The sequence below is a fragment of the Vibrio sp. 1401 genome (genome assembly GCF_033340295.1).
Window position 1 is genome coordinate 1 of sequence record NZ_JAWOWF010000026.1, and the last position, 57,671, is coordinate 57,671.

Sequence of the window (57,671 nt, forward strand, 5' to 3'; positions counted from 1 at the left end):
TATCTCCTTATTAGTGAAGATAAGATCATAAGTCTGGTGCCTGGCTAATTGAATGTGTGCTTTGTGGGGCGCTTACGTAATAACAAAACAATTCACCATTCACGGATAGGGTTTCGTCACTAATTAACTGTTCTAGTTGCTGAACATGCTTCTCAATTACCGAACCTAATTCCTGCAAGCTAGCCACACCCTTGATCCCAATGTAATGAATTTGAGGCAACGTTCGGTTACCTATTTCGACTAAGTCTGAATGCACTCTTCCGGTTTCAAGCTTACTTTTGAGCATGCGTAACCCACGTTGATAATCCATCTCTATCATCGACTTAAACATACTTTTCAGAAAGAACAGATACCAAGGGACGCGAGATTGCATTTGCCATTCGACTAAACAGCCATTTTGTGACGGCGTCACGATTAGAGTCACCTTTCCATGGCTCTTGATTGGGCGAAAGAAATGTAGCTCCATATCTAATCGATGCTCTTGAGTACTTTCCAGTACAATCGCGCCAGTCCCAATACGCTGACCATTCCATTGATAACCAGCTCCAACGTGGCCCTGATTATCACTGAATGTCAGCTCGCAGCTTGGTTCAAGAATGATCCATGGTGACCAGCTGGGCCAGTTATTGAAGTTCTTGAGATAGCCAATAATTTCACTTTGATTCTTATTAATTTCAATACTTCGGCTGACCTGATAAGAGAGCATAACGGTTCCTCGAGTTTCCGCTTCACTAACTTCAGTCTAATTCAAATTCCAGTTTTTTCTTGTTTGACTACGGGTTAGATGCGTACGACAAGAAAAATCCAGAGCGTTAATTCTCACTTGAATCAATACGCGCAAAGCTAAGAGCAGAACTCCACTTTTGCACTAAATCGAACACCATCATCGTCCAGTACTAACGCCCACCCCATCCGTTCACATATTCGTTGTACGATAACAAGCCCACAACCATAACCAGCGTTGTACGTCTCGTTGCCATCGTGACGGTTTAGGATCTTAAGCGCATGACCTTTCAACTCAATTTCAATATCTCCCACACTATAGCTAAAGGCGTTTTTAATCAGATTGTTGATAACAATGGTCACAAAACTCTCTGGTGCCTTCACTACACCACTATGTTGTTCGTGCAAAGCGTAGTTCGAATCTTGCTTGGCAAATAAAGGAGCCAGCTCTTCCAGTTGTTTTTGTAAACAAGTAAGAAGCTGATGCTCTCCGTAATGTTGAGGCTCTATTTTCTCTTTACCAAGTAAGAGAAACGCTTCTGTCAGTACACGCATCTCGTCACAAGCTGACTGCATCCTCGTGATGGCTTTTTGCGCAACTCGAGGTTGATCAGGAAGACGCGTCAGAATGTCTGTTGAGCCTTTAATCACCATGATTGGCGTTCTCAACTCATGCGATGCAAAACGGCTAAATTCTTGCTCTCGTTTGAAATAGCCCGCGATATCGTTCTTATTATCCAGCAAAGTCTGCTCTATCTGGCGTGTTTCGCTGAACTTAGTTTCAACTTGGAAAGCGGGTTGATCCGGTGACATTTGGCTAATTTTGTCTTCAATTTGCGCTAATGGCCGAGACAATATTCGCACCATGTAAATGCCATACCCAACCATGACAAATGAAAACAAACCACCGAGCAGCAGCGTAAACTGATGCAGCGAGCTTTCGTATTCGTCCAAGTAATCATCTGAGTCATCTTGAAATACAATGTACATAAGCCCCTTCCCTGAGGGGTGGTTCAATACAACAAAGTGTTTGTCTTCTTCACCAAGCAGGTATTCGTAAAAACCAGGTGAAGTAAAAGAGAGCAACCAATCGGGTGTCGGTGCTTCACTCCAATATGAGTTGAATTCCAATACGTTTGGCAATGGCGCATCCCAGCCCTGTTTCTCGAAATTCTCACTATAAAGCGCAGCTTCAGTATCTAGCCAGTGATGTAAACTCAGCACTTCCAGTTTGTTTTCTGCCACATAAATCAGCGACCAAAAAAGAGTAAACATCACAAACGTCATGACCCCAAAACCCCAACGGATCTTGCGATAAATGCTTGGATATTCGTTATGCTTTAAGTCGGTAACCTTGTCCATGAATAGTCTCTAATCGTGATTCTTCAAAACCTTTGTCTAGCGCGGTTCTTAAACCGTAAATATGGCTACGAAGTGCATCACTTCCGGGTGGTTCGTCTCCCCACACACTATCGATCACTTCTGTGCGCGTGACCGCTGCTGGAGCACGTTGGAGGAGCAATTTTAAAATTTTAGTTTGAATTCGACTCAGCTTAATTTCTTTGTCTTTTCTCGTTACTTTTCCTGTCCGCGCATCTAAACAAATATCTGCAAATTTGAGCGTTCCGATATCTTGTCTTGGACCACGATTAGCCAAAGCATGAACACGCAAACTGAGCTCTTCCATCGCAAATGGCTTCATTAAATAATCATCTCCCCCCGCTTTAAAAGCCGCGATTTTGTCCTCTAGCGTATCTTTTGCCGTTAGGAAGAGAATTGGCGTTCCACATAACTTATCTTGTCGAAGCTTCTGTACCGTACTGATGCCATCGAGCTTCGGCATCATGATATCCATGATGATTACATCGTAATGATTTTCCTCGATTAACTTAATCGCAGCCTCTCCATGAAACGCACAATCGATAATCATGCCTTCTAGCTCAAGATAGTCTGCAATCGTCTCCGAGACGTTATGGTTGTCATCTACAATTAAAATTTTCATAAAATCACATTTCTTCACGATCTCTTCACGATATGCCCAATAAGATACAGGCAATTTCCTAAACTCGCTCGTAAATTGAGGTTAATACAATGAAAAAACTCGCTCTTATTTCTGTAGTAGGTTTGGCATTGTCTGGTTGTGGTGGTTCAGGTGGTGGCAGCAATAGCGATAGCACATCAACTCAACCAGCAGTGAAACCAAGTGTAGCGATTGGCTCTGTTGAAGCGGTCAACGCTGAAGAAAGCACGTTAACCGTCAATGGACATACGTATCGTGTGTCTGAGGTGGTTTATGACGACACACAAGTGCAACTGGCCGATGTAAAACCAAAAATGGTGGTTCGCGTGGGGTCAGATATTCGGCAAGCTTCGAATAATGGCGTCCGAGTCACACTTGAACCAACCATTACAGGACGTGTCACAGCGATTGATCATGTGAAGAAAACATTTACGGTAAACGGCGTAGATCTGCAGTTTGACGGTTTAAGTGATGATATAGAGGTCAACGACTGGGTGATGGTGTCATCATTGCCAACTGCTGATGCGGGTTATCGAGTGCTGTCTGTGGTCGAAATCGACGTAGATAACGATTACCCAGCCCTTGGAAGCTACTACGAACTGGAAGGTCGCATTACTAGTACCGATGAAAATGCTGGCACGTTTGAGCTTGGTACAAATATAACCGTATCTTACGACAACATTAGCCAACTTAGCATCGGCCAATGGGTGGAAGTAGAAGGTGAAATGCAAAACGGTATCTTCATGGCACATGAGGTACAAGTTGAAGACTACGACGATCTAAAAAATGACAGCGATGTGGAAGGTATCGTGACTTGGGTTGCCAAGGATTATAGTGAGTTCTCTCTAAACTACCGAGGAGCATTCTTCATCGATAACGCAACACGATTTGAAGACGGCAGCAAAGCGAACCTAAAACAAGGCCAAGAAGTGGAAGTAACGTCTATCATGAAAAATGGCAAACGCATCGCTACCGTTATTGAGTTTGAGCAACCAGACTTTGACGATAACAACCAATGGCAAGGTAAAGAATTTGAATGTGAAGGATACGTATCAAACTACGATGCTGAAGCAAGAACATTTGAAATCGAGCGTTGCGAAAACGACGCAGATCAATTGCTAAACAACACGACCGTTGTGATTGATGCACAAACACGCTTCCAAGGCATCGAAGAACTTAACCTAAATGGTGCTCGTGTCGAAGTCGAAGGTGTGATCATTAACGACCAAAATATTGCCCGTGAAGTGGAGTTAGACGTTTACGACAACTAATCCCTTCTACGCTTAAGAAAAAGTGTCACTTCGATGGCACTTTTTCTTTTTACCTTACTTTGCTTCCCAAGCTCAAACCAACAAATTCTCAGCCAAAACCTTTTCTCTCCGTTACACTTTACCTATGTTTCACAACATTGGTGACAACTATGAAAAAACGCAACCTCATTTTGTTAATCTTGTTTTTTGGTTCAGCCACGAGCTTAGCTAGCGTGATGGATCCTGACTGCGATGCAGAAAAGGCAGCTAAAGCCGCTGCGACAAAAGCCGTGGTTGGTGTTGGGGGGCGCTGTACGCCTAAAGAGGCACTGAAAGATACCGCAGTTGATGCAGGAAAAGACAAATTGCCAGATGAAGGGATGGCGGGTAAAGCTGTTGATGCAATGACACCGGAAAAAGAGAAGAAAACGGTGAAAGACGTAACCAAAAAGCTCAATAAAGATTGATACGCTTTCTTGTAGTTAACTTTAATAGCGAAACTCCCCCCTCCCCAAAAAAAAGAGCGCCGATTGACGCTCTTTCCGAACTTTAATAGATAACCAATTATGCGGTCTCTGCTTCACCTATCCAATGATAATGGTGGTTGGCTTTTTTCCCCACTAAACCGAGCTCTGCCAATTCTTCAAATACCTTGTCTACCTCTTCCGCAGACAGCCTAAACTGTTTAGCAACGGCTTTTTTGGTGCACGTAATTTGATGCGTTTTAAGTGCATCGCTAACTTGCTCTAACAAGGTTTTCGGTTCCTTTGGTTCTTCTGGCTCCGGCGCAGCTGGTATTTCTTGCTCTTCTTCCTCTTTTATATGAGGAAGATAACCCGCAGGCGCTGGGTCTATATCGCGAACTGTTTTCAATATCATGCCCTCATTTCTGCGATAGAAATATCGGAACCGTTGCTCTTCACCAATCAAGCCAACAAAAAATGCAGCAAAGAAGTCCAAAAGAATCGAAAGAAATACAACCAAGCCAAGCTGAGCTTGCTGAGAGGTAGTACCAAATGCGTTGGCTAGGCTATCAATCAAACCAATCACTGAGCCTTGCGTAACCGGCGGTAAACTATCACGCTCCATAGCCAAGCGTTGCTGCTCTTCACGTAAGGTTTTGTTTTGATCCTGAATGCGAGTTACACCAGTCGCGATACGCTCCATCTCGATGTATTTCTGCGCTGCCATATTGTTGAGCTCAATCTGCTTATCGATTGCCGCAATCTGACGATTAAACGCTTCCACTTTCGCCTGCTCTACCGAAATATGACTTTGTGCACTATTGGTTGCACTATTAATGCCACCAATACTACCGCCAATGGAAATCGCAGCTAAGACTAAATAAAACACGAGAGCGGTTGCTGCTCCTGTGTAGTTGCGATGGGCTCGGCGCTCACCGTATTCATACCAAGCGTAAAATTTACCCGCTTCAAAAATGATCGCTAAACCACCAAATAAGGTTTGCATCATCGGATTTTCGTCGATAGACAAAAACAGCAATAGAGAAAAAATAGTCGATGCTAAAATCGCAGCACCGGTGAATGCATATACACTCACCATGGCAAATCGACCTTTAGGGTATCGATATCCAATCTGTTGTTCGTATTTCATTTGAGAAATTTCTTAAGATTAATCGCCCCTCCGACTAAGTAGGACGGACGTTTCTGGCATGTACAAAGGAGCGCAGAATACCGTATCCTTTATTAAATTACTGTCATAATTCCGTTAATGGAAAACAAGTGAAGATTCGGTGTGCATTTTGAATCGATATCAGCCAAATCTAGCACGTAAAAACACCACCACGACACCCACTAACCGAAGCTTCAGTGGCATATAAGAGAGATTAATTCGGTATCTTCAAAAGCGACTAGGCAAGACTGACAAGTTGAATTGGAGGTTGTGAATGTCAGCCGAATCAAGACATTAAAGCGTTAAAAATAGACAATAAAACAAATAATGCACACTTGCATCACCTTTTAGTAAACTGATAATTACATTGTTTGGTTAATTTGTTAGTATCCCGCGCCGAAGAAGATAAGCACTTAATTGTATGGAAAACACTCTAATACAGCACAAACACCATCGCTTGCACGCTATTGCGGTTATTATCGCGGTGTTGTTTCAGTTGTATTTAGCGTCCACAGCCGCTCTTAACCCTACACAAGTTCACAGCACAACTTGGCTCAACAAAGTCCAAAGTGAAAAGGTTTTACTGTGTACCGCAGATGGTTTCAAATGGGTGGATATCAATACGTTGATTGAGGCTAACGCTCAATCTTCTTCTAAGCTCATCCAAGATCTTAACTTACACGACGGCTTCCAATTTGAATGCCCGCTTCTTCAAGCTGTTCAATTCTTTCTTTTAGTTGCGATTGGGCTTTACCTGACAACCATCCATTGGCTGCGCCGAGTAAAGTATGCACTGACGACTTATCACTTTTCAAAATGCGATAAGCTCGTTTACAAACACATCGCGCCTAAGCACTCTCCGCCGAGTGTTTTTCCTGCCTAACAGGCATCTAATCATTGACAACTTTATTCAAAAATAACGATGACTCTGTTTGTTGTCCATTCAGAGAAGCTATTAATTCAAAAGGAAAAACACATGCTTAAATCATTAAAAACCGCCGCTATCGCGCTTATTGCTGTCATCGCTAGCCCACTGAGTTTAGCGCACGATTATGAAGCAGGAAAAATTCATATCGACCATCCATGGAGCCGCGAAGCGCCACCAAACGCACCTGTTATCGGTGGTTTTTTTCAATTAACCAACCACGGTGACAGTGAAGATGCATTGATCGCAGCAGAAAGCCCAATCGCAGGGCATGTCGAAATTCACACGCATAAGAAAGAAGATGGTGTGATGAAAATGATTAAGATTGACGAAGTGCGCGTTCCAGCCAATGACTCAGTGTTGTTTAAGCCAGGCAGCTTCCATTTAATGATTTTTAACCCAACACAAACTCTTAAAGAAGGCGACCGCTTCCCTATGACGTTAACATTCAAAAACGCGGGTAAAGTGGAAGTAGAAATGGCGGTTGAAAAACAAGGTCACATGGAAAAACACATGCACCATTAATGACGTAAACAAAAGTGCCCGCTGATTTAGCGGGCATTTTTATCTCAGCTTAGTCAAAATCATTATTCCGGTAGATCCTAACTCGACTCTTCAGAATAATGGTGATGAATAACGCTCGGCGAAACGGGGTCACATATCATAACAGCGTGCTCGGGCAAGAGATTCTAAATCACGCTCGTCCCTCACTATTCAGAATGACCTTGAAAGACTTAAGATCCTAAAAAGGTTCCCTACCCGCTTAAAACTCAACCTCTCGACAAAGTTCTCCAACCATCACTTGGCAAGCCTAAATGAAATCATAAGTTTGGCAACAAAGACCCACTGTTAATCGGCTTTCTTTCTACTTGAAACAAACCTCAGCCCAACGAGCTAAGCCGGCAGTTACTGAGCCAAAATAGTTTCCACTGACAACCGGAATACTTGGCAGTACGGTTTGCACCGCATCGCGCAAGATTGGCGAGCGTGCCGAACCTCCAGTCATAAAGATAGCATCGGGTTTAACTCCAGCTTGCTCTACCGCTTCTGTCACCAACGCCGTCATTTTATTCTTTGGCGACTGGATCGCTTCGATCATTTCGTCACGTTGTACATCAACTTCAATCGTTTCTGATAGTAAGTTGATGCCAGTTCGGTAAGAAGCTTGTTCTGAAAGTGCCACTTTTGCCTCTTCGGCACGGCGAACAATGTTGTAGCCTAAAGACTCATGATACACCTCTAGCAAACGAGCAAGTTTTTCTGGCTCTTGAGCCTGCTTTTGAAGCAACTTTAACGCTGATAGGTTCTCTCGCGAATAGAAGTCACTCTGCGCTTCTACATTATTGATTGCTATCGGGTTCCAGAATTGGGTAGTCGGCATCACAATGCCTGACTCCATTTTACTTCCCATGCCAAAAGGGAACATGAGCTGCTTAAATGCTAGCGCGATATCAAGATCATTCCCGCCGACACGCTGGCCACTGTGAGCTAACAAGCTTGCGGTCCTATCTGCTTTGCCGCGCCAAGACGGTCCCATTTGGATCAACGAACAGTCCGTTGTACCACCGCCAATATCGACTACTAGAATGATTTTATCTTCGCTGAGTGTCGCTTCATACTCTAGGCCCGCCGCGACAGGCTCAAACTGAAACTCCACATTTTGGAAGCCCGCACGTTTCGCTGCCCGCAACAAAATGCGTTCAGCCTGAATGTTAGCCGTTTCACCGCCACGCCCATGAAAGTTAATTGGTCTGCCGATCACAGCATCGGTAATACTTTGCTGCGCATCGCTTTCGGCTTGCGACTTAATATTGTCCATCATCGCGCAGACAAGGTCTTCGAAAAAAGCCAATTGCACATCACGCAAGCCAGATGCACCAAGAAAAGACTTCGGCGATTTCACATAATAGATATCGCGAGGATCTTCCAAATAGAGATTAAGTGCATCCTGACCAAACGCAATGTCGTCGGATTCTAAGTCAATACTTTCTTCTCGGTTTAAATTGATTGCCCGGCGTAAAACCTGCTCACCAACTTGATCTAATGGTTTAATATCTCGATGGCGAAATAAATGCTCGGATACCGATTCACGACTCGGTGCAGCAAGGGTGGAAGGAATAAAAGGGCTGTTTCCTTCTAGATTAAGCAGTACTGGCTCACCCGGTTCCATTTTAGCCACTGAACAGTTTGCAGTACCATAGTCAAAGCCGATAAACATTGTTTCTCCCACTGTCCCACTGATTAGTGGCCTTTTGACCGTTAAAAAGCTGGCAATGCTAACTTAATGGCATAAGAATTACTATCCTAAAATCGAATGTAATTTAACGTGGAAAACCTATCTAAGGTACACTATTTTCTCTTTTTGCAGATGGCACAACAACCGCTACCAATAAAGCTAACAATAGGAACACAGGGCTAAGCATTAATCCATGCCAGATTGAATACCCATCATGGAACAGCCAGAATATACCAAGCGTCAGTAGGTACGAAAAGTAGCTGCAAAACACCAAGCTAATCGCGACAAAGCGCTTTTGATTAATAATAAGAATCCGCACTAGATACTGGCTAAGAATACCAGAGCAGCGCATGGCAAGTTGCCAATTAATGATAAAGAAAGCAAGCGCAATAAACCCAGCTACGACCAGTGCATCATACGTGCTTAAAATGAAGTAGCTACCAAATCGGCTTATGATGACCGGATAATCGCCTTCGTATATCGTTGACCAAGATATTGCGTTCGCTGCTGCTACGTAATTGGCAAAATAAGCAATGGCGTAGAAAGTCGTTTGAGAACTGAACGGCTGAAATACATCCGTACAAAATCCTCGCCACTCTTCTTTGTTGGCGGTAGGCCCAACCCAGTCACGTTTTTTTTGAGCGGTACGCCCGGCAAACGCAGGCCCGTTGCGAAACAACAGCCAAAATATATAGAGTGCAAGTATAACCAAGAGTATTGAAAACATACCCTTCCCCCTCATAAATTATCGGCGCCACTGTCAATGGCGTTGGGGTCGTAAACTGCACTTCCCTGCTATACCTATTTGATTTATCAAAGACTTATTATTTTATTACCACCAAAATTCATTTAATGGCATGCTAAACAGCAACATTTTCACGCTTTGTGCGTGAAGTTCGAAAGCCTACTTTTAGGTTTAGCACAAAAATAACTACAGCAAAGCGTAAGAAAGGGATTCCGCATCCATCAATGAAGGTGAGGCGTTAAGCAGAAGCTGCGACCGCAATGAGAAGAGAAGGATTCAAAGCGGCCATGCATGGACGAGAAGAGCAACTATTTCTCTAACTTTTCTTCAAATACACCAATCTCTCTGCCCAACCAAATCGCGCGTTCTGTGTGATCAAGTAACTCTTCTTCGCTTACTGGGTGAATAAGCACAGAAAAATCGCCTCGAATCGTATCAAGCCACGCCAAGAACTCTTCACTCAATGATTCTAGGTGAATTTCAAACATCGGCATTTTGTGTGGGCCAACTAACCTTCCAACTAATGGAAACACACGCAGCACATCTTGACGCTCTTGACGGATGATCTCGTTCAAGGCTTGCGCTTTATCTTGTTCTCTTAAGGGAAAATAAACATGAGCGTGGTACATAACTTCTCCATAATCACTTCCACTTGAGCACCACCTACTTTGGATAAGCTCAAGGACTGCCGAGGGTATACATTTGTAATGCCGTCACCCTACCTTGATTCCACTCTGTTGGGAAGAAGTTATGCATTCTCATAAGGTCGAGGCTTCGAGCACAACAAAAATTTGCAATTCATCATATAGCAACTGTTTGAGTTGATTCATTAATAATGACTCACTTTGTCAAATTTTACAGCCAAATTTTGTTGCAAATATGTTTCATTAACCAGTAATTAAATTCGAGTTTAAAAATACCACCAACAAAATATCAGCATATTACTCTGCAAAATCAGGGTGTAAGCAAAACTTTACTACTGAGCGAAAGTCAAAATGAAGCATAATTTAACAATTTGTTTACACTTATTGTATCTGGCTATACCACGATTTAGTTAGAGGGTTAGATACAGAAAAGCCTTTCTCTGTATCTTGCGGTGAAATGGTCGCAGCGATGTTATCGACAAATAGTTTAAGGGACGAACAGATGCCTACCGCTATCGAAAGCACACGCAACCTTAGGTATGGCCTTTGCGCTGATATCAGAGTTTGAGTACCCATACAAACTCTGGTTTTGTATGAACAGCTGCAGTCCAAAAGACCCGCAGCGTCAAAAGGAGCTTGAGATGAACGTTCAGGCATTACCCATGCATCGGTTTATCGACCATCGTGGGGACCTAGTCGGCCAACTACCCAACTGGGCTGACACTGAAACATTGGTCGGGTTTTACCGAGATATGGTATTAACTCGCACTTACGACAACAAAGCAGTTGCCTTGCAACGCACCGGTAAGCTAGGGACCTATCCCTCACACTTAGGCGCGGAAGCCATAGGCATTGCGGTCGGCAGAGCACTTAAAGCCGATGATGTGTTTGTTCCTTACTACCGCGATATGCCTGCGATGTGGTGTCGTGGCATTGGCATGGAAAAGAACCTTCAATACTGGGGTGGCGATGAGCGCGGGAGTGATTTTGCTCCTGAAGGCAGTCCGGTTCCTAGCCGAGACCTTCCCTACTGTGTACCCATAGCGACGCAATGTACGCATGCTGTCGGGGTGGCTTCCGCGCTAAAAATTCAAGGTAACCATGAAGCTGCGCTAGTGATGTGCGGCGATGGTGGTACATCCAAAGGGGACTTTCTTGAGTCAATAAACTGCGCAGGTACTTGGAATATTCCACTTGTTTTCGTCGTAAACAATAACCAGTGGGCAATTTCAGTTCCGCGTAGTCTCCAATGTGCCGCCGATTTCTTATCAGAAAAAGCGCAAGGTGCAGGTATACCGGGTATTACTGTCGATGGTAACGATGTCGTCGCCGTTTATGATGCAACTAAAACCGCCCTTGAGAGAGCAAGAAAAGGGAAAGGTGCAACATTCATCGAAGCGGTGAGTTACCGACTGAGTGACCACACTACGGCCGATGATGCGACTCGTTATCGTAAAGAAGATGATGTTCAAACTGCATGGCAATACGAACCTATCGCACGTCTTAAAACGTACCTCCTTAATCAAGGCGCTTGGAGCGACGAACAAGAACAGCAATGGCTAGATTACTGTAAAGAGCAAGTAGAGTTAGCTGTTGAACGCTATCTGAGCTTACCGCCACAAGCACCAGAAACCGGTTTCGATTATTTGTATGAATCGCTACCTCAAGAGCTTCATGCACAAAGAGATGAACTCATCAACAAGGCAATGAGAATGCAGGGAGGCAGACATGGCTGAGCTAACGTTGGTTGAAGCAGTAAACCTTGCCCTGCACCACGAAATGCAACAAGACCCCAATGTTGTCGTACTAGGTGAAGACGTGGGCGATAATGGTGGTGTATTTCGTGCCACTGTTGGACTCAAGCAAGAGTTTGGTCTTAAACGAGTCATCGATACGCCACTCGCTGAAGCCTTAATCGGCGGGGTTGCGGTCGGTATGGCAACGCAAGGATTACGACCTGTCGCCGAATTTCAGTTTCAAGGTTTCGTTTTTCCTGCGATGGAGCACTTAATGTGCCACGCAGCTCGAATGCGTAACAGAACTCGCGGTCGGCTCACTTGTCCCGCGGTTTTTCGTGCGCCATTTGGCGGCGGTATCCACGCTCCGGAACACCACTCAGAAAGCGTGGAAGCGCTATTTGCTCACACTGCTGGATTTAAAGTGGTGATTCCTTCTTCTCCACAACGCGCATACGGCTTACTTCTCGCTGCAATTAGAAGCAATGATCCCGTCATGTTCTTCGAACCGAAGCGCATATATCGTACCGTTAAATCTGAAGTCGTTGATAACGGCGAAGCACTCCCACTCGACACATGCTTCACCTTACGTAAGGGGCGAGATATCACGCTCGTTACTTGGGGCGCATGCGTCGTAGAGTCACTTCAGGCCGCACAAACCTTGTCTAGTCAGGGAATTGAAGTCGAGGTGATTGATTTGGCGAGTATTAAGCCAATTGATACCGCGACGATTTTCAGCTCACTAGAAAAAACTGGACGTTTACTCGTTGTTCATGAAGCGAGTAAAACTTGTGGTGTGGGCTCTGAGCTATTAGCTCGAACCGCTGAACATGCCATGTGCTTACTTAAAGCCCCACCTAAACGAGTAACTGGAATGGACACCATTATGCCTTATTACCGTAACGAAGATTATTTCATGGTTCAGGAAGAAGACATTGTGACCGCGGCGCGCGAACTCGTGGAGGATTGGAAATGAAGACGTTTAATTTACCCGATCTCGGTGAAGGTCTCGCTGAGTCAGAAATTGTGAAATGGCACGTTAATGTCGGAGACATGGTTAAATTAGATCAAGTGATCTTAACCGTAGAGACAGCAAAAGCGACGGTAGACGTCCCGGCCCCCTACTCTGGCCGTGTGGTCAGCCGTCATGGTGATGAAGGTGAAATCGTCAATATTGGTGCATTACTGCTAGAGATTGATGAAACAGGTGCCGAGAGAGAAGTAACGGCAGAGAAAAAAGCCACTGCTGACGCCGCAACCGTCGTCGGTAGCGTTTCTCACCAAGCGCATCATGTTAACGTTGATGATTTCTGGATTGGTGGCAACCACAACACGACAGAAAGTAACCTCGTTACCGCCCTGCCTTCGGCTCGCTTGTTGGCACAAAAACTTGGGGTAGATCTTAACCTCGTGTCAGGTAGTGGCCCGAACGGACTTATCGTAGATACCGATATTTACGACGAAGCCGGAAAACAGCGTCCAGGCACCGAAGTTTTGAAAGGCGCTCGACGTACCATGGTATCGTCTATGACCGAGTCGCACGAACATGTTGCCGCCGTAACCATTACGGAAGAAGCGTTGTTGGAAGATTGGCTACCAAACGAAGATATCAGTATCCGCCTTGTTCAAGCGATTGTTCATGCGTGTCAAGAAGAGCCCGCTTTAAACGCTTGGTTTGATGCCGAAACCATGACACGCTGTGTACACACAACGGTCAATGTAGGAATTGCAGTAGATAGCCGTCATGGATTGTACGTGCCAGTTTTGCGCCACGCAGATGAATATGAGCCACAAGATGTTCGTCGTTGGCTCGATCAAACCGTTGAAGGGATCAGAGAGAGAAAAATCGGTCGTGAGCAATTGCAGCACGCGACGATTACGCTTTCCAACTTCGGCGCGATTGCCGGTATTTACGCAACACCTGTCGTCACACCGCCACAAGTCGCTATTGTCGGCGCGGGCCGAATACTCGACCGAGTTGTGATAAGAAATGGTCAAGCAATTTCGGTGAAAGCAATGCCGCTATCCGTAACGTTTGATCATCGCGCTTGTACTGGTGGTGAAGCTGCAAGGTTTACGAAAGTATTTGCAGAGCACCTGCAACGTCCGAGCGAAAAATAACTTATAAAAATCAAGTGATAAAGGCTTCCAGTCCGGAAGCCTTTTGTTTTAGGAAGCAAGACTATATCTACAGCTTCTCTAACAGCTCAGGCATTACCACAAACAAATCGCCGACCAATCCATAATCAGCAATGTCAAAAATAGGCGCATCCGGATCGCTATTAATTGCAACAATCACCTTGGAATCTTTCATTCCCGCCAAATGCTGGATCGCGCCAGAAATTCCGACGGCAATGTATAACTCCGGTGCAACAATTTTGCCGGTTTGCCCAACTTGATGGTCATTAGACACATAGCCCGCATCGACCGCCGCTCGTGACGCCCCTACCGCTCCACCTAGCTTGTCAGCCAATTGTTCTACTAAAACAAACTTCTCTTTACTCCCGAATGCACGACCACCCGACACTACTACTCTAGCCGCTGGCAATTCTGGTCGCTCACTTTCTGGCGTTTGTTGCGAAACAAACTCACTAAGTTTATTGATAATCACCGTGTCGACTTGAGTAAGCTTAGGGACAACTGGCGTGTCAGATAGCTCTGCGGCATCAAAAGCCGTACTTCTTATGGTCATCACTTTATAGGGATCATTCGACGTGACTCTCGCCAATGCATTTCCAGCATAAATTGGACGAATCACCGTATCGATAGACTCGGTTGTCATCACGTCAGAAAGTTGACCAACATTAAGCAACGCCGCCACACGAGGCATCACATTCTTACCAAATGTACTGGCAGGAGAAAGAATGTGTGAGTAGTTTTTGGCTACTTGTGAGATCAAAGGTGCGATATTTTCCGCTAATCCATGTTCATATCCCTTCGCATCAACCCAGATAATTTCTGCAACACCTTGAACACAATTCAACTCATCCAAAACTGATTGGCACTGATAACCAATAAGCAACACAGAAACAGGAAGCGATTTATCATCATCCTTAATCTCAAATGCCGCTTTAATTGCACACAGCGTCCCTACAGCCAACGATTGGTTGTCATGCTCTGCGAGCACAAGTGTTGCTAATGGTCGGTCTTCCATGGTCATGCCTCATATAACACGTCAGATCCATTACTTGAGCTTAGTCCACTTCACGTTAACGTCAACTGAGCTATAGTTTTCTGTATAGAAACCAAAACCTGTCACGCAGATGACGATAATAGAAAGGAAGCATAAAGATGGAACGAGAATGCATGGAGTTTGATGTCGTGATCGTGGGGGCCGGACCCGCAGGCTTAAGCGCCGCTTGTCGGCTAGCTCAACTCAACCAAGACAGTGAAGGTGACGCACTTTCAATTTGCGTTGTAGAAAAAGGCTCAGAAGTGGGCGCACATATTTTATCTGGCGCTGTTTTTGAAACTAGTGCCTTAGATGAGCTTTTCCCCGACTGGAAAGAAATGGAGGCCCCGCTAGCAGCCTCGGTTCAACGAGATAATTTCCTTTATCTTACTACTGAACAAAACCATATTCGAGTTCCTCACATCCTTACACCGCGTCCAATGATAAATGGCGAGAATAATTACGTAATTAGCCTTGCCAACCTTTGCCGTTGGCTCGCTAACCAAGCAGAAAATCTTGGGGTGGAAGTTTTTCCGGGCTTTGCCGCTGCAAGCATCAATTATGATCAGACTGGCGCAGTGACAGGCATTAACACGAGCGATATGGGACTAGATAAGAACGGCCAGGCCAAACCTAACTTTGAACCAGGTATCGAGCTAAGGGCAAAATACACCCTTTTTGCTGAAGGTTGTCGCGGACATCTGGGTAAAGAACTTATTCAAAGGTTCGACCTAGACGCAGGAAAGCAACCACAGCACTACGCGCTTGGCCTAAAAGAAATATGGGAGTTACCCACTGACAGCAAGGATGTATCAGGCAGTGTTATCCACTCCGCTGGCTGGCCCTTGAGTGAAACAAATACCACAGGCGGCGGTTTTCTCTATCACATGGAGAACAACCAAATCGCCGTGGGGCTTATTGTCGACTTGAATTACAGCAATCCTTACTTGAGTCCGTTTGACGAATTTCAACGCTTTAAACACCATCCTGCTATTGAACCACATTTGAAAGGTGCTCAGCACATCGCTTACGGCGCAAGAGCCATTGCGAAAGGTGGACTTTCCTCTCTGCCGAGACAGCAATTCCCTGGCGGTTTATTGATTGGTTGTGATGCGGGGACTTTGAACGTTGCTAAAATTAAAGGCAGCCACACAGCAATGAAATCCGGAATCATTGCAGCAGAAGCGGTACATACGGCCCGACAAACTGGAGCTTCTGAGCCAGACTACCAGTCGTTGTTCGAATCATCATGGTTGTATGACGAACTCGCCGAAACGCGTAACTTTGGTGCGAACATTCATAAGTTTGGCAGCATACTTGGCGGTGCTCTTTCGACTTTTGAACACAACCTGTGGCAACCACTGGTTAAGAAGCCGTTACCTTGGTCTATCAAGGACTATTCGCACGATCATGAGCAGTTAAAACCTAAACAAGAGTGCCACCCAATTGCATACCCAAAACCAGATGGTGAAATCAGTTTTGATAAGCCTTCGTCGGTATTTTTGTCGGGAACACAGCACGAAGAGAATCAACCTTGTCACCTTGTTCTGACTTACCCTCACATTCCAATTGATGTGAATTTAGGTATGTATGACGAGCCGAGCCAGCGCTATTGCCCTGCAGGGGTTTACGAAGTGGTGGAAGTTGAGAGTAAGTTGAAGTTTCAGATAAATGCCGCCAACTGCGTGCATTGCAAAACCTGTGACATCAAAGATCCTTCGCAAAACATCACGTGGAAAGCACCAGAAGGTGGCGGCGGACCAAGCTATCAAAACATGTAGATACGTTAGTATGTTGACGATCTAACAAATGGATAAACAAACCGATTGGCAGAGCCTCATTACTCCTGCCAATCGACAAAATGATCAAGCAAGAAGTCGATAGCCAATCGCGCTCGTAGTGGTAGAAAGTGACGATTCTGATAAACAATCCAGCTGCTGTTGCCGCTTCCCCAATACGGCTCTAGTATTGGCACCAAACGACCAGACGAAATAGCATCGTTGAAACTGCTCTTCGGTAAGTACGCCACGCCCAACCCTTCTGCACAAGCTTGCAAAACCGTGTGTGCGTTATTGCTTTTCCATCTGCCCTGCACTTTTACGCCATCTAACGGCTTGCCGTCTTTTTCAAACAACCAAACGTCTTTATTGGCGATGATGCAGCTATGACGCTTGAGTTGCTCGGGGTGCGTTGGCAAACCATGTTCATCGAGATAACGCTGACTGGCTGCTGCTGCCATGGGACGATCCACCAGCTTTCTCGCAACCAAGCCTGAATCACTCAACCTACCGTAACGAATGGCAAAATCGAAACCATCTTCAATAAAGTTGACCATGCTGGTGTTGAAGTTGATTTCTACCGTGAGATTAGGATGTTGCTTGGCAAACGCCATCAAGGCAGGCGCTACATGGTTCTCAGAAAACGCACCAGCGGCGCTCACGCGTAACGTACCACTCAATTGAGTTTGCTGCGTGGTGAGCTGTTCATTGGCTTGCTGAAGCCCAATCACCAACTCTTTACACTGTTGATAATACGCTTGCCCCGCTTCCGTTAGACTCACCATTCTTGTCGAACGTGCTAACAAAGCGACACCTAATCGCTCTTCTAGTCTTGTGACTTGGCGACTGACGTGACTGGTACTGCAACCTAATTGTTTTGCCGCTGCAGAAAACCCTAAGCTCTCAGCAACCGTAACAAACTCATTGATGCCTTCAAAACTGTCCATACTTACCTTTGCTATATAGCAATAATGTTTTGCCAATTAATCGTATTATCACTTATTTGTTTAGCAATTAGTATGAAGGTGTTCAACAAATACACGTAAGCCAAAAAGGAAACCATCATGAAGAAAGTACTCATCATTGTGACGAACCATGCGACTCTTGGTGAAACTGACCAAGCAAACGGAACTTACGCGCCAGAGCTCACTCATGCCCTTAGCGAACTACTAGGTGCAGGATTCGATTACGACATTGCCTCTATCAAAGGTGGACAAGCACCACTGTACGGAACCGACATCGAAGGCGACGCAGTGAACGAGAAAATCTTGGCGGATGATGATTTCCAGAACCGCATCAACAACACGATTCCAGTGTCACAAATCAACGGTGACAACTACGATGCGATCTTCTATCCGGGTGGTTTTGGTCTTCTTTCAGACCTGGCGAGCAACGAAGATTTTGCCAAGATTTCTGCGAAACACTATGAAGATGGCGGTATTGTGGCAGCAGTTTGTCATGGTCCGGGCGCTCTTCTCCCTATCACGCTTAGCAATGGTGAAAAGCTGCTTGCGTCTAAATCAGTAACAGGTTTCACTCGCGAAGAAGAGATCGACTTCGGCACTATCAACGATATCCCATTCCTATTGGAAGAGTCTCTTGCACGCGGCGCAGCGCGCTACTCTAAAGTGCAACCATGGCAAGAGCTTGTGATTGTGGACGACCGAGTCATCACAGGTCAAAACCCAACGAGCGCACACGGCGTAGGCAGAGCGATTGTTGAACACCTGGCTTAAACGCGCCGGAAACTACAACCATCCTAGAAGAGGAAAGCGTGCTTTGTCATGCTTTCCCTTGCTACAGGCGATCGCAAGATGCGCTTATACTTCTTCCCCTGCCTCGTCCTCTTCTACGATATCCGTTTCTTGACTCGCCTCTTCGAGCCATTGCTGTAGAGATTCACTTGCTAGCACCTTCTGTTGGTAAGCTTTGGCACCTTCCGATAGCTCGATGCCATAAGTTTGGAAACGCAATGCCACAGGTGCATACATGGCATCTGCAATAGACCATTCTCCAAATAGCCAACCGTTGGGATACAGTTTGGCTTGCTCAGCCCAAATGGCATCAATACGCGCAATATCCTTACGCGCACCATCCGTTAGATCGACATTTCTGCGTGCGCGGATGTTCATTGGGAGTTCGTTTCTTAAGTCAAAGAAACCCGAATGCATTTCTGATGCGATGGCGCGTGCTTTAGCCCGTTCTGCAGACTTACTTGGCCATGCTTTGCCTTGTAAGTATTGCTCGTTAACGTATTCCAAAATCGCTAATGAATCCCACACTGTTGCGTCACCATCCACTAAGGTAGGGACTTTCGCGGTTGGTGTAATATCTTCCAAGGTCTTATAAAAATCTTCTGTGAATAATTTGAGCTTGGTGACTTTCACATCCAGTTTGAATTGAGAAAAGATCAGCCATGCGCGAAGTGACCAGCTTGAGTAGTTTTGATTAGCAATAAACAGTTTCATGACGCCTCCATGCGGTTCGTGTTTTGAGTACCCATTCACAATATCTGATTGTATTTAAGGGGACTAACGGATAGTTTTGATGGAACACTTCAACAAAAACGATGGATGAGTTTTAGATATGGATATCGATGCGTTGCGCAGCTTTCTTGCTTTTGTCGAAACGGGCAGTTTCACTCGTGCAGCCAAGCAGATCAATCGCACCCAATCCGCGTTCAGTGCTCAAATGCGTAAGCTAGAAGACGAACTCAGCGTCAGTTTGTTTGAAAAAGAAGGCCGTAACCTCGTATTGAGTGAAGCGGGACTGGCACTGCGCTCTCACGCCGAACTATTGGTTAACTTGCACAATCAAGCACTGAAACAAGTGAAGCGCTATGAAAACAAGCGCCCTCTTCGCTTAGGTTGCCCCGAGGATTACAACGACAATATCCTGCCTAAAGTCATCCGCGTATTACAGCAATCTGAGCCCACATGTTCAATTCAAGTCTTCAGTGAGCCAAGCATCACCTTGAGAGAAAAACTTGATGAAGGAAAGCTAGACGCCGCTATTGTGACAAGAGCACCGGACAGTGAGGAAGGTTACTGGCTAGCAAGCGACAAAGGCGTGTGGATTGCTCATCCTGATTTTGACATTGAGAACGCCCAACCTCTCCCTCTCGCCCTATTCCAAACCGACTGTAAATACCATGCGGCAGCAGTAGACGGATTAACCAAACGTGGCACTCCTTATCAACTACTGGCATGTTGCAATACGGCTTCTGCACAACGAGCAATTGTACGTTCAGGCATGGCTATCGGTGCGATGGGCAGTATTAGCGTTAGCGAGGATCTTAAGATCTTAGACGATATGCCATCGCTACCTTCCGTGGATATCGTTTTGGTCACGGGCGTCGAGCCTCATCCGATACTGGATAAAGAATGCTTGGCGCAATTGGTTGAGTTAATGGCTTAACCGGATTAGCTAACCAATCACAAAGTTAAATTCGCCCGTTAAGCGCCCGTCGATTCGTATAGTCTCAAACTGTAGATAATCACGGGCTTTGCCACCCCACCATTCATCACCAGTATTGCCTTTTAAGTACAACTGAGTGGTCAGAAGCTCTTGGTTATCCCGCCACAACTTAACGTGAATGTGCGGCGGACGAGAGGCGTAAGGCACAGGATACAAAGTCTGGAATAAGTAGCGACCATCCAATTGAGTTTCGACTGCGCCAAAGCCTGCAAAATGAGCATCAAACTTATCATTATTTGGCTGCTTAGGATGATCGTAAATCCCCTGCCCATCGCATTGCCAGATTTCTACTTTGATGCCTGAAACTGGGTTTCCAGATGTATCTACGACTTTGCCTTGCAGCACAATAGGTTCACCAAGCAAGCCCTCCGATTGCAGAATCAAGTTTTGACGAAGAGGAATGTCCACCACTGGATAAAATGGCCCTTCTGTTTGTGCTGGCGTTGGCCGCATTGGTGTTTTCGCTTTTAAAGAGGGTGCGAGCAACAATGTCCACAGCGCTAAAAAGTGTCTTCTTTCCATGATGCCACCAATGTAATTGCGTTGCATTAAGTTTGGTGGAACTTGAGGGTTTTGCCATGACGAATATAAAAAATGCCCCTGCAAGAGAGTCATTTGCAGAGGCACTGTGGAACTAAATTGAGTGTTGATTGAAGGTTTATGCAGCTTCGAACGCCAATGCTTTCTTCTCTACCTGACGGAAAATGAGAGTTAGCACACCATTTACCGTTAAATAAAATGCACCTGCAATACCAAATACCGTCAACGTATCGTAAGTTTGTGCATTAATGCGCTGCGCGTAGCCCATCAAATCCATGATCGTAATCGTGCTTGCTAGTGACGTGCCTTTGAAGACCAAAATCACTTCGTTCGAGTAAGCCGGAACAGCACGACGAATGGCGTATGGCAGCAGCACTTTAAGTGTTGCGGTTTTGTTCATACCTAATGCACGACACGCTTGCCATTGACCAGAAGGAATCGCGTTAAACGCTCCTTTGAACAGCTGAGTACTGTACGCCGCGGTATTCAACGCTAACGCCAACATCGCACAGAACCAAGGTTGGCTTAACCATGTCCAGAATACACTTTCTCTTACGGCATCAAACTGACCCGGACCGTAGTACACCAAGAAGATCTGTACCAATAAAGGTGTACCAGTGAACAAGGTAATGATGCCACGACTTACCCAATGCAAACCCGGAGTACGTAGGATCAGAGTCAGCGTCATCATCAGAGCTAAAAGACAGCCCACAACCAAGGAAGCGGCGGTCAATTGAAGGCTAGTGCCTAAGCCATCCAGCATTTGCCAAACGTGTTGTTCGTTCATGCAGTTGCCTCCTGTCCCATGCTCATGCCTTGAATTGAGAACTTCTTATCAATCAGTTTGACGGCACGTTGTGTAATCAAAGTAATGCCTAGGTAAATCGCCGCAGCGGTTGCGTACCATGTAAACGCTTCATGGGTCGCTGCAGATGTTAGCTGCGCTTGTTTCAACAAATCCGTCACGCCGATCAGTGATACAAGTGCGGTGTCTTTCAGCAGAACCAACCATTGGTTAGTTAAACCTGGTAGTGCGTGTCTTACTGCTTGTGGCAAAACAATGCGAACGAAAGCGTGTGCTTGACTGATGCCAAGTGCACTTGCTGCTTCTCTCTGCCCTCTTCCAACGGCTTTTAATGCGCCACGTAGAGTTTGAGAAGCATAAGAAGCGAAGATCAATGACAACGCCACCACGCCAGACAAGAACGGGCTAACTTCAATAAAGTCGCCGGTGATTAAAAACAGAACCTGCGTCGAACCAAAATAGATGAACAACACGACAAGGATTTCTGGCAAGCCACGTACAATCGTTACAAACGCCGTCATTGGCCATTTAACGAAAACGCGACGAGACATTTCACCACTGGCGAATACCACTGCCAGAATCAAACCGACTAATAGGCTTGTGAAGGCTAACTGGACGGTCATCCAACTAGCTTGAACAAGCGATAAAGAGTAACCCGTTAGTGCCATATTACTTACCGAAGTACTTGTTGTAGATTACGTCGTATTCGCCGTTCGCTTTCACGGTTTTCAGTGCCGTGTTCAGCTTGTTCACTAGCTCGTCGTTACCTTTGTTTACTGCGATACCGAAACCGTTACCGAAGTATTTAGGGTTAGTGATGTGCTCACCCACGTAAGCTAGGTTGTCTTCTTTCTTGAACCATTCCGCTACGACTGCTGTGTCACCGAATACAGAATCAATACGGCCATTCTTCATATCGATGAATGCGTCTTGGTAGCTTGAGTAAGGAACCGCTGTTACGCCCGGCATTTGCTCAATCAGGTAGCTTTGGTGTGTTGAACCGTTTTGAACACCAACACGCTTACCTTCTAGTGCTTTTTGATCGGCCACTTTTTCTTTGATAGAAACAAACGCTGCTGAGTTGTCGTAGTAAGGGTCAGAAAAGTTCACTTGCTCCAAACGCGCGTCAGTAATATCCATTGCAGAGATAGCCGCATCGTAACGCTTGAATTTTAATGCAGGGATCAGGCTGTCAAAAGATTGGTTGTGGAAGGTGCATTTTGCTTCGATTTCTTTACATAGTGCATTCGCCAGATCCACATCAAAACCTTGGATTTGGTTGTTTTCATCCATGTATTCGAATGGGGCGTACGTCGCTTCCATCGCAAATTTGATCTCTTCTTGTGCTGCTGCGTTTGCCGCCATAGTTGCAGAAGAAAGGCCGATTAGTGAAGCTAGTAGAATCTTTTTCATTGCAATACTCCGTGTGTACTTAGTGGGCTGACACTCGCAATGACAGCCGAGCTTATCTGTTAAATAGACTGAACTTTAAAAACGTGATTTAGTGATTTAAGTAGTCAGCAAACTGGGCGGTTTGCGGGTTAGAAAACGAATCATTTGTGCCGTGCTCAACGATATGTCCTTTTTCTAAATACAGTACGTGACTAGCGATTTTCTTGGCGAAATCCACTTCGTGCGTCACAACTACTTGTGTAATTCCGGTTTCGCTTAAATCATTAATGATTTTGACCACTTGGTTCGTGATTTCAGGGTCAAGCGCCGCGGTAGGCTCATCAAAAAGCAAGACTTCTGGTTTCATCATCAGAGCGCGGGCAATCGCCACACGTTGTTGCTGACCACCAGAAAGTTGCATAGGCCATGCATCCGCTTTGTCTGCCAAATGCAGCGTCGCAAGAATTTGCATTGCCTGCTTCTTCGCTTCTTCTTTATCCATGCCAGCGACTTTTACCGGAGCCTCAATCAGGTTCTCCATCACTGTCATATGCGGCCATAGGTTGTACTGTTGGAACACCATGCCCACTTTACGACGAAGCGCTAAACCTTGCTTCTCTTTGATTTCAGTTGAAAAGTCGAATGCGTCATTAGCGATGTTTAACTGGCCGTTATCCGCTCCTTCAAGAAGGTTAAGAACACGTAGTAGAGAGCTCTTCCCTGCACCACTCGGACCGAGTAACACCAGTGTTTCCCCGCTTTCACACTTAAAGCTGACATCGTGAAGCACTTGTGTCTCACCGTAGGATTTATTGATTCCGCTTACCTGAATAGTCATGCTGACATACCGCATTAATTGTCACTTGGTATTTATATTACTCAACTGGACTTTTTATGCAATAAAAATGTATAAAAATTTAATTTGTTAATTTTTTGTATGATCAGCTACCACCAAGACAGAGTATCTGACTGGTTTGAAGAGTTAGTTTTAACTGAATTTGTTGAAGAAAAATCCAACAACATGGTGACGACCGAAACAAGGTTAAAATGGTGGTTATTTTTGTGCTGACGTGTAGAGGAAGTTTTGAGTCTATGAGGATGATCTATTCCAAGTACACCCGCTCATTTTTGCACAGCATCCCCTGTTAGTTTTCCTGTAAAGTCCTCTATGGCAGGGTCCTGATTACGACTTCGCGAATGGACTATAATTTCTCTTTGTATCTGACTCTTAATTTGAGTCATCTAAGTATTAATGGGATAACTCCATGTTGAAGTCGCATTGTTTTTCTCTCGTTACACTCATTTCTTTGAGCTTGCTTTCTGTACCCAACGTTTGGAGTAGAACAGCAATCGTGTTACCTGGATTGCATGAACAGGGTATTGATCTTCAAGATAAGCCTATCTCTGCTGCGGCTACACGTGAATGGGAACTGGATTATGCTGATATCGTATTCGGCGCTTACGAAAGTAAAAGTCATAATGAGCGTGTACAAGCACTTGGTTACATGTACAACCAAAAGCTGGAACTTAACTCAGGTTGGCTGGAAAACGATATACGTAATCACGCAGAACTGAATGGAATTGACTACGAAGATTTCTTTCTCCACTTTTCTGAAGACACTATCCTAGCTGAAGTCGACTCAAGCCATGGTGAGAATACTCTACTCAATCGAAAACCGATGATCGTTGGCTATACCGCCAACGCTAACCACGCCGGTTTTTGGCTATATCAACCACCGCCATGGGATGCTGATGTATTTGGTCAGGCGAATAATGGTGGAGCCCTCTATGTCTATCACTCAGAGAAGTTCGACCGCTTAGCCTTTACGTTCTCTCAGTTTGCTCAAGGCGGCAGCTTCACGATTGAATACCCTTCTGCCATCGACTCGTTTGGTCAGGTAACTGAATGGAAACGCTTCGCGATTAAAAAAGACAAAACTGAGAACATGACTAAAAACCAAACGGTCAACTGGTCTGTCCCTTCGGATTGGGTTCGCGCTACAACGCATGATGGTAGCGGAAAAACTTATGGTGGCGGTCAGTACTTTGGCTCCACCTTTTTACGCGACGGCGGCCGCCTTTACGTTGCGAAAATTACTTGGCATGACGACAACATAGAAAACCGCCCACGTCTCGAAAACATTCAACTCAAAGATAGCTTCCCTGCCGTCAATATCTCAGGAGCACCAACGGAGACACCTGAAGGTCAAACCATTCAACGCTGGCGTAAAATTCGTGGCTTCGACAAATCTGCAGATCGAAACCAAGACAATTATCTTTCTTGGCATGAATACAAAAACCGTTCGAATAAGAATGCAACCGCACGATTTCGTTGGGAGTCACGCGTTATTCCATTTGGTCGTATGTGGAATCAAACCTCTTCTTGGGCATTGACCAATCTCGGCAATCCCTTTTTTGCCAATACAATGCGCCACTCTTACCAAGCTAAATGGGCGAAACAAGGTTTAAATGGTGCGTACAACGACGATACGAATAAGTTACTCGGTGCAAATCAGTTCTACATATATTCCGGAGGCACAGTGGATGAACTTGGTTTGGTGGCGGGTAGCCAAGCTGCTGACGATGCTTACAAAGCGCAATTCTCGGCGTTCTTGAATAAACTGGCAACGCTGGATGAAGATGCGTTAATTGGCCTCAACATAGGTACGGCAAACTTATTCGGTCGTAATGGGCAAAACCACTTGGTTAACGCTGGCTCCTTGTACTTGCGCGAGCACTACCTTTTCCCTGCTACCGGCTTTAGTGGCTATGCTGGCTTGGCTAAATTTTGGGATAACTCTGCACTCGCCAAAGCTGGCCAGAAAGTGATTTATCAAGCGACCACGCGTTATGGTCGCGTTCAATACTTTGGTAACACAGAAAACAATTGGAAACAGGACCAATACTCTGCACTAGCGGTGTTCTACTTAAACTATCACCCTGAGCGCATTTACTTTAATCAGTGGAACAATGGCTACTTATATGGAAGTAATAACACAACAAGTGACAACTTCTGGAAGGCAGGCGTACCAAAGAATATTGCTTATCAACCTAGCGCCTTGCTTGCCGTTGATTTGGGAGAGCCTGCCAATCAAATACCAGAGGGGTATCAGGCGACTCCGCTAATGATGTCCACCAGCACGCCCTATTCCGCCGATTACACGGTGATTGGAGATGCTTCTATGAGCAAAGTGGCTCATCCTGACTTGCCTAAAGGCGCTATCGATTTGTTACCAACCCATACGTACTTTGCGTATCACTCAGACGATACGGTAGTGATGCATGGCCCTACAGAGATGGTGTTAGCCCGAGAATTCACCAAAGGCCGAGTGCTGTATCGAACTGATTTCTTTGGCAAGAATATCGATTATTTCACCTCACCGAAGATGACAATCGTGCTTCCAGAGCCTATGCGACCTGTAGATCAAGACGGTAACATCGGCGACTATGTTTCTCACATTGAGATCGGCGGCTACGAAGGAATGTTCTTGCTGTATTAACGCCCTTTAAACCCTTCTCACCAAACGCTTCATAAATCGCCGTTTTTATGCTTAACGTCACTGAAAAAAACTTGTTCACTGAATCTTTATAAACCGATGTATATACTGAAGTAAATGACAACGACAAGGAAATTCAGTCACATGAAGACGACACCTTCAATGCTCTCTGTTCTGCTGCTATCAGCATTATCTACTCATGCAAATGCGGACGAATGCGGAAAAATAACCATCGCAGACATGAATTGGAATTCGGCCAGCTTAATGGCGCACATCGACCAATTTGTCTTAAATGAAGGCTACCAGTGTGATGCGGAATTGATCCCTGGTGATAGCGTTCCTACAGGCACCTCTATGATTGAAAAGGGGCAACCTGACGTTGCGCCAGAGTTATGGACAAACGGCATTAAAGAAGCACTTGATAAAGGGATTGCGGATAAACGCTTGCGTATCGCTGGTGAATCGCTTGTCAATGGCGGTGAAGAAGGGTTTTGGGTTCCCGCCTATCTGGTAAAACAGTATCCAGAGCTCGCGACGATAGAAGGCGTCATCAAGCACGCCAAACTATTTGAACACCCAGAAGATGATGACAAGTTCGCGTTCTATAGCTGCCCTGCTGGTTGGACATGCCAAATCACCTCCGGTCACTTGTTTAATGCATTAGGGTTAAGTGAGCACGGCTTTGAGGTGGTTGACCCAGGCTCTGGCGCTGCACTAGCTGGTACCATCGCCAAAGCCTATGATCGCAAAATGCCTTGGTTTGGTTACTACTGGTCACCAACACCCGTATTGGGCAAGTATGATATGGTCAAAGTGGATTTTGGTAGCGGAACAGATTTGGAAGAGTATCGCAACTGTACCACTCAGCCTGATTGCGCTTCACCAAAAGTAACAATGTACCCACCTTCTCCAGTTCGCACAGTAACAACTGAGGCGCTTGCGAGCAAAGAACCCCAAGCATTCGCGTACTTGCAGAAACGCGGATTTACCAACGAGCAAATGAGTGAAATGCTCGCCTGGATGGAAGATAACTACGCGGACGGTGAAGAAGCGATGTTTTACTTCTTTAATACCTACCCTGACTTGTGGAAAGGCTGGGTATCTGAAGACGTCGCGGTGAGAATCGAAAAAGCGCTTTGATGATTAATACTTAAAGTGCCACAAATCATTTAACCTCCCATGCCGTTTGAATAAACGGCATGGGAGACTCGTCAACGACTCGTTAATACATGGTGTGACCATTCAATGTTTCTTTGGGTATCTCTTGCAGAGCGTCCCAATGTTCAACGATCTTCCCATTGTGATCAAAACGAAAGAAATCCATCGTCACGTATTCAATATCATTAGGCCATGTTTGGTGAGTGTGTAGTGCCACCAAATTCCCTTCAGCAATGGCTCGCACAAACGTAATGTCTTTATTGGGATACTCATTTTGCATCCGCTCAAAATACTCGATAAAAGCCTCGGGGCCATTTCCAACTAATGGATTGTGCTGGATGTACTCATCGCCAACATAGTCTTCAACCGCTTTTCTTGGATTACCTCGATAGGCGGTTTCGTAAAACGCAATGGCATTTCTTTTATTCTCTTGCAGATCCATTTTTCTTACCTGTGTTGCTCCATCTTGCGGATAACGGTAATCATAGTCTTTGAACTTCAGAAGTGACCAAACTTCGCGCACAAAAAAGGCCGCTAAAGAGCAGCCTTCATCACTTCTACTTGGAATCATCGCCTTTCATCGCTCAAACCACACCACCAGCACCGAGCATAGAACGCTCACTGTTCTCCACCAGCAACGCGGTTGCGGTTTGTTTCAGTGTTTCCCATTCTTGGTCTTCGACAAAAATACCATTTTGCCAAGAGGCTTGTTGCGTACGGCTTAACTCATCGCCTTCAATGTGGGTGGTATATCCTTGTGCACTTTTCTCGATATCGAAATCGTTCACGGAGAGCTCGATAACCATACTATGCAAATCCGTATCATGCCCATCAAACTGATCCGAGAAAAAGACTTCTGGCGCGATTCGTCCACGGTTTAACACATAAAGCGTTCGCTTGGGACTAGAGCCATTGACCCATTGTGCACGGCACGCAATGCCTTTTGCAGAGAGCTTCAACAACTCACTAAAACCTAGCCAACGGTTATGACACTGTTTCAACGTAATGGTAATCGACTTACGGTTGATCATTTTCTCGAGCGCGAAATCCAACACCGCGGGTAAATAACACGCTACACTCCCGTTGTGCAGTTCTACCTCTATGCTTGACGGCGTACTGTTGGTCACCGATACGGCGCAGTCTGAATCTAGCCCAAGAAACAGACTGGCGTTATTAAAATGACGAACTCCATGTAAGCCAACCATTTGCAAGTCCGCCACCATGTTCGCAATGACATCCGCCTCACCACAGTGACGGCGCATGCCAAGAAATGCCTTATTAACCGCGGCCACCAATTCGTTGTGAGAGACGATCATAATGCAAATCCTCCGTTGATTTTTTGATTGTCACTTTGCGCAATTTCGTCACGTGGCGGCATGCTAGGGAAAATCCATGTGTCTGCCAGTTTAGGGTCGTGAATTTCATCTAACAACGGCGCACCTTGGAAGAAGGTTACTCGAACCCAACGATCCGAGCGCGGATCAAACTTAGTCGCACCAAAGATCGCCAACTTACAGCGCAATAAGTGCATTGGCAGTGCATCTTGGCGTAGCACGTTCATTTGAATATCACCCATTGCTCGGTTACCTAACGTCCATACGCGACGTGTGATCGAACGATAAGTCGGGTTTTGCAACAGAAACTCTGCTACGGACATTTCTTCATCACAACCAAGCAAGGCGTGGTACAAGCGATTCACTTGTCTGCCGATATCAAGCGGCAATTCTTTTTCTTCTCCTGCTTCCTCCCCACGAACACCAAGCCTTGGTTCTTCTTTGTCTTGTGAACGATACCAGAACCAGTAGTTGTTCTCGGCTAGTGAGTAATCCGCATCAATCGCCCAGCGGTATTTGCTTTGCAACACCTCAAGTAAATCTTGGATCTTTTTCCCGCCCGGAATCGATAGCGTTTCATCCGTATTCATTTGGCTAGCAAATTCATCCACCAAAGATGGGTAGAGTTCAATCAAGCAAGAGGTGAGGATCTCTTGGGCTTCCACACTCATTGTTTTCTTTTGCTCGACCAAACTCGCCCAGTTCGGATGTGATGCCATTAACGTGGTTAGCTCTGACAGTAGTTGTTTGATGTCTGCTATCGCTTGATGATTGAGCCTGTCTTGATGTTCATTGATGGTGATGACTTGCTCTAAATGACGCTGTGCTTTTTGTAGTAATCCTTGCAAATGAGCATGGAATGAAGCTTCACACGGCATCGCAAAGACTCGCGCTACCGCACGCTCGCGAGAGGTCATCCATTGGTCAACGATGCACGGGTGATTAATCAAGTATGGAGCCATGCCTAAGCCAGTAGCATTTCCGACACCAAGGTAGCGCTGCAAGCCACGATGCAAAGCCACCGCGTTGTCGCCACCTTGCTGAAGTGCTAGGTAGTGTACCCAGTCTAGGCTGAATTCACGCAACATATACACAGCACACATTTGCGCACTAAAAGACTGGCTGAAATCTGGGTTATTCTCCAGCAGTTTGAAATCGGCGATGCCAAACTTTCCGTTACCATAAACAGCTGTGGTACGCAGGATATAACCCACTTCCGCCAGCTCTTTTGGCTCGGGCTGCTTGCCTTGAGAAAGTGCGCTAACAATGTGTTCAAACACACGCACGCTTTTGTTTGCGCGAGCCAGAACAAGTACGTTGTTTGGATTGCGTCCCGCTTCTTGCAGCGGTACATTTGCTCGCAATCTTTCCAACAAAGTAACATCAACATCGCCTTGAACCAGTGCGAATGTGACGTCCCACTTTTCAGCAATGACGCGGTCATTACGCTCGTCATCAGCAATTTCATCACAGAACACCACCAAATGATAAACGTGCTCTGGCGTGGTCAACTTGTAAATAACGTGACCATAACCACGCGGACAAAGTTGCCACTCATGCTTGGTTACTTGCCAATTTTGGCTTGCTATATTACGAATCAGACTACGAACAAAGCTGATTCGGTTTTGGTGCATTGCGCCAAGCCTTTCGGCTGCCATGACAATCGCTGCATCGCGCATAGTTGCTTCCGTATAAGTAGAACGATGTGCATCCATTTTGCTCACCACCTATTTGTTATTGTAAGAATACTAGGGTTTGTGCGGATGCAGGAGGAAAACACCCGCACAAGCTCCACGTTGTTTGAATTGGATAATTGTTATAGCCCTTGCTCTTTCGCCATTTTGATTGCAATTTGTGGCGCATTCCAAAGTGACGGTAACAGAATCAACGAAACCGGAACCGCGGTAATAACAATGAAAGATTGCAGAGCAGAGATGCCGCCAGAGCCAAGGGAAATTAGGATCAATGCCGTCACACCCATCATTACTCCCCAGAAGGTACGGATGATCGCATTCGGCTCCGTTTCACCACTGATCACGACACTGATTGTGTAGGTCATTGAGTCGCCCGTCGTGACGATGAAGATCGTGGTTAAAATCAGAAATAGAATTGAAGTCAGCATTGGCATTGGTAGTTGCTGAGTCACTGCAAGCAAAGCACCTGGCAAGTTAAAGCCCTCAAACGCCGCACTCACGCTACCCGGTTCAGCAATTTCAAACGCAAGGCCTGAGCCGCCCACAATCGTGAACCAAAAACAGGTGGTTAACGGAGCCACAATACTGATGGTGGAAATAACTTGGCGAATAGTTCGACCACGGGAAATACGCGCAATAAAGATTGCCATCATCGGACCATAACCCAGGAACCAGCCCCAGAAAAATACTGTCCACCAACTTAGCCAACCTTCGTCACCGCGATAGGTCGCCATTGGGATAAAGTTATCCAACATGCTTCCTACACCTTGAATGTATCCGTTAAAGATAAAATTTGTCGGACCAAAAAACAGGATGTAAACCATCAATGCCATTGCCAGAATCACGTTGTAACGACTAAGCAGTTGCATGCCTCGGCTTAATCCACTGAGTGCTGACAAGGTGTAAAGCGCAATCGCAAACAAGATGATGATAAGCTGAGTGGTAAAGCCATCAGGAATATCAAACAGCGCATTTAACGCGTAGCTAACCTGCAAGCCTAAAAACCCAATTGGTCCGATGGTGCCCGCGGCTACCGCGATAATGCAGCACGCGTCAATCAATGCACCGAGTTGGCCTTTAAGTGCTCGTTCGCCCAAAACTGGGTAAAGCAAAATACGGGGTTTTAGTGGTAAACCTTTGTCGTAATGCAGGTGCATCACCACGATGGAAGTTAAGCTACCTACAATCGCCCAAGCCAGAAAGCCCCAGTGCATAAAGGATTGCGACAACGCATTCACCGCACCTTGCTGCGGGTTATCTTGCGCGCCGTACAAAGGGGGTGGGCTAACGTAATGCGCGATAGGCTCAGCCGCGGCCCAGAAAACACCACCACCAGCCAATAAGGTACAGAAAATAATCGCCATCCAGCGGAAAGAATCCATTTCTGGTTTTGCAATCCCGCCCAACATCACCTTGCCTGTTCGCCCTGCAGCCAAGCCAAGACCAATAAGAAAAGTGAGAAGCAGCAGTAACTGCCAGTATGGACCAAACACCTGAACTGCCCAGCTAAAACCGGCGTTAACGATCGTAGATAACAGCTCGCCGTCATAAAGTGCAATAGCAACGAACAACGCGATGAAACCACCGCTATACCAAAAGGCCGGGTTATTCAGTCCTAATTTGTCCATCGTGTTTTCTGTTGTTGATGTGTTGTGTTTTACTTTTGACTTGCCCGATGACACGCTCATCGTGGAAGCTTTCATGCTATTGGTTAAATCAGACATACTCTGGCTCCAGAGGTTCTTTGCAGCAGCCAAAGACTGGCTACAAATGTGAGTTTTACGCCTGCCGTATTGTTATTATGTGGGCAGGCGGTTCCTACTTTGGGGAATGCTATGAAATAGGCTCTAATCCTTCTTTAAGGAAGTTGAACCAGTTTTCACCCAATATTTTTCCAGCCTCAGATTCACTGAATCCGTGACCCATTAATCCGTTGTAGATGTTCTCCATCCCTGCGCTGCCGCAGAACCATGGCAGCGCATCTGGCCATCCCGAGTTACTTGCTGAACCTTCGCCGTAATCCATCGCTTTTGACCAACGCCCGTTGCGCATCCATTCCAATACTTGTTGCGGTTGGTTTAAGCACAGATCACTACCGATGCCTAAATGGTCGACGCCAAACATGTCTGCGGTTTTCGCAACCATCTGGCAGAAATCATCCAGCGTGCACTGGCTGCCATTTGGTAAATGGAACGGATATAAACTGAATCCAATCAAACCACCGCGCTCCGTCAGTGCTTTGATCACGGTGTTGGACTTGTTGCGCAGTGCGTCATGCGCAAACGTCGGGTTAGCATGGCTGATACAAATTGGACGCGAGGAGAGCTCGATAGCTTCCAACGTTGAACGCTCTGCGCTGTGGGACATATCAATGATCATCCCGACTCGGTTCATCTCTTCAATCGCTTGCTTACCAAAGCGAGTTACGCCGGAATCATTTTGTTCGTAACAACCTGTCGCCAGTAAGCTTTGGTTGTTGTAGGTCAGTTGCATGATCAGCAGACCTTGACGGCGCATCACTTCAATCAGGCCAATTTCATCATCGATTGGTGAGCAATTTTGAGCGCCGAAGAAGATGCCGACTTTGCCTTCTGCTTTGGCTTTTTCTACATCTGCCATTGAATAAATAGGCATGATGAGGTCTGCATTTTGCTCGAAGCGCAAGTTCCACTCAGCAAAACGCGTCAAGGTTTCGCGCGCAGTTTCGTGGTAGACGATGGTGGCATGAACGGCGGTAATGCCACTCGCCTTAAGCGTTTGGAAATACTCTCGATCCCAATTGCAGTACTGCAATCCGTCAATCACAATCCGTTGTTGGTACATAACCACTCCTTAAACAATTTCTTAGCCTTTTCGTGCGGGTAACTGACACCATCAGTTACCCTGCCGATCTTAGTAAGGACGCTGATAAGCGGTTTTCACTACGGTGTAGAACTCTTTGGCGTACTGACCTTGCTCACGAGGACCAAAGCTAGACTCTTTACGGCCACCAAATGGAACGTGATAATCTGTACCCGCAGTTGGCAAGTTAACCATGACGCAGCCCGTTTGGACTTGCTGTTTGAAGATCGCGCTATTACGCAAGCTTTGCGTGATAATGCCGCCTGTCAGGCCAAAGCGCGTATCGTTCGCGACTGCAATTGCCTCATCCAGATCAGAAACGCGAATCACGCTCGCCATTGGCGCAAAGACTTCTTCTTGGTTCACTTCCCAGCCATTCTGTGTATTTAAAAACAGAGTTGGTGACATGTAGTAACCGTCATGCTCTAGGCTCAGACGCTCACCACCGAAAGCCAGCTCCGCGCCTGCTTGGCGTGCGTTTTCGATCCACTCAAAGTTCGCATTCAGCTGGTTACCATCAACAACAGGGCCCATGAACACGCCCTCTTCTAGAGCGTGACCCACTTTAAGTTCGCTCATGCGTTTGATTAGCGCTTCAACATACGCGTCGTGAATTCCGTCCATAACGACAAGACGAGAAGACGCGGTGCACTTTTGACCTGCACCCGAGAATGAGCCTGCGATTGTTGCTTCGACAGCAATCTGAATGTCTGCATCATCTGCGACTACGAGCGCATTTTTGCTACCCATCTCTAGCTGACAACGCACAAAATTTGGTGCCGTTGCCGCTGCAACTTTACGGCCTGTGTCCACAGAACCAGTGAAGCTCACGCCGTTCACATCCTTCGAATTGATAAGGGTATTACCTACTTGCGAACCGCTACCCAAAACGAGGTTAAACGTGCCAGCAGGTAAACCTTGGCGATGGATAATCTCTGTCAGCGCAACGGCACTTGCTGGGGTTAGGTTGGTAGGCTTCCAGACGACGCTGTTGCCAAACGCAAGTGCTGGCGCGATTTTCCAAGCCGCTGTTGCTGTTGGGAAGTTCCAAGGAGAGATAATGGCGATAACGCCGACGGCTTCGCGAGTAACTTCAACGGAGACACCTGGACGGACGGAAGCAGCGCTATCGCCAATTTGACGCAGAACCTCAGCAGCAAAGTATTGGAAGAATTGGCCAGCACGGTAAATCTCACCTCGACCTTCAGCAAATGGCTTACCTTCTTCACGCGAAAGCAAGGTGCCCAATTCGTCACATCGTGCAATGAGCTCATCACCAATCGCTTGTAGCACTGCTTGCTTGCGCTCGATTGGTGTTTTTTCCCACTCTGGCTGCGCTGATTTAGCCGCTTGAATCGCTTGCTCTACTTGCGACACACTCGCTTGTGCGAAATCGCCAATGTTTTCGCTGATATCAGAAGGGTTAATATTGGCGATGGTGTCCATGCCCGATTGCCATTCACCTGCTATATAGAGGGATTTTTCTGCTTGAACATTGTTAATAAAAGTCATGGTTCTTTCCTTGTTCTTCCGATTTGTGATGGCAAGCCACTCACTCACTGATCTCTAATTATTCTCGTTGGATTTATTCTGGTTGGCTTGCCGACGCGTAGACAACAAACTCCACCAACATCTCTTCTCGCGCTAACCCTGCAACCACCATGGCGGCGCGATTTGGGTACGGCGCTTCAAAATATTCCGCGTACACTTGGTTAACGGTCTTTAAGTATTCTCTGTCAGTCACATAAATCAGGACCTGCAACACCGAGTCCAAAGACTCCCCTGCACACTCCAGGGTGTGAATGAGATTGTTAAAGGTTTGACGTGTTTGTGCTTCGATACCGCCTTCCACAACCGCGCCTGTGTCATCAATAGGAATTTGAGCCGTATACAGGGTTCCGTTGTTGACTATCGCCCATTCAAGCGGCGCTTTAGAAGCAAATAGACTGGTTTTAACTGGGTGTTTTTTAGTAGGAGTATTCACGTGCCTTTCAACCTTTGTAACAGCTTTGTTTCAATATGGTTAAATGATGCACATTGACAGGCGATAAATCTAACGGTAAATTTTTGACATTTGATAAATTAAACTTATCACTCTGTTTAAAATAACGTAAATAAAGGGATTAAGAGGCATTAGGGATGAGTATTAAGCTTCAACAATTAATGCATTTTGTGATGGTAGTCGAGGAAGGAGGCTTTCGAGCCGCTTCACATCGTGCAAATCGTTCTCAGGCGGCACTGTCAACATCGATAAAAGAGCTTGAAAAAATTCTAGGGCAAACGCTGTTTGAACCCGGAAACAAAACCAAATTGACCCCGTTTGGTGAAATTTGTCTGCCCAAGGTGGTTCAGTTTCTCAATATCTACAGTGCGCTGGACAACGATCTCAAAGCTGCCGCGGCCGGACAGCAAGGGAGAGTGCGAATTGCGAGCGTTCCTTCTGTTGCAGCGAAACTCATCCCTAGCGTGTTGGGTGCCTTTTGCGAGCAGTATCCAAATGTAGAAGTAAGCTTGATCGATGATAACGCGGCGGGCGTCGAGGCTCGCTTACTCTCCGGTGAAGTCGACTTGGCGCTCGGTAACCCCTCTCACCTCGATGAGGGCGGCATTGACTTTACGCCGCTGTTAGCCGATCCAATAGGCGTGGTGTGTTTAAAGGACAACCCTATTGCAAGTCATCCAGAAGGAATCGAGTGGCAAACTTTGTTGGAACAACCCTTTATCCGTAACGGCACTTGTACACTTCTCGATCCAACCCCAGCAAGAGCTCTGAGTCAGCAAGCGCTCTATTCGGTCGAAAATATTACTTCACTGTTTTCTGTCTTAGAACTTGGGATTGGTGTCACGACCCTACCGAAGCTTGCTTTCCCAACCAATGAAACACGCTTGGTTTGGATTCCGCTTATCGATCCACCACTTGAAAGGCAAATTGGTATATTTACGTTAACCGATCGCACGATCTCGCCTCAAGCTAAAGCATTTCACGATCTTTGTGTGCATTATTTAAACTATCAAAAAGAAGATAAATAATGGTTCGATTAACATGCGGATAATTAAAAGCCTCCATATTCAGAGTGGAGGCTAATTTGTATTTGTGTATTCGCTTCGTTCTATTTTTTGCGACGATTTCGGTTCTTATACACCACGCAAAAGTTACCACGCTTGGTACGACACTTTGAGCAACGTTCACAATCTACTGGTGCGCGATTGCCTTCTTTCCAACGTTTGATCAACTGTGGCTCAGCCAATAAAGGGCGTGACACAGCAAAAAATTGGATACCTGTGTTTTCTGCAATTTTCTCAATCGCATCAATGTCGCTCAGCCCGCCGACAGTAATCACCGGTATGCTAACGTCCTGACTGATCACGTGACCATATTCGTGAAAGTAACCTTCTTCTTGTAGTGTGTAACCATCGAACGTTTGACCAACAAGTTCGTTTGCTTTGCCGTGAACATTGCCAGATACGATGATCGCATCAACGCCTATTTCTTCAAGTTTCTTGCAGACGACGCGAGTTTCGTTGAACGTTAAACCGCCGTCAAAGAACTCTGTTGCCGTCAGTTTAACGAGGATGGGAAATTCGCTTCCAACCAGCTTTCTGGTTTCAGAATAAATTTCTAAAAGAAAGCGCATGCGATTTTCTAAGTCACCACCATATTCGTCTTCGCGACGATTATAGTACGGGCTTAAAAACTGGTTAATTAAATAAGTGTGCGCCGCATGAATCTCTACGCCGTCAAAACCAGCGTCTTGAGCACGTTTACTCGCCAATGCGAATGCCTTTACGATGTAGTCTATTTCGTCCTTTGTCATCGCTTTGCCTTGCGTATTTGTACCACGCTCAGGCACGTCACTCGGAGCGAAGATGACACGCTCACCGACGTTATGGGTGGTTTTGGTGCCACCGTAAGCAATTTGCATCACGATTTTAGAATCTTGTTGATGTACTAGCTCTGTTAGCTTTTTGTATTCTTCAATAAAAGAGTCGTTGTAGATCCCCATCATACCTGCGTTGGGTTTCTCTTCTTCAACGATATTGGCATAACCCGTAACAATAAGCCCAACTTCCCCTTTCGCAAGCGTTTCGTAAATATCGTAAAGCTTTACCGTCATGTGACCATCTTCGGTCGCCATGTTCTCCCACGTTGCGCTTCTCACAAAACGGTTCTTTAGGGTCATGTTGCCAATTCGGGCTTCGGAAAACAAAATGCTCAAAACCAGTCCTCTTAAAGTTGTCTTTATGTTTTATCTTTTCGCAAGTAAACAAGAACGAAAAAGGAACAGCGATACACGATGTATGGCTGTTCCTTCTCTGAATCCTTGAGACCTGCAAACTACAGGCGCACCTTAATGCCTCGGAGACGACAAAACTTTAATCTGGGTTAAGGTTTGGTGAGTTTTTAGATTATGTAAAAGGATGATTCTTAATCGTGTTCATTTCACTGGAGCTAAGGTGCTTCCTCACCCACTTTCAGTCGTAAAACTTTTGTATTTCGCTAGCTGGTGATTCAACTCAAACATTCACATTGTTAGTTTGTATGCTGCTATGGGAACTAGCACTCTCCCCAAATGTTTACATTACAAACTATCGATATTGAATTTTCATATGGCAAATAGAGTTATTGCGCTGTTTATACTTTTTAGCTTAATAGTCACTATCTCTTGGCATTATTACGCGTCAGCGAAAACGTGCTTCACTATGTTTTACACACTGGTTGTTTTTGCTTTTAGATATGAATACGTGATAGTGAAGCTAGAGGAGGAGCAGGAAAAACAGGGAAAATAAAGAACAATAGAAAGTTAAATGACCTTACTTCTAGGTAAGGCCATTCATGCATTCAGCAGCAAAAGATATTGGCGCTTAGCAAACGCTTAGGTTTGGTTGTTACAGAGCTAGAGGAATCAACTCGACACCAAGCACACCACTGATCCCCATCACCACTAGCAGTGAGACTTTAAACACCGACTTTGACCAAGCGATATAGTTGTTGTCATCAATGCTGCGAAAGGTCACTTTCGTCCACATAAAGCAAACAACCGCTGCAACCGCTAAGTATTCATACCCGGCTTCACCTAGTAAAAATAACCCCAATGATGCTGCTCCAAACGCCACGACATACGCTTTCATGTGTCGATGAGCTTTATGAATGCCCTCTTTAACTGGCAATACGGGAATCCCGGCTTCTCGGTAGTCTTGCATGCGGAACATGGCAATGGCATATGAGTGCGGCATTTGCCAGAGACAGAACATGGTAAAGAGTAAAATCGCTTCCAAGCTAATGAAGTTTGTTACCGCTAAGTAACCCACCAATGGCGGAACTGCGCCTGAGATACTTCCCACTAAGGTTCCATACACCGAGTTACGTTTGTACCACATCGTGTAAAAGAACACGTAATACACGTAGCCAAGCAACACGACGACAGCGGATAGTGGGTTCACTCGGATAAATAACAGTGCGGTTCCTACCAGCAATAAAGCAAGTGCATAAACAAACGCAATATCGATATTGATGTTGCCTTTCACTGTTTCACGATTTCGTGTACGTGCCATCTTTTGGTCGATATCACGATCGAAAATATTATTCACCACACAACCTGAAGCGATGACTAACCCAACACCAACTAACGTCGTAACGAACAGCATTAGACTGGCTGGTTCTGTTTTTGCGGCGAGGAAGAACCCCGCCGCAACAGAAATCAGGTTGCCGAAAATAATGCCCGGTTTAGTGATAGACAAATAACTTTTCAGCATACCTTGACCTACAACTTCATGTTGACGTTCATGTTGTAGATGATCCATACCGAGCCAGCGATAAGGATAAGTACAACAATGGCGGTAAACATCAGTGATACAAGGTTCCAACGTCCGTCGGATGTTTTTGTTTCCATGTGCAAGAAGTATTTAAAGTGAACAAATATCTGCACTAATGCACATCCAAATAGAATCGCATAGGTCGTTGTATCTGGTAATGATTTCGTCCAAACAAAGTAGAACGGAATTACCGTCAGAATCAGTGAGGCAATAAAGCCTTTCACGTAATCTGACGAACTGGTTTCTACATGTTGATCCATTACATTACCCCCAGTAAGTAAACGATGGTAAAGACACAAATCCAAACGATATCTAGAAAGTGCCAGAATAGGCTTAAGCAGTTAAAGCGCATTGCCATATTGTCGTTCAGACCTTTCGTCGACAGTTGATGATACGCTACCGCTAACCAAATCAGACCAAAGGTTACGTGCAGGCCGTGCGTACCAACCAACGTAAAGAATGCCGATAGGAATGCACTTGTTTGTGGCCCATAGCCTTCTTCAATCAGGTGATGGAACTCATAGACCTCCATACAGATAAAGCCAAGACCAAGCGCGAACGTGACTAACATCCAACGTTTGAGACCAGCAACGTTGTTGCGCTTCATCGCGATAATGCCAAAACCAAATGTGATACTGCTAAACAGAAGCAGCATGGTTTCGACAAACACGAATGGGAGTTCAAAAATGTCTTTACCTGTTGGGCCCGCAATTGAATTGCTCGACAGCACAGCGTATGTCGCGAACAAGGTCGCAAACAGTACACAGTCACTCATCAGGTAAACCCAGAAGCCAAATAGCTTGTTGCCATTCGTGTCATGGTGGTGATCATGGTCGTGATGTGCTGCGATATTAGTTTGCATACGTCACCTCCAGATCATCTTTACTTTCGCTGTCTTTCACTGAGTTTTTCTTCGCTTCTTCAAGCTGAGCTCGACGTTCGGCCTCAATTGCTTTGATCTCTTCAACTTCCACGTAGTAATCCACATCATCGTTATAGCTATGCTGAATACACGTCACGATAATACCGACCAAACTTGCCGCCGCTAGCCACCAAATGTACCAAATCATGCCGAAGCCAAATAGGAGCGACCAAGCCGACACGTAGATGCCTGTTGCCGTGTTTTTTGGCATATGAATACGTTCGTATTCCACTTCTTTAGTTGGATCGAACTCGCCACTTTGTTTCTGGTACCAGAAGGCATCCAGCACATCACCTTTTGGTAGGTGCGCAAAGTTGTAGAACGGCGGTGGAGACGATGTTGCCCACTCAAGAGTACGTCCACCCCACGGGTCACCAGTTAAATCACGATTTTGCTCGCGGTCACGGATACTCACGTAAATTTGGATGAACTGAGACAATACGCCCAGCGCAATCACAACCGTACCTGCTGCGGCAATCGACAACAGTGGGAAGTATTCTGGGTTGATGTCTTGGCTTAAACGACGAGTCATCCCCATAAAGCCCAGCGCATAAAGCGGTAGGAACGCCATTAAGAAACCAATAATCCAAAGATAGAACGCACGTTTGCCCCAAGTTTCATTCATGGTGAAACCGGTCGCTTTCGGGAACCAGTAAGTGATCGCAGCGAAACATCCAAACACCACACCACCGATGATAACGTTGTGGAAGTGAGCGATAAGGAATACTGAGTTATGCAGAACGAAATCTGCACCCGGAACAGCCATTAGTACGCCCGTCATACCACCAACAGTAAAGGTGATCAGGAAACCCACCGTCCACATCATTGGCGTCGTAAAGCGGATGCGGCCTTTGTACATGGTGAATAGCCAGTTGAAGATCTTCACCCCTGTTGGGATAGAAATGATCATCGTGGCAATACCGAAGAAGGCATTTACGTTCGCGCCAGACCCCATCGTAAAGAAGTGGTGTAGCCAAACAACAAAGGCAAGAATCGTGATAACTACGGTAGCCCAAACTAGCGATGTGTAACCGAACAACTTTTTACGTGAGAAGGTTGCGGTGACTTCTGAGAACACACCAAAAATTGGCAAGATCAAAATGTACACTTCTGGGTGACCCCAAGCCCAAATCAGGTTGACGTACATCATTACGTTGCCGCCAAGATCATTGGTAAAGAAGTGCATGCCTAGGTATCTATCCAGCGTAAGCAGAGCGATAGTCACCGTTAGGATTGGGAATGAAATGATGATCAAAATGTTTGCACACAGAGACGCCCAAGTGAAAACTGGCATCTTCATCATTGGCATAGACGGTGTACGCATACGCAAAATGGTCGCGAAGAAGTTCACGCCTGTTAACGTCGTACCAACACCTGATATCTGCAGCGCCCAAATCCAATAGTCGACCCCGACTCCTGGGCTTGCCTCAATACCTGAAAGCGGCGGATACGCTAGCCAACCTGTACGACCAAATTCACCTAAGCCGAGAGACATGTTTGTTAGGATGACACCAACAACAAACAGCCAGAAGCTCAAGTTATTCAGATACGGGAAAGCCACGTCACGTGCACCAATCTGCAATGGCACGATGATGTTCATCAAACCAATGACCAATGGCATCGCTACAAAAAAGATCATGATCACGCCGTGGGCAGTAAAAATTTGATCGTAGTGATGCGGTGGCAAGTAACCTGCTTCACCCGCAGAAGAAAGGAGTTGCTGACTACGCATCATGACTGCGTCAGCAAAACCACGAACAAGCATCACCATCGCTACTGCGATGTACATGAAGCCAAGTTTTTTATGGTCTACTGAAGTAAACCATTCATTCCACAAATATTGCCACTTTCCGGCTTTGGTTACTGCGTAAACTACGGCTAAACCAACCAGTGCCACAACCGCTAGGGTGATGACGATAATAGGTTCGTGGAATGGAACTGAATCAAGAGTTAATCTTCCAAACATTACGATTATCCTTGGTTTTCAGGCAAACAGTTCATTGAACCAGGATGCTGAGTCACAACGTCGGTGAACAAGAACGGAGGAACGCTAGAGAACAAAGTGACTGGCTCTGCGATACTTGGCGCTGCCAGTGAGCTGTATTGCTCCCAATCTTCAATACGATCAGGGCTCGCCTTCACTTTCTGCACCCAATTTAGGAACGCAGCACGATCAGACATTGCTGAAGCTGTGAACTTCATTTGCGAAAAGCCTTCGCCGCTGTAGTTCGATGCAAAACCCTTATAGTCACCTTCATGGTTCGCTATCAGGTTGAGCTTGGTTACCATTCCTGGCATCGCGTAGATCTGTGTACCTAAGCGAGGGATGAAAAACGCGTTCATGATGTTGTCCGAAGTCAGTTTGAACTGCACTGGCACGTCTTTCGGGAACGCCACATAGTTCACCGTCGCAATGTTTTCTTCTGGATAGATGAACAACCATTTCCAATCGAGTGACACCACTTCGATGGTCATTGGTTTAACATCACTTTCCAAAGGTTTGGATGGCTCTAGTTCATGAGTAGAACGCCATGTGATCGTCGCAAGAATCGCAATGATGATGATTGGAATTGTCCATACCACCACTTCGATTTTGGTCGAGTGTGACCACTCGGGTGCGTACTCTTCTTCAGTGTTAGAGGCGCGGTATCGGTAAGCGAAGTAAATCGTCATTAAAATCACAGGGATTACAACGATCAACATCAGCAAAAGAGCAGTAATAATTAGCTCTTTTTCCTGCACACCAATGGCACCTTTGGGGTCAAGTAAAGCTGAATTACATCCTGAGAGCATAAGTATGACGGACGCCAAACTTCCCCTCGACAAGATGCGTTTATATCTTGAGGCTTCCATTAACTTTCTCGATGGTTGTCTGGTTTCAAAACAGATGCCAATCAAAGTAAATAAGAGCTCACAAATAGCGCAGAGGTAATGTATGAGAACAAGAAAAAACCTCGATAAGTAGTTATTCTACTTACAATTTTTCAACTTCGTCATCAAGCATTTAACCAGCTAGAATGAACCGTTATTTGCTACGATACGATTGGTATCAAGCCAAGAACCAGTTGTTATAGTCATTAGAATGTTTATGTGTTGAGCATGAGTAACGTCGGGCTCAGAGCGAAACAAAACGGAATTGAGTGGAGATCAAAACCACACTCTTAGTGTGAGTTTATTGTTACACTTTGAAACACTATGTTACATTTGGCGCATTATGAGGAGTAAAAAGTTAAAGCTCATTAGCCACAACTGGAAACTAACCTTCCATTAATGGAAGTTACACACTTTAAATAGAATATTAACCTCAACACGAATTTCTCGTGCTTCAACAATTAATTATTTAAAAACAAACAGTTGAAACTAAAAATTGATGAGACTGACTATCAACTTCATTTACGCAGATAGCCTTAATGAGAAGCGGAAACTAAAAAACCAAAAGTGTGATCAGAATCAAATTAATGATTTCACTTAATATTTGAGTGGTATTTGCATCTCTTTATTGGATTGTGAGAAATCATTCTCAAGGTAAATCCAAACATAAGTTGTAAATACATTTGGGCTGCGCAGAATGAGCACTCCACAACATAGAAAATGTTGAAATGGAAAGAAACTTATTATTCAGGTCTATCAGAGCCTTATTTCAGTGGTCACTTACATACGAATACCGCCATCCACTTCTAAAACCCTGCCAGTAAAGTAATCACTCTCAATAATGTATTTTACTGCATGCGCGATTTCGCTTGTTTCGCCCATCCTGCCAACTGGGATCATCTTTTCTAATCGCTCTATGGCTTCGGGTTTCATTTGCTCTGCCATCGCGGTGTGTACTACACCTGGTGCAACCGCCGCCGCACGAATACCGTATCTTGCGAGCTCACGGGCCCATGTTGTCGCCATGGTCGCGACCGCCGCTTTAGATGCAGAATAATTGGTTTGTCCGATATTCCCTGCTCTCGCAACACTAGAAATATTGATGATAACGCCTTGGGAGCCACTCTCAATCATCTTGACGGCCGCTTCACGCCCACACAAAAATGTTCCTGTCACGTTAACGTTCATGACCAAATTGAATTGATCCAAAGACATCTTACTGATCACGCCATCTTTTGCTTTTACAAGTAACCCATCTCTTAACACGCCAGCGTTATTGACTAACCCATTGAGTTGACCAAAATCTTGGATAATCGCTTCAAACGTGGTTTCAACGTCGATTTCGTTGGTGACATCCACTTGATATGTCAACGCTTTCGCACTCAGCATTCGACACTGCTCTTGTGTTTCCATTAAGCCACTGGCGTTTACATCCAACAACGCTAAATCAGCGCCAGCTTGAGCAAGGGTAATGGCCATCATTTGCCCAAGCCCCTGCCCTGCTCCTGTAATGGCAATAACACTACTTTTTATGTCCATATTGGTGCACTCCATAACTCGTAATGTTCTCTATCTCAACCAGTCTAAGTTGGCCGAAATGATGCGCGTTTTAGGTCACCATCTCAGGCTGGTTTGTCACAAAACTCGGTCTAGCCTTTCTTACTCTTGTATAACTCAAATAAGCTTGAGAAATCGAGCTCGCCGTGGCCGCTCGCGTTGTGGAAAGAATATAAGTTGCGCGCTAACGACCCCATCGGAACCGAAGAATGTGTTTGTAACGCCGCATCTAACCCCAAGCCGAGATCTTTTAGCATGAGTTTGCTCATAAAGCCCGGTTGGTAATCGTGACTAGCTGGCGCACTGTCCATCACGCCTGGGCAAGGATTGTAAAGCTCCAATGCCCAATTTCGGCCAGAGCTTTGCAGCATGATGTTTGATAGCACTTTTGGATCGAGTCCATGATCGATACCTAGGTTTAATGCCTCGCACGTACCAGACATTAAAATGCCGAGCATAAGGTTGTTACAGATTTTCGCCATTTGACCATCGCCTGCTTTGCCAGCATGGAAAACATTTTTTCCCATATACTGCAAAATCGCATTGGCTTTAGAAAACGCTTGATCCGAACCACCAACAATAAAGGTTAATGTCGCCGCTTTCGCGCCAGCAACGCCTCCCGAAACGGGCGCGTCGACAAACAACACACGTTTATTTGCCGATTCATTGGCGACTAATCGCGCAGAGTCCGGATCAATGGTTGAACAATCAATCATCAAGGTACTTGGCGAGACAAGATTGAGGACACCTACGCCACCATGTAAGTCACCAAGATACACGGAACGAACGTGAGACCCTGCTGGTAGCATCGTGATGACTGTGCTAGCACCATCTACTACCTCTTCGATAGAGCTCGCCACCACGGCACCAAAAGGTACTAGTTGCTTTGCCGCTTCGCTATCGACATCGAATACTTGCACGTTAAATCCAGACGCGAGTAAGTTTTGCGCCATAGGATGCCCCATTCTTCCTAAACCGATAAATGCGATGGTACTCATGATCATTCTCCTTATTGACCTAGTGTTTGTTCACCCAAATCAGCAAGCGGATGTTCGTCATCCGGCCAAAGTGAGGTAAACAAGGTATCGATGATATCTTCATCGACTTCACTGACATTGTTAAACATCCAGTTAGGTTCGCCATCCCGGTCAATGAGCCGAGAACGGACGCCCTCTTTAAACTCACCTAATAAGGCACTTCGAACCGACAAACTCAACTCTAAACGGAAGCAATCTGCAAGCGGTAAGCTGTGGTATTCTTTCACTTGTCTGAAGCAAATATGCGCGGTGATCGGACTGCCCGATGCGAACGTTTGTTTCGCGTTTTCTATCCACTGACTGTTCCCGTCGATAGCCATGATTCGCTGTGCTATCGCATTAAGATCAAAGCCTTTGCACGCTTCCTCTATCTGATCTAAGTATGGACAAATTTGCGTGGTTGGTTTGCTATCAATAACCTGTTCTTCCATTAATTGTAGTCGCGCAGTTACCAACTCTTTCGCATCTTCTTTGCCCCACTGGAGCCGCTTTAGCTCATCCAGTAAGGTGGGATACTGCTCTTCCAACAGTAACCAATCGGCCAAACCAATAGTGACAGCGTCACTTGAATTCACCATGGAGCCTGTCAATCCGAGGAATAAACCCACTTGCGGATCTATCTGGCTTAAAAACCACGTACCTCCCACATCAGGATACAGTCCAATATTGATTTCTGGCATAGCAAGGCGTGATGTTGTTGTCACAACTTTATGGCTGGTTCCCATAAAAAGCCCCATCCCACCGCCCATGACAATACCTTCTCCCCAACCGATAATGGGTTTGTTGTAAGTGTGAATGAGATAGTCACACTCATACTCCAACGAGAAATAGTCCGTACAGAACTCTACGATTTTTTCTTTACTCTCGTTATGCATGACGTGATACATAGCTCGAACATCACCACCAGCACAGAATGCTTTTTCTCCAGCGCCAGTCAGTACCACACAAGCCATATGTGGATCATCTTGCCACTTGATAAGCTGATCGTTAAGTTGGACTAACATGTCATACGTCAATGCATTCAATGAAGCGGTGTTGTCTAACGTTGCGATACCAATGCGGTGCACGCCATCTAAGCACTCTATTTCACTAATGGTTACCATCCCTGCCATGTGGCCTCCTATCGGTTTTTCCATTGCGGTGGGCGTTTTTCTAAAAAGGCGCGAACACCCTCAACTTGATCTTCCGTATCAAAAAGATTCAGAAACAACTCTCGCTCTTTCATTAAGCCGTGCTTAAGTGGCGCAGAGCGCATATTTTGAATGAGCGCCTTACATGCGGCGACAGAAGATGGTGACTGGTTCGCAACAGATTCAGCAAGTTCCAGCGCTTTACTTAAAGCTTCACCTTTGGGAACCAACTCCTCAACTAGGCCTAGTTCTTTTGCTTTGTCAGCGCTGACTTGCTCTCCACATAAAATGATACGCTTTGCCCAGCCTTCCCCTACTAACGCTGTGAGGTTTTGGGTACCGCCAGCGCAGGGCAAAAGTCCGACTTTGGCTTCAGGTAAAGCAAGTACCGCTTGCTCTTCAACGACTCGAATATCACAAGCTAATGCCACTTCTAAACCTCCACCCATGGCGTAACCATTAATAGCGGCAATGGAAACACCACGGAATTCCGAGAGCATTTCAAAGGCTTCACCAAAGCATCGCGCCATGTCTAACGCAACCGCTTTGTCACCGTCAGAAAATAGCTTGAGATCTGCACCAGTAGAGAAAAACTTTTCTCCACTGCCGGTTAAAACCAATGAATAGACCTGCTTATCATCGTTAAGTGTGAGTATCAGCGATTTCAGTGCCTTGAGACTCTCTGCTGTCCACGTATTGGCTGGCGGGTTGTTCATCGTCACCACCGCAACGTGATTAGTGATCGTATGTTGAATGGCTTCTTGGGTTAATGGCATATCTGAATCCTTTCTCAATGAGCAAATCCAATACTTCGCTACAGCAAGGCCGACTCCTCTGAGAGTAAACGGCGCGCGATGATCAAGCGCATGATTTCGTTTGTCCCCTCCAGAATTTGATGCACACGCACATCTCTGAAATGACGCTCCATTGGATACTCTTTGATGTAACCATAGCCGCCATAAAGCTGTAGCGCGTGGTCGCAAACCTGAAAGCCCACATCAGTCGCGAACCGTTTTGCCATAGCGCAATAAGCCGTCGCATCGGGGTCATTTCGGTCGAGCTTGCTGGCGGCATAGCGCACTAACTGCCGTGCAGCCACGAGCTCTGTCGCCATGTCTGCTAATTTGAATTGTAAGGCTTGAAACTGCGCAAGCGGTTTGCCGAACTGCTTACGCTCCTGAATATACTGTGTCGCCTGTTCAAGGGCCTGTTGAGCCGTACCGACGGAACAGGTCGCAATATTTATACGCCCTCCATCAAGCCCTTTCATCGCAAAGACAAAACCTTGCCCTTCTTCGCCCAGTAAATGGCTAGCTGGAATAACGACATTTTCAAAAGTAACCGCTCGTGTTGGTTGGCTGTTCCAGCCCATTTTGGGTTCTTTGCGCCCATAGCTGATACCATCTGCGTGAGCAGGAACAACAAATGCAGACACGCCTTTGGCACCCGCTTCTCCGGTTCTCGCCATCACGACCAAAACATCTGTCTCTCCCGCGCCAGAGATAAAGGTTTTGCCGCCGTTGATGACATACTTATCTCCCTTTTTTGTAGCGGAAGTGGTCAGTGCAGCGGCTTCTGATCCTGCGTTGGGTTCGGTTAAGCAATAGGAGCCTAACCACTCCCCCGTAACTAATTTCGGACAGAACTGCGTTTTGGCTTCATCGGTAGCAAAACTGGCTATCATCCAACTCACCATATTGTGGATAGTCATGAAAGCGGTCGTCGACGTACAGCCCATTGAGAGTTGTTCAAAGATAATTGAAGCATCCAAGCGACTCAGCCCTAGGCCACCTTGCGCTTCTGGAGTGTAGAGACTGAGAAACCCCAGTTCCCCCGCCTCTCTCAATACGTCTTTGGGGAAGATCTGCTTTTCATCCCACTCCGCCGCCATCGGTGCTAAACACTCATCGGCAAATTGCTGAGCGGTATCGGCAAATGCACGTTGATCTTCATTAAGTTCAAAGTCCATAAAGCTCCTTCTATTCACTCAGCGCAGTTGGATGGTCAAATTAGGCCCCGTTGGAATATCGTCATCAAACCAACGTGTCGTCACCGTTTTGGTCTCGGTATAAAAACGTACCGCTTGTTTACCATACGCATGTAAATCACCATAGAAACTGCCTCTCCAACCAGTAAAGGAGAAAAATGGTAAAGGGACTGGAATAGGCACATTGATCCCAACCTGACCGACTTGAATGTCATGTTGATATTTTCTCGCAGCAGCGCCATTAGCGGTAAATATAGAAGTTCCGTTGCCGTAAGGGTTGCGATTCACTAACTCAATAGCTTCTTGCAACGTTTCGACTTCCATACAAACTAAGACAGGGCCAAATATCTCTTGCGTGTAAATCGACATGTTCGCTGTTACACCGCTAAACAAGGTTGGGCCAATCCAGTTTCCATCGGGAAAGCCGTCCACTTCACACTGACTACCATCGAGTTCACACACTGCGCCTTGTTGTTTGCCATCTTCGATTAGGTCCAATACGCGTTGCTTGGCTTGCTCACTGATCAGTGGGCCATAAGCAGCCTGTTCATCATCCCAAGGCCCTGGGTGTACTTTCGCCATTGCCTGTTTGAGGTCTGTAATCCATTGTTTTGAATCGCCGACAAATACCGCAACAGAAATTGCCATACAACGCTGCCCCGCCGCCCCAACGGAGGCTCCGATTAGGTTATTCACCACTTGTTCCTTGTTCGCATCAGGCATGATCACCATGTGATTTTTTGCACCTGCAAAAGCTTGAACACGTTTAAAATGTTTAGTCCCTGTGGTGTAGATATAACGGGCAACGGGAACCGAGCCAACAAATGACACCGCTCGAATATCAGGATGAGCCAGAAGAAAGTCGACTTGCTCTTTGCGGCCATGAACGATCTGCAACACTCCTTTCGGCGCACCAGCTTGCTCAAATAGTTCAGCTAAACGAATAGAGGTCAATGGCACTTGTTCGGAGGGTTTGAGCACAAACGTATTGCCCGCAGCGATAGCGATTGGGAACATCCACAACGGAATCATGGCTGGAAAGTTAAACGGCGTAATGCCGCAACACACACCTAGGGGCTGAATCATTGAGTAACTATCAATATCCGTGGCAACGTTTTCGACGGTTTCTCCCATCATATTGCTGGCAATGTTTGCAGCCTGCTCAACCACCTCGATACCACGCCACACATCGCCTTTGGCATCCGCTAAAATCTTACCCGTTTCATGAGAAAGCAGTGTGGCAAGCTCATCATGATGCTCTTTGAGCAAGTGCTGATAACGCAGCATGACTCGGGCACGCTCGGATATTGCCACTTCCTTCCAAGATTGGAATGTCTCTTTCGCATTATCAATGGCGGCTTCCATCTCGTGCTCTGTGGAACATGGAACGTACGCAATGACATCATTAGTGGCGGGATTGGTTACCTCAACCCAATCCGATGTTTGAGATTCACGAAACTCGCCACCAATAAACAAGGGAACCAAACGAGTCATCATTTACTCCTTTCTAATTTCAATTAAAGCGGTATTTCAATGCCTATCGCCGTGGCTTCTCCACCACCGATACAAAGTGACGCAACACCCCGCATCACTTTTTTGGCTTCGAGATCACCATTGGTGCCTAGCGCTTGTAGCTGACGCAAACTGTGAATCAATGTCACCAGAATTCGTGCGCCACTAGCCCCTATCGGATGCCCAAGCGCACAAGCTCCACCTTTAATATTTACTTTGCTCGTATCTAGTCCAAGTTCCGCCACCGCTATTTGTGTCACAACGGCAAAGGCTTCATTGATTTCCCACAGGTCCACTTCATAAATTGACCAATCTAGCTGGAACAGCAGTTGCTCAATTGCGTAGACGGGTGCCAAAGTAAATTCTGCAGGTTTTCTGGCATGTGTAGAGTGCGCCTTGATGATCGCAAGTGGTTTAAGCCCCTGATGACGCGCAGTGTCTTCATCCATAAGCACAAGAGCCGCCGCGCCATCTGAAATGGCACTCGAATTAGCAGCGGTCACCGTACCTTTTTCATCGAATGCAGGTTTGAGTTGAGGAATTTTACCAAGGTCAATCGAGCGTGGGTGCTCATCGTAGTCCAGCACCGCTTGTTCTGACTTGGTATTGAGTGAAACCGGCGAAAGTTCATCGGCAAACAAGCCTCGCTCTTGAGCTTCCAACGCACGTTTTGCCGACATCACGGCCCATTCATCCATTTGCTCTCTGGTGAACTTAAGCCTGTCAGCGACTTGCTGAGCATAAACACCCATTAAGTGCCCTTCGTAAGCATCTTGTAGCCCATCGAGAAACATGTGGTCATACGTAGACTGGTGCCCCATGCGCATTCCCTTTCTCGCCTCCCTCAGCAAATACGGCGCATTGGTCATACTTTCCATACCACCAGCAATGGCTGAGCGAATCGTTCCAGCTTTAATGAGATCGTGCGCTAACATGACGCTCTTCATGCCAGAGCCACACACTTTGTTAATGGTGGTGCACCCTACACCCAAAGGAAGATCTGCCCCCATAGATGCTTGCCTCGCAGGAGCTTGTCCACACCCTGCTGGAAGCACACATCCCATGAACACTTCATCCACCGAAGTCACATTCACTTCGTGCATTGCCGCCTTGATCGCCAGTGCGCCTAATTGAGGAGCAGAGTAAGTTTGCAACTTGCCTTGAAAGCGCCCAATTGGCGTTCTTTTCGCGCTGACAATCCAGATGTCTTTTCCCATGATTCGCATTCCCTTAAGGTATATGTGAACACTTGGCAGACTGATGACACCCTACATAGAATTACTCACCAAGCGCCACACCAGCCTTTATCGCCTTTTTCACTAACAAACTTTCATTCCGCGATTTCTTGACGTTTACGTAAGCATAGCACTAGCCTTTACAATGAGATGAAAAAACACACCAAGCAGACGTTTATATTTCAAAGTTGATGTTCGGCCTTCCCATTTAAGGTTCGATTTCCAGAAACTGGATTTTTATTCGAGGTAAGTATGTTATGGAAAAATACAAGATCAGTGACCTCGCCAAGGAGTTTGATATTACTACTCGCAGTATCCGGTTTTATGAAGACGTGGGTCTGATTGAACCAGAGCGAAAAGGCAATATGCGCGTTTATCAACGCAGGGATAGAATTCGCCTCAAACTGATTTTAAGAGGGAAACGACTCGGTTTTTCGTTGGCAGAAATTCGTGAACTTTTCGAGCTCTACGACATGCAACAAACCGAAGGACAGTTATTGAAAATGCTCAATATCATTGAAGAGAAACAAGCCGTCCTACAGCAACAACTCAACGACATCAGCGTCGTTATGGCAGAGTTGAATGCCGCTAAGGAGCGTTGTATTCAAACACTCAAAAGCAAGCAGACATAAACGCTATACTCAATTAGCAACACCGCTACAGGCTTTTCCACCTTACCTCTGATACCGGGAGACGTTATGAAAAGCACCTATACCCCACTCAATTTCGGACTTGGTGATACCATCGATATGCTCCGAGAACACGTTAATGCCTTTGCTACGGAACATATTGCGCCCATCGCCGCTGAGATAGACCGCGATAACCAGTTCCCGAATCATTTATGGCCTTTGTTGGGAGAAATGGGGTTGCTTGGTGTGACCGTCGATGAAGAGCTTGGTGGTGCAGGCATGGGATACCTCGCTCATGTTGTTGCCATGGAAGAAATCAGCCGTGCCTCTGCGTCTGTCGCTTTAAGCTACGGCGCTCATTCTAACCTGTGCGTCAACCAAATCTTTCGTAACGGCACGCCTTCTCAACGCGAAAAATACCTTCCAAAACTCATTGATGGTACGCACGTTGGCGCCCTAGCGATGAGTGAGCCCAATGCCGGTTCAGACGTGATAAGCATGCAACTGAAAGCGGAGAACAAGGGCGACCATTTTGTACTGAATGGCAACAAAATGTGGATAACAAACGGGCCCGATGCTGACGTAGTGGTGCTTTACGCTAAAACGGATGTCAGCGCAGGTTCACGTGGCATTACCGCATTCATTATTGAACGTAACTTCGCAGGTTTCACTCATGCTCAAAAGCTGGACAAACTAGGCATGAGAGGCTCGAATACTTGCGAACTTGTATTTAACCATTGCGTAGTGCCAAAAGAGAATATTCTTGGCGAGTTGAATCAAGGCGTCGAGGTGTTAATGAGTGGGCTGGATTACGAGCGCGTCGTCCTCGCTGCCGGACCACTCGGGATAATGCAAGCTTGCATGGACATTGTGGTCCCGTACGTACATGAACGAGAGCAGTTTGGAAAATCCATTGGCGAGTTTCAGTTAGTTCAGGGCAAGATCGCCGATATGTATTCTCGAATGAGTGCAGCAAAAGCGTATGTATATACCGTCGCAGCGGCTTGTGATCGAGGTAACGCAACACGCAAAGACGCCGCTGGCGCGATTTTGTACAGTGCAGAACTCGCCACACAAATGGCACTCGATGCAATACAACTGCTCGGTGGGAATGGCTACATCAATGAATACCCTGCTGGTCGTTTGCTACGTGATGCAAAGCTTTATGAAATCGGCGCGGGTACCTCAGAGATTCGCCGCATGTTAATAGGCCGAGAACTGTTCGAAGAATCTCGCTAACGGAACATACGACAAGGAAGTCATTATGGCCATTATCAAAAGTAAAACTAAGCCAACTGACGAGTTATTTCTTTCCAATAAAGCTGCGATGGAAACGTTGGTCACTCAACTGAATCAACACATCGATACCATCAAACAGGGAGGCGGTGAAAAAGCCATTCAGCACCAGAGGCAAAAAGGAAAACTCCCAGCCCGAGAACGCATCGCGCGCTTGCTTGATGACAACACTGACTTTCTTGAAATCAGCCAGTTTGCCGCCTGGCAGGTGTATGACGAAGCGATCCCATGCGCTGGCGTTATCGCCGGCATTGGTATCATAGAGGGAATTCAATGCATGGTTATCGCCAACGATGCTTCGGTAAAAGGTGGAACCTACTACCCACTCTCGGTAAAAAAACACCTAAGAGCGCAAGAGATTGCCCAACGTTGCCAACTCCCCTGCGTGTACTTGGTGGACTCCGGTGGCGCAAATCTCCCTCATCAGTCCGACGTCTTCCCCGACAAAGAACACTTTGGTCGCATTTTCTTTAACCAAGCGAGAATGTCAGCGAAAGGCATTCCCCAAGTTGCTGTTGTGATGGGGCTTTGCACTGCTGGGGGCGCGTACGTTCCTGCCATGGCGGATGTCTCCATTATGGTTAAAGAGCAAGGCACCATTTTTTTGGCGGGGCCACCTTTGGTGAAAGCGGCCACTGGCGAAGTCGTGACGGGTGAAGAGCTCGGCGGTGCAGACGTGCATTGTCGGAAATCTGGTGTCGCAGATTATTACGCTGAAAATGATGAACATGCCCTAATGCTTGCGAGAGAAGCCATTGCCAATGCCAATAGAACAAGACCTGTTAAGCCAGAAAACACCGTACTTCCTCCCCGCTACGACGCAGAAGAAATCTACGGAATCGTGAATGCAAACTTACGACTGTCATTCGACGTTCGAGAAATTATTGCCCGCATCGTCGATGATTCTGATTTCGACGAATTCAAATCCTTGTACGGCAGAACGCTAGTGTGTGGCTTCGCTCGTATTCAAGGACACTTGATTGGTATTGTGGCAAACAACGGCATCTTGTTTTCTGAATCGGCACAAAAAGGCGCGCACTTTATTGAGCTGTGCGCCAAACGGAAAATACCGCTTCTCTTTCTCCAAAACATTACCGGCTTTATGGTCGGAAAAAAGGTTGAAGAAGAAGGCATCGCAAAACATGGCGCCAAGTTAGTGATGGCCGTCGCTTGTGCTGACGTGCCGAAGTTTACCGTGATCATCGGTGGATCGTACGGCGCTGGTAATTACGGCATGTGCGGCCGAGCGTATGATCCAACCATGATGTGGATGTGGCCGAACGCGCGTATTTCTGTGATGGGCGGAGAACAAGCAGCAGGCGTTTTAACACAAGTTCGAAAAGACGCGAAGGAACGTCAGGGGGAAGCGTGGTCAGAGCAAGAAGAGCACATTTTTAGAGAATCGATCATAGACTTGTATGAAACACAAGGACATCCCTATTTTGCGAGTGCTCGGCTATGGGATGACGGAATTATTGACCCTAAAAAAACGCGTCAGGTGTTGAGTCAAGCGTTAACGGCAGCATTAAATGCCCCCATTCCTGATAGCGAGTTTGGCGTCTTCAGAATGTAAACATCCAAAGATGAATTAAGGAAGTTAGTATGCAGGAAATGCAACCAAGCATTATTCCCAACGCCCAAAGGCAAGATGATGTTCTTTGGCATGTCGATGATAATGGCGTAGCGACCATTACCCTAAACAGAACAGCCAAACACAATGCTTTTGACGCTTGTACGATCGACTTGCTGATCCACCGCCTAGATTATCTCGCTTTACGAACGGATGTGCGGTGCTTGGTATTAAGAAGTAACGGTAAGCATTTTTCATCCGGGGCCGATTTGAATTGGATGCAGTCGATGGCCGAAAGCACGAGGCAAGATAACTTCGTTGATGCCCAAAACTTGGCAAGACTCATGGAAACATTAGATTCGTTCCCTCAACCCACCATCGCAGTTGTTCAAGGTTCCGCTTATGGTGGTGCTTTAGGGTTGATTTGTTGTAGTGATATCGCCATCGCAAGCCAAAGTGCCAACTTTTGCTTAAGTGAAGTTAGGCTTGGTTTAGTTCCAGCAACCATTGCGCCTTACGTCATGCGCGCGATGGGGAATAGACAAGCTAGACGCTATATCTTAAGTGGTGAAGTCATTTCAGCCGAAGATGCCGAACGGTTTGGTATTGTGCACGAAGTGAAAGAAGCCAAACAGCTTGAAAATGCGGTCGATAGCGTAATCAAGACGTTGCTACTTAATAGCCCAGATGCGATGCGTAAAGCGAAAACGCTCTGCCATCAATGTCATCAAAACCCCATCGATCAACAACTGATTCACTATACTAGCAAGCTCATTGCGGACATTAGAGTATCACCCCAAGGTCAAGATGGGCTGCAAGCGTTTCTTGAAAAACGTAGCCCAAGTTGGGTCACCAAGTCACAGGACAAGTAATGCTACCTTCCAAAGTAAAGATTGTCGAAGTAGGTCCTAGAGATGGGTTGCAAAATGAACCTCCTGTTGCGACCCAGACTAAAATCCGGCTGATCAACTTACTCTCTGATACTGGGTTAACGCATATTGAGGCGGGCTCTTTTGTTTCGCCCAAATGGGTGCCACAAATGGCGGACTCAACAGAGGTCATGAAAGCAATAACAAGGCGAAATCATGTTACTTATTCTGCCCTGACACCAAACCTAAAAGGCTTCGAACAAGCCTTGGAGGCTGGTGCCAATCAGGTCGCGATTTTCACTTCATCATCAGAAGGATTCTGCCAACACAATATCAATTGCTCGATTGCAGAAAGCCTAACTCGCTTCGAACCTGTAATGCGATTAGCCACCAAACACGGCATCCCTGTTCGTGGCTATCTATCCTGCGTTGCCGACTGCCCTTACGATGGCCCGACAGCCCCTAAACAAGTGGCGAGCGTGGTCAAATCACTCATCGATTTAGGGTGTTATGAGGTGTCTCTAGGCGACACAATCGGTACAGGCACGCCAAACCGTATCGCTGCTATGCTGGAAGCCGTCATGTTGGTTGCACCTCTTCCCCAGCTTGCTGTCCATTTCCACGACACATGGGGACAAGCTCTCACCAACATTTATCAGGCATTGAGTATGGGCATCAATACCATCGACAGTAGTGTAGCTGGGCTGGGTGGATGCCCATACGCTCATGGCGCATCAGGAAATGTCGCAACGGAGGATGTACTGTATTTATGCCAAGGGTTAGGAATAGAAACGGGGATCGACTTAGAGCTACTGGCTAAAGCTGGCTGGATGATCAGCGAAGAGCTGGGTCGGCAGCCTACATCAAAAGTGTCATTAGCATTGCGTAACCGCGTATTATCACTTTCGTAGAAGGCCATCCGGCACCTCAAATTCTCCCAACCCAAGTTAATTTGCTCTACTTTCGAGTAGGGAAGCGAAACCGCCCGCCAGTACGATAAATAATTAGAGAAAATAAGATAAGCACACAACCTACTAGTTTATTTGCCGTTAGCACTTCGCCATACCACAGCACGCTCAGAATAACCGTCCAAACTGGTTCTAATATCATAATTAGAGCAGCGTTACCTGCCTGAACAAATTTTTGCCCCATGGTTTGCATTACGTAACGCAAGCTCGTCGCTAATAAGGTACTCAACGCAAACCACCACCAAATAGAGGAGTTCACCTCAGCCGGGAAAGATTCCATAAAAAATGAAACCAACAAACCTAAGCAACCTGCTGAAAAAAGTTGCACGCAAGTAAGCAGCAGCACAGGTAGTTTTTGAGAGTATTTGCTGTTCACATTAAAATGAAGCGCCAAAACCAGTGCTGCACCAAGAAACCACAATTGACTGGCCGATTGTTTCCAGCCACCAACTAAAGAAAGACAAGCAAGACCTAATACAGCGATAGGCAAAGAAAGCCAGAAAATTCGTTGTGGTCGTTGACGAAACATAACCCATGCAACAATCGGCACAAACAGCATGGAAAGGCTCATGATAAATGCGCCTTCCCCAAGAGTATCACTGATAGAAATAGCGTAAATCCATGTCATAACGGCACTGCCTAACAGGAGCCCGACACCACCAGCAGAAAGCACAT

General features: G+C 46.2%; 54 protein-coding genes and 1 pseudogene (1 of these 55 running past the window's edge). 18 read left to right on the top strand and 37 right to left on the bottom strand.

Annotation, left to right across the window (positions count from 1 at the left end; translation table 11 throughout):
* Nucleotides 1-70: 70 nt before the first annotated feature.
* The 3 genes and pseudogenes from R7Z77_RS14075 to R7Z77_RS14085 all read right to left on the bottom strand — a co-directional run.
* Nucleotides 71-706: pseudogene (locus R7Z77_RS14075) on the bottom strand (SRPBCC family protein); the annotation flags it as partial.
* Nucleotides 707-843: 137 nt separating this feature from the next.
* Nucleotides 844-2,085, bottom strand: coding sequence for a sensor histidine kinase (locus R7Z77_RS14080; RefSeq protein WP_017634216.1), 1,242 nt, complete (start codon nt 2,083-2,085; stop codon nt 844-846).
* A complete protein-coding gene (locus R7Z77_RS14085) occupies nt 2,057-2,725 on the bottom strand; it encodes a response regulator transcription factor (protein WP_025998582.1) in 669 nt (222 codons plus the stop codon). The genes R7Z77_RS14080 and R7Z77_RS14085 overlap by 29 nt, the downstream gene beginning before the upstream one ends.
* Nucleotides 2,726-2,814: 89 nt before the next feature.
* On the opposite strand from R7Z77_RS14085, the gene R7Z77_RS14090 reads away from it, so the two are divergent.
* Both R7Z77_RS14090 and R7Z77_RS14095 read left to right on the top strand, forming a co-directional pair.
* Nucleotides 2,815-4,014, top strand: a complete 1,200-nt coding sequence (locus R7Z77_RS14090; protein WP_064354651.1) for a DUF5666 domain-containing protein — start codon at nt 2,815-2,817, stop codon at nt 4,012-4,014.
* Between the two features lie 149 nt (nt 4,015-4,163).
* Complete coding sequence (locus R7Z77_RS14095; protein WP_017634219.1) at nt 4,164-4,460, top strand: hypothetical protein; 297 nt, start codon at nt 4,164-4,166, stop codon at nt 4,458-4,460.
* Nucleotides 4,461-4,557: 97 nt separating this feature from the next.
* On the opposite strand, the gene R7Z77_RS14100 is transcribed toward R7Z77_RS14095, so the two are convergent.
* Nucleotides 4,558-5,607, bottom strand: a complete 1,050-nt coding sequence (locus R7Z77_RS14100) for a hypothetical protein (RefSeq protein WP_017634220.1) — start codon at nt 5,605-5,607, stop codon at nt 4,558-4,560.
* Nucleotides 5,608-6,046: 439 nt separating this feature from the next.
* Between R7Z77_RS14100 and R7Z77_RS14105 the strand changes: the two genes are divergently transcribed.
* On the top strand, nt 6,047-6,508 hold the full coding sequence (locus R7Z77_RS14105) for a hypothetical protein (RefSeq protein ID WP_005388493.1): 462 nt from the start codon (nt 6,047-6,049) through the stop codon (nt 6,506-6,508).
* 93 nt (nt 6,509-6,601) lie between these two features.
* Nucleotides 6,602-7,075, top strand: a complete 474-nt coding sequence (locus R7Z77_RS14110; RefSeq protein WP_005375841.1) for a copper chaperone PCu(A)C — start codon at nt 6,602-6,604, stop codon at nt 7,073-7,075.
* A 340-nt stretch (nt 7,076-7,415) separates the two neighbouring features.
* On the opposite strand, the gene yegD is transcribed toward R7Z77_RS14110, so the two are convergent.
* From yegD to R7Z77_RS14130, 4 genes are all read right to left on the bottom strand, one after another.
* Nucleotides 7,416-8,768, bottom strand: coding sequence for a molecular chaperone (gene yegD, locus R7Z77_RS14115; RefSeq protein ID WP_064354650.1), 1,353 nt, complete (start codon nt 8,766-8,768; stop codon nt 7,416-7,418).
* A 121-nt stretch (nt 8,769-8,889) separates the two neighbouring features.
* The gene (locus R7Z77_RS14120) at nt 8,890-9,513 is read right to left on the bottom strand and encodes a hypothetical protein (protein ID WP_213967637.1); all 624 of its coding nucleotides are present in this window, start codon (nt 9,511-9,513) and stop codon (nt 8,890-8,892) included.
* Between the two features lie 326 nt (nt 9,514-9,839).
* Complete coding sequence (locus tag R7Z77_RS14125; RefSeq protein ID WP_005375836.1) at nt 9,840-10,160, bottom strand: DOPA 4,5-dioxygenase family protein; 321 nt, start codon at nt 10,158-10,160, stop codon at nt 9,840-9,842.
* Between the two features lie 396 nt (nt 10,161-10,556).
* Nucleotides 10,557-10,751, bottom strand: coding sequence for a hypothetical protein (locus R7Z77_RS14130; protein ID WP_127891143.1), 195 nt, complete (start codon nt 10,749-10,751; stop codon nt 10,557-10,559).
* A gap of 65 nt (nt 10,752-10,816) precedes the next feature.
* On the opposite strand from R7Z77_RS14130, the gene pdhA reads away from it, so the two are divergent.
* From pdhA to R7Z77_RS14145, 3 genes are read left to right on the top strand one after another with little or no spacing between them, the layout of a single operon-like run.
* Nucleotides 10,817-11,911 carry a pyruvate dehydrogenase (acetyl-transferring) E1 component subunit alpha gene (pdhA, locus tag R7Z77_RS14135; protein WP_213967636.1) on the top strand — a complete coding sequence of 365 codons (1,095 nt, stop codon included), beginning with the start codon at nt 10,817-10,819 and terminating at the stop codon, nt 11,909-11,911.
* On the top strand, nt 11,904-12,887 hold the full coding sequence (locus R7Z77_RS14140) for an alpha-ketoacid dehydrogenase subunit beta (RefSeq protein ID WP_017634235.1): 984 nt from the start codon (nt 11,904-11,906) through the stop codon (nt 12,885-12,887). The genes pdhA and R7Z77_RS14140 overlap by 8 nt, the downstream gene beginning before the upstream one ends.
* Entirely contained in the window at nt 12,884-14,032 is a 1,149-nt protein-coding gene (locus R7Z77_RS14145) for a dihydrolipoamide acetyltransferase family protein (protein ID WP_213967635.1), read from the top strand. The genes R7Z77_RS14140 and R7Z77_RS14145 overlap by 4 nt, the downstream gene beginning before the upstream one ends.
* 67 nt (nt 14,033-14,099) lie before the next feature.
* Here the strand turns inward: R7Z77_RS14145 and R7Z77_RS14150 are convergent, their stop codons facing one another.
* Nucleotides 14,100-15,065, bottom strand: coding sequence for an electron transfer flavoprotein subunit alpha/FixB family protein (locus R7Z77_RS14150; protein ID WP_258470239.1), 966 nt, complete (start codon nt 15,063-15,065; stop codon nt 14,100-14,102).
* 137 nt (nt 15,066-15,202) lie between these two features.
* Between R7Z77_RS14150 and R7Z77_RS14155 the strand changes: the two genes are divergently transcribed.
* A complete protein-coding gene (locus R7Z77_RS14155) occupies nt 15,203-16,864 on the top strand; it encodes an electron transfer flavoprotein-ubiquinone oxidoreductase (RefSeq protein ID WP_213967633.1) in 1,662 nt (553 codons plus the stop codon).
* A 59-nt stretch (nt 16,865-16,923) separates the two neighbouring features.
* Here R7Z77_RS14155 and R7Z77_RS14160 read toward each other — a convergent pair whose 3' ends face one another.
* Nucleotides 16,924-17,808 carry a LysR family transcriptional regulator gene (locus tag R7Z77_RS14160; protein WP_042521059.1) on the bottom strand — a complete coding sequence of 295 codons (885 nt, stop codon included), beginning with the start codon at nt 17,806-17,808 and terminating at the stop codon, nt 16,924-16,926.
* 117 nt (nt 17,809-17,925) lie between these two features.
* On the opposite strand from R7Z77_RS14160, the gene R7Z77_RS14165 reads away from it, so the two are divergent.
* A complete protein-coding gene (locus tag R7Z77_RS14165; protein WP_017821211.1) occupies nt 17,926-18,597 on the top strand; it encodes a type 1 glutamine amidotransferase domain-containing protein in 672 nt (223 codons plus the stop codon).
* Between the two features lie 84 nt (nt 18,598-18,681).
* On the opposite strand, the gene R7Z77_RS14170 is transcribed toward R7Z77_RS14165, so the two are convergent.
* Complete coding sequence (locus R7Z77_RS14170; protein ID WP_213967632.1) at nt 18,682-19,329, bottom strand: glutathione S-transferase family protein; 648 nt, start codon at nt 19,327-19,329, stop codon at nt 18,682-18,684.
* A gap of 118 nt (nt 19,330-19,447) precedes the next feature.
* On the opposite strand from R7Z77_RS14170, the gene R7Z77_RS14175 reads away from it, so the two are divergent.
* Nucleotides 19,448-20,278: a LysR family transcriptional regulator gene (locus R7Z77_RS14175; RefSeq protein WP_213911988.1), complete on the top strand. Its 831-nt coding sequence runs from the start codon at nt 19,448-19,450 to the stop codon at nt 20,276-20,278.
* 9 nt (nt 20,279-20,287) lie between these two features.
* On the opposite strand, the gene R7Z77_RS14180 is transcribed toward R7Z77_RS14175, so the two are convergent.
* From R7Z77_RS14180 to artP, 5 genes are all read right to left on the bottom strand, one after another.
* Entirely contained in the window at nt 20,288-20,860 is a 573-nt protein-coding gene (locus tag R7Z77_RS14180; protein WP_213905235.1) for a protocatechuate 3,4-dioxygenase, read from the bottom strand.
* 136 nt (nt 20,861-20,996) lie between these two features.
* Nucleotides 20,997-21,665, bottom strand: coding sequence for an arginine ABC transporter permease ArtM (gene artM / locus R7Z77_RS14185; protein ID WP_005388569.1), 669 nt, complete (start codon nt 21,663-21,665; stop codon nt 20,997-20,999).
* Entirely contained in the window at nt 21,662-22,351 is a 690-nt protein-coding gene (gene artQ, locus R7Z77_RS14190) for an arginine ABC transporter permease ArtQ (protein WP_005388570.1), read from the bottom strand. The genes artM and artQ overlap by 4 nt, the downstream gene beginning before the upstream one ends.
* A 1-nt stretch (nt 22,352) precedes the next feature.
* On the bottom strand, nt 22,353-23,096 hold the full coding sequence (locus R7Z77_RS14195) for an arginine ABC transporter substrate-binding protein (protein ID WP_213967631.1): 744 nt from the start codon (nt 23,094-23,096) through the stop codon (nt 22,353-22,355).
* Nucleotides 23,097-23,184: 88 nt separating this feature from the next.
* Nucleotides 23,185-23,913, bottom strand: a complete 729-nt coding sequence (gene artP, locus R7Z77_RS14200) for an arginine ABC transporter ATP-binding protein ArtP (protein WP_155604249.1) — start codon at nt 23,911-23,913, stop codon at nt 23,185-23,187.
* A gap of 427 nt (nt 23,914-24,340) precedes the next feature.
* On the opposite strand from artP, the gene R7Z77_RS14205 reads away from it, so the two are divergent.
* Nucleotides 24,341-26,575 (top strand): hypothetical protein, encoded by a 2,235-nt coding sequence (locus R7Z77_RS14205; protein WP_213967630.1) that lies wholly within the window; start codon nt 24,341-24,343, stop codon nt 26,573-26,575.
* A gap of 141 nt (nt 26,576-26,716) precedes the next feature.
* Nucleotides 26,717-27,712, top strand: coding sequence for an ABC transporter substrate-binding protein (locus R7Z77_RS14210; RefSeq protein ID WP_318136717.1), 996 nt, complete (start codon nt 26,717-26,719; stop codon nt 27,710-27,712).
* An 82-nt stretch (nt 27,713-27,794) separates the two neighbouring features.
* Here R7Z77_RS14210 and R7Z77_RS14215 read toward each other — a convergent pair whose 3' ends face one another.
* The 7 genes from R7Z77_RS14215 to R7Z77_RS14245 all read right to left on the bottom strand — a co-directional run bounded on the left by R7Z77_RS14215 (nt 27,795) and on the right by R7Z77_RS14245 (nt 35,583).
* The gene (locus R7Z77_RS14215; protein WP_005390944.1) at nt 27,795-28,172 is read right to left on the bottom strand and encodes a nuclear transport factor 2 family protein; all 378 of its coding nucleotides are present in this window, start codon (nt 28,170-28,172) and stop codon (nt 27,795-27,797) included.
* 142 nt (nt 28,173-28,314) lie between these two features.
* Nucleotides 28,315-29,046 (bottom strand): DUF3726 domain-containing protein, encoded by a 732-nt coding sequence (locus R7Z77_RS14220; RefSeq protein ID WP_213967628.1) that lies wholly within the window; start codon nt 29,044-29,046, stop codon nt 28,315-28,317.
* A complete protein-coding gene (locus R7Z77_RS14225; protein ID WP_213967627.1) occupies nt 29,043-30,779 on the bottom strand; it encodes a hypothetical protein in 1,737 nt (578 codons plus the stop codon). Before R7Z77_RS14225 ends, R7Z77_RS14220 begins: the two co-directional genes overlap by 4 nt.
* 101 nt (nt 30,780-30,880) lie before the next feature.
* Nucleotides 30,881-32,482 carry a BCCT family transporter gene (locus tag R7Z77_RS14230; RefSeq protein ID WP_005375792.1) on the bottom strand — a complete coding sequence of 534 codons (1,602 nt, stop codon included), beginning with the start codon at nt 32,480-32,482 and terminating at the stop codon, nt 30,881-30,883.
* Nucleotides 32,483-32,591: 109 nt separating this feature from the next.
* Nucleotides 32,592-33,581 carry a membrane dipeptidase gene (locus R7Z77_RS14235; RefSeq protein WP_053303711.1) on the bottom strand — a complete coding sequence of 330 codons (990 nt, stop codon included), beginning with the start codon at nt 33,579-33,581 and terminating at the stop codon, nt 32,592-32,594.
* Between the two features lie 69 nt (nt 33,582-33,650).
* Nucleotides 33,651-35,111 (bottom strand): aldehyde dehydrogenase family protein, encoded by a 1,461-nt coding sequence (locus tag R7Z77_RS14240; RefSeq protein WP_213967626.1) that lies wholly within the window; start codon nt 35,109-35,111, stop codon nt 33,651-33,653.
* A 73-nt stretch (nt 35,112-35,184) separates the two neighbouring features.
* Entirely contained in the window at nt 35,185-35,583 is a 399-nt protein-coding gene (locus R7Z77_RS14245; RefSeq protein ID WP_005375789.1) for a RidA family protein, read from the bottom strand.
* A 155-nt stretch (nt 35,584-35,738) separates the two neighbouring features.
* Here R7Z77_RS14245 and R7Z77_RS14250 point away from each other — a divergent pair, with 155 nt between their 5' ends.
* Nucleotides 35,739-36,629 carry a LysR family transcriptional regulator gene (locus tag R7Z77_RS14250; protein WP_005375788.1) on the top strand — a complete coding sequence of 297 codons (891 nt, stop codon included), beginning with the start codon at nt 35,739-35,741 and terminating at the stop codon, nt 36,627-36,629.
* 80 nt (nt 36,630-36,709) lie between these two features.
* Here R7Z77_RS14250 and R7Z77_RS14255 read toward each other — a convergent pair whose 3' ends face one another.
* The 13 genes from R7Z77_RS14255 to R7Z77_RS14315 all read right to left on the bottom strand — a co-directional run bounded on the left by R7Z77_RS14255 (nt 36,710) and on the right by R7Z77_RS14315 (nt 51,646).
* Nucleotides 36,710-37,816 (bottom strand): NADH:flavin oxidoreductase, encoded by a 1,107-nt coding sequence (locus tag R7Z77_RS14255; protein WP_062730958.1) that lies wholly within the window; start codon nt 37,814-37,816, stop codon nt 36,710-36,712.
* A 670-nt stretch (nt 37,817-38,486) separates the two neighbouring features.
* Entirely contained in the window at nt 38,487-39,401 is a 915-nt protein-coding gene (cyoE, locus tag R7Z77_RS14260) for a heme o synthase (protein ID WP_033906955.1), read from the bottom strand.
* Nucleotides 39,362-39,673 (bottom strand): cytochrome o ubiquinol oxidase subunit IV, encoded by a 312-nt coding sequence (gene cyoD / locus R7Z77_RS14265; protein ID WP_005375783.1) that lies wholly within the window; start codon nt 39,671-39,673, stop codon nt 39,362-39,364. The genes cyoE and cyoD overlap by 40 nt, the downstream gene beginning before the upstream one ends.
* Nucleotides 39,673-40,275, bottom strand: coding sequence for a cytochrome o ubiquinol oxidase subunit III (cyoC, locus tag R7Z77_RS14270; RefSeq protein ID WP_005375782.1), 603 nt, complete (start codon nt 40,273-40,275; stop codon nt 39,673-39,675). Before cyoC ends, cyoD begins: the two co-directional genes overlap by 1 nt.
* The gene (gene cyoB, locus R7Z77_RS14275; RefSeq protein ID WP_005375781.1) at nt 40,265-42,301 is read right to left on the bottom strand and encodes a cytochrome o ubiquinol oxidase subunit I; all 2,037 of its coding nucleotides are present in this window, start codon (nt 42,299-42,301) and stop codon (nt 40,265-40,267) included. Before cyoB ends, cyoC begins: the two co-directional genes overlap by 11 nt.
* A gap of 5 nt (nt 42,302-42,306) precedes the next feature.
* A complete protein-coding gene (cyoA, locus tag R7Z77_RS14280; protein WP_005388604.1) occupies nt 42,307-43,188 on the bottom strand; it encodes a ubiquinol oxidase subunit II in 882 nt (293 codons plus the stop codon).
* Nucleotides 43,189-43,986: 798 nt separating this feature from the next.
* Complete coding sequence (locus tag R7Z77_RS14285; RefSeq protein WP_005375778.1) at nt 43,987-44,745, bottom strand: SDR family oxidoreductase; 759 nt, start codon at nt 44,743-44,745, stop codon at nt 43,987-43,989.
* A 110-nt stretch (nt 44,746-44,855) separates the two neighbouring features.
* A complete protein-coding gene (gene mmsB / locus R7Z77_RS14290; protein WP_213967625.1) occupies nt 44,856-45,761 on the bottom strand; it encodes a 3-hydroxyisobutyrate dehydrogenase in 906 nt (301 codons plus the stop codon).
* An 11-nt stretch (nt 45,762-45,772) separates the two neighbouring features.
* A complete protein-coding gene (locus R7Z77_RS14295; RefSeq protein WP_213967624.1) occupies nt 45,773-46,912 on the bottom strand; it encodes an enoyl-CoA hydratase/isomerase family protein in 1,140 nt (379 codons plus the stop codon).
* Between the two features lie 8 nt (nt 46,913-46,920).
* Entirely contained in the window at nt 46,921-47,706 is a 786-nt protein-coding gene (locus R7Z77_RS14300; RefSeq protein WP_318136718.1) for an enoyl-CoA hydratase, read from the bottom strand.
* Between the two features lie 38 nt (nt 47,707-47,744).
* Nucleotides 47,745-48,899: an acyl-CoA dehydrogenase family protein gene (locus R7Z77_RS14305; RefSeq protein WP_213967623.1), complete on the bottom strand. Its 1,155-nt coding sequence runs from the start codon at nt 48,897-48,899 to the stop codon at nt 47,745-47,747.
* 18 nt (nt 48,900-48,917) lie between these two features.
* Entirely contained in the window at nt 48,918-50,411 is a 1,494-nt protein-coding gene (locus tag R7Z77_RS14310) for a CoA-acylating methylmalonate-semialdehyde dehydrogenase (protein WP_115386700.1), read from the bottom strand.
* 23 nt (nt 50,412-50,434) lie between these two features.
* The gene (locus R7Z77_RS14315; RefSeq protein WP_017821196.1) at nt 50,435-51,646 is read right to left on the bottom strand and encodes an acetyl-CoA C-acyltransferase; all 1,212 of its coding nucleotides are present in this window, start codon (nt 51,644-51,646) and stop codon (nt 50,435-50,437) included.
* Nucleotides 51,647-51,921: 275 nt separating this feature from the next.
* On the opposite strand from R7Z77_RS14315, the gene R7Z77_RS14320 reads away from it, so the two are divergent.
* The 5 genes from R7Z77_RS14320 (at nt 51,922) to R7Z77_RS14340 (ending at nt 56,939) form a co-directional block, all read left to right on the top strand.
* Nucleotides 51,922-52,296, top strand: a complete 375-nt coding sequence (locus R7Z77_RS14320; protein ID WP_017821195.1) for a MerR family transcriptional regulator — start codon at nt 51,922-51,924, stop codon at nt 52,294-52,296.
* Between the two features lie 66 nt (nt 52,297-52,362).
* Nucleotides 52,363-53,532, top strand: a complete 1,170-nt coding sequence (locus R7Z77_RS14325; protein ID WP_005387610.1) for an isovaleryl-CoA dehydrogenase — start codon at nt 52,363-52,365, stop codon at nt 53,530-53,532.
* Nucleotides 53,533-53,557: 25 nt separating this feature from the next.
* A complete protein-coding gene (locus tag R7Z77_RS14330; RefSeq protein ID WP_158173129.1) occupies nt 53,558-55,162 on the top strand; it encodes a carboxyl transferase domain-containing protein in 1,605 nt (534 codons plus the stop codon).
* Nucleotides 55,163-55,191: 29 nt separating this feature from the next.
* Nucleotides 55,192-56,031 (top strand): enoyl-CoA hydratase-related protein, encoded by an 840-nt coding sequence (locus R7Z77_RS14335; protein ID WP_064354630.1) that lies wholly within the window; start codon nt 55,192-55,194, stop codon nt 56,029-56,031.
* Entirely contained in the window at nt 56,031-56,939 is a 909-nt protein-coding gene (locus tag R7Z77_RS14340) for a hydroxymethylglutaryl-CoA lyase (protein WP_042521094.1), read from the top strand. The genes R7Z77_RS14335 and R7Z77_RS14340 overlap by 1 nt, the downstream gene beginning before the upstream one ends.
* A 46-nt stretch (nt 56,940-56,985) precedes the next feature.
* On the opposite strand, the gene R7Z77_RS14345 is transcribed toward R7Z77_RS14340, so the two are convergent.
* A protein-coding gene (locus R7Z77_RS14345; protein WP_213967621.1) for a DMT family transporter crosses the window boundary here: on the bottom strand, nt 56,986-57,671 show its 3' portion. Its footprint extends 193 nt past the window's final position; 686 of the gene's 879 nt are visible here — the last part of the coding sequence; the start codon falls outside the window, past its right edge; its stop codon occupies nt 56,986-56,988.

Excerpts from the sequence above, each read along its gene's own strand:
- cyoB (WP_005375781.1), bottom strand. The coding sequence starts at position 42,301 with ATGTTTGGAAGATTAACTCTTGATTCAGTTCCATTCCACGAACCTATT.
- R7Z77_RS14160 (WP_042521059.1), bottom strand. The coding sequence starts at position 17,808 with ATGGACAGTTTTGAAGGCATCAATGAGTTTGTTACGGTTGCTGAGAGC.
- R7Z77_RS14285 (WP_005375778.1), bottom strand. The coding sequence starts at position 44,745 with ATGGACATAAAAAGTAGTGTTATTGCCATTACAGGAGCAGGGCAGGGG.
- R7Z77_RS14210 (WP_318136717.1), top strand. The coding sequence starts at position 26,717 with ATGAAGACGACACCTTCAATGCTCTCTGTTCTGCTGCTATCAGCATTA.
- R7Z77_RS14110 (WP_005375841.1), top strand. The coding sequence starts at position 6,602 with ATGCTTAAATCATTAAAAACCGCCGCTATCGCGCTTATTGCTGTCATC.
- R7Z77_RS14300 (WP_318136718.1), bottom strand. The coding sequence starts at position 47,706 with ATGCCATTAACCCAAGAAGCCATTCAACATACGATCACTAATCACGTT.
- R7Z77_RS14340 (WP_042521094.1), top strand. The coding sequence starts at position 56,031 with ATGCTACCTTCCAAAGTAAAGATTGTCGAAGTAGGTCCTAGAGATGGG.
- R7Z77_RS14105 (WP_005388493.1), top strand. The coding sequence starts at position 6,047 with ATGGAAAACACTCTAATACAGCACAAACACCATCGCTTGCACGCTATT.
- R7Z77_RS14305 (WP_213967623.1), bottom strand. The coding sequence starts at position 48,899 with ATGGACTTTGAACTTAATGAAGATCAACGTGCATTTGCCGATACCGCT.
- R7Z77_RS14295 (WP_213967624.1), bottom strand. The coding sequence starts at position 46,912 with ATGGCAGGGATGGTAACCATTAGTGAAATAGAGTGCTTAGATGGCGTG.
- R7Z77_RS14170 (WP_213967632.1), bottom strand. The coding sequence starts at position 19,329 with ATGAAACTGTTTATTGCTAATCAAAACTACTCAAGCTGGTCACTTCGC.
- cyoE (WP_033906955.1), bottom strand. The coding sequence starts at position 39,401 with ATGGATCATCTACAACATGAACGTCAACATGAAGTTGTAGGTCAAGGT.
- R7Z77_RS14240 (WP_213967626.1), bottom strand. The coding sequence starts at position 35,111 with ATGACTTTTATTAACAATGTTCAAGCAGAAAAATCCCTCTATATAGCA.
- R7Z77_RS14180 (WP_213905235.1), bottom strand. The coding sequence starts at position 20,860 with ATGGAAAGAAGACACTTTTTAGCGCTGTGGACATTGTTGCTCGCACCC.
- R7Z77_RS14310 (WP_115386700.1), bottom strand. The coding sequence starts at position 50,411 with ATGACTCGTTTGGTTCCCTTGTTTATTGGTGGCGAGTTTCGTGAATCT.
- R7Z77_RS14235 (WP_053303711.1), bottom strand. The coding sequence starts at position 33,581 with ATGTACCAACAACGGATTGTGATTGACGGATTGCAGTACTGCAATTGG.
- R7Z77_RS14250 (WP_005375788.1), top strand. The coding sequence starts at position 35,739 with ATGAGTATTAAGCTTCAACAATTAATGCATTTTGTGATGGTAGTCGAG.
- artQ (WP_005388570.1), bottom strand. The coding sequence starts at position 22,351 with ATGGCACTAACGGGTTACTCTTTATCGCTTGTTCAAGCTAGTTGGATG.
- R7Z77_RS14175 (WP_213911988.1), top strand. The coding sequence starts at position 19,448 with ATGGATATCGATGCGTTGCGCAGCTTTCTTGCTTTTGTCGAAACGGGC.
- R7Z77_RS14080 (WP_017634216.1), bottom strand. The coding sequence starts at position 2,085 with ATGGACAAGGTTACCGACTTAAAGCATAACGAATATCCAAGCATTTAT.
- R7Z77_RS14315 (WP_017821196.1), bottom strand. The coding sequence starts at position 51,646 with ATGGGAAAAGACATCTGGATTGTCAGCGCGAAAAGAACGCCAATTGGG.
- R7Z77_RS14145 (WP_213967635.1), top strand. The coding sequence starts at position 12,884 with ATGAAGACGTTTAATTTACCCGATCTCGGTGAAGGTCTCGCTGAGTCA.
- R7Z77_RS14205 (WP_213967630.1), top strand. The coding sequence starts at position 24,341 with ATGTTGAAGTCGCATTGTTTTTCTCTCGTTACACTCATTTCTTTGAGC.
- artM (WP_005388569.1), bottom strand. The coding sequence starts at position 21,665 with ATGAACGAACAACACGTTTGGCAAATGCTGGATGGCTTAGGCACTAGC.
- yegD (WP_064354650.1), bottom strand. The coding sequence starts at position 8,768 with ATGTTTATCGGCTTTGACTATGGTACTGCAAACTGTTCAGTGGCTAAA.
- R7Z77_RS14220 (WP_213967628.1), bottom strand. The coding sequence starts at position 29,046 with ATGATCGTCTCTCACAACGAATTGGTGGCCGCGGTTAATAAGGCATTT.
- pdhA (WP_213967636.1), top strand. The coding sequence starts at position 10,817 with ATGAACGTTCAGGCATTACCCATGCATCGGTTTATCGACCATCGTGGG.
- R7Z77_RS14140 (WP_017634235.1), top strand. The coding sequence starts at position 11,904 with ATGGCTGAGCTAACGTTGGTTGAAGCAGTAAACCTTGCCCTGCACCAC.
- mmsB (WP_213967625.1), bottom strand. The coding sequence starts at position 45,761 with ATGAGTACCATCGCATTTATCGGTTTAGGAAGAATGGGGCATCCTATG.
- cyoD (WP_005375783.1), bottom strand. The coding sequence starts at position 39,673 with ATGGATCAACATGTAGAAACCAGTTCGTCAGATTACGTGAAAGGCTTT.
- R7Z77_RS14130 (WP_127891143.1), bottom strand. The coding sequence starts at position 10,751 with ATGGGTACTCAAACTCTGATATCAGCGCAAAGGCCATACCTAAGGTTG.
- R7Z77_RS14330 (WP_158173129.1), top strand. The coding sequence starts at position 53,558 with ATGGCCATTATCAAAAGTAAAACTAAGCCAACTGACGAGTTATTTCTT.
- R7Z77_RS14085 (WP_025998582.1), bottom strand. The coding sequence starts at position 2,725 with ATGAAAATTTTAATTGTAGATGACAACCATAACGTCTCGGAGACGATT.
- R7Z77_RS14095 (WP_017634219.1), top strand. The coding sequence starts at position 4,164 with ATGAAAAAACGCAACCTCATTTTGTTAATCTTGTTTTTTGGTTCAGCC.
- R7Z77_RS14165 (WP_017821211.1), top strand. The coding sequence starts at position 17,926 with ATGAAGAAAGTACTCATCATTGTGACGAACCATGCGACTCTTGGTGAA.
- R7Z77_RS14090 (WP_064354651.1), top strand. The coding sequence starts at position 2,815 with ATGAAAAAACTCGCTCTTATTTCTGTAGTAGGTTTGGCATTGTCTGGT.
- R7Z77_RS14215 (WP_005390944.1), bottom strand. The coding sequence starts at position 28,172 with ATGGATCTGCAAGAGAATAAAAGAAATGCCATTGCGTTTTACGAAACC.
- R7Z77_RS14150 (WP_258470239.1), bottom strand. The coding sequence starts at position 15,065 with ATGGAAGACCGACCATTAGCAACACTTGTGCTCGCAGAGCATGACAAC.
- R7Z77_RS14125 (WP_005375836.1), bottom strand. The coding sequence starts at position 10,160 with ATGTACCACGCTCATGTTTATTTTCCCTTAAGAGAACAAGATAAAGCG.
- R7Z77_RS14320 (WP_017821195.1), top strand. The coding sequence starts at position 51,922 with ATGGAAAAATACAAGATCAGTGACCTCGCCAAGGAGTTTGATATTACT.
- artP (WP_155604249.1), bottom strand. The coding sequence starts at position 23,913 with ATGACTATTCAGGTAAGCGGAATCAATAAATCCTACGGTGAGACACAA.
- R7Z77_RS14225 (WP_213967627.1), bottom strand. The coding sequence starts at position 30,779 with ATGGATGCACATCGTTCTACTTATACGGAAGCAACTATGCGCGATGCA.
- R7Z77_RS14155 (WP_213967633.1), top strand. The coding sequence starts at position 15,203 with ATGGAACGAGAATGCATGGAGTTTGATGTCGTGATCGTGGGGGCCGGA.
- R7Z77_RS14195 (WP_213967631.1), bottom strand. The coding sequence starts at position 23,096 with ATGAAAAAGATTCTACTAGCTTCACTAATCGGCCTTTCTTCTGCAACT.
- cyoA (WP_005388604.1), bottom strand. The coding sequence starts at position 43,188 with ATGGAAGCCTCAAGATATAAACGCATCTTGTCGAGGGGAAGTTTGGCG.
- R7Z77_RS14100 (WP_017634220.1), bottom strand. The coding sequence starts at position 5,607 with ATGAAATACGAACAACAGATTGGATATCGATACCCTAAAGGTCGATTT.
- R7Z77_RS14335 (WP_064354630.1), top strand. The coding sequence starts at position 55,192 with ATGCAGGAAATGCAACCAAGCATTATTCCCAACGCCCAAAGGCAAGAT.
- R7Z77_RS14120 (WP_213967637.1), bottom strand. The coding sequence starts at position 9,513 with ATGTTTTCAATACTCTTGGTTATACTTGCACTCTATATATTTTGGCTG.
- R7Z77_RS14325 (WP_005387610.1), top strand. The coding sequence starts at position 52,363 with ATGAAAAGCACCTATACCCCACTCAATTTCGGACTTGGTGATACCATC.
- cyoC (WP_005375782.1), bottom strand. The coding sequence starts at position 40,275 with ATGCAAACTAATATCGCAGCACATCACGACCATGATCACCACCATGAC.
- R7Z77_RS14230 (WP_005375792.1), bottom strand. The coding sequence starts at position 32,482 with ATGTCTGATTTAACCAATAGCATGAAAGCTTCCACGATGAGCGTGTCA.